Below are 48,204 nucleotides of genomic sequence, written 5' to 3' on the forward strand. Positions count from 1 at the left end.
ATAAGTAGAAATAAAAAAACCCGCTTCATTAAAAGAAGCGGGTTTTAAGTTTATTCGTTGTGGTCGTGCCACTACATCATTCCTGGCATTCCGCCGCCCATTCCACCTGGCATTCCACCACCAGCGTTATCTTCAGGGATGTCAACTAATGCACATTCTGTAGTAAGGATCATTCCGGCAACAGAAGCAGCATTTTCAAGAGCTACCCTTGTTACTTTTTTAGGATCGATAATACCGGCTTTCATCATATCAACAAAAGTGTCGGTTTTTGCATCATATCCAAAGTCCTTATCACCTTCAAGTACTTTATTAATTACCACAGATCCTTCCCCACCAGCATTCTCTACAATAGTACGAAGAGGAGCTTCGATAGCCTGAGCAATAATTTTAATTCCAGTAGCTTCATCAGCATTTTCAGAAGAAATATCTGAAAGTACTTTTATAGCACGTACAAGTGCAACACCACCACCGGCTACAATTCCTTCTTCCACAGCCGCACGGGTTGCATGAAGGGCATCGTCTACACGGTCTTTTTTCTCTTTCATTTCAACTTCAGAAGCTGCGCCAACATAAAGTACAGCAACACCACCTGCTAATTTAGCAAGACGCTCCTGTAATTTTTCCCTGTCGTAATCTGAAGTAGTAGATTCGATTTGGGCTTTAATTTGGTTAACACGATCTTCAATGTCTTTCTGCTCACCAGAACCATTTACAATCGTAGTGTTATCCTTATCTATAGCTACTTTTTCTGCAGTACCTAACTGGTCGATAGTAGCGTTTTCAAGAGAAAATCCTCTTTCTTCAGAAATTACAGTACCACCGGTAAGAAGAGCGATATCTTCTAACATAGCTTTTCTTCTGTCTCCAAAACCTGGTGCTTTAACAGCAGCAATTTTTAGGGAACCTCTAAGTTTGTTTACCACTAAAGTAGCAAGGGCTTCGCCGTCTACATCTTCAGCAATAATTAAAAGTGGTTTTCCAGATTGTGCTACGGGCTCAAGGATTGGAAGAAGGTCTTTCATTGCAGAGATCTTCTTGTCGTACAATAAGATGTACGGGCTCTCAAGATCTGCTGTCATTTTTTCGCTATTGGTAACGAAATAAGGAGAGAGATATCCTCTGTCAAACTGCATACCTTCAACTACATCTACGTACGTTTCGGTACCTTTTGCTTCTTCTACAGTAATTACTCCTTCTTTTCCAACTTTTCCAAAAGCTTCAGCAATTAATTCACCGATATGCTCATCATTGTTGGCAGAAATAGAAGCAACCTGCTTGATTTTTTCAGAAGAATCTCCAACTTCTTTTGTCTGGTTGGCAAGATCTGCAGTTAAAGCTGCAACAGCTTTATCAATTCCTCGTTTAAGATCCATAGGGTTTGCACCCGCTGCAACGTTCTTTAAGCCTTCTTTTACGATAGCCTGAGCAAGAACAGTCGCGGTAGTAGTACCGTCACCGGCAAGATCATTGGTTTTAGAAGCAACTTCTTTTACCATTTGAGCTCCCATGTTCTCCAAAGGATCTTCAAGTTCAATTTCTTTTGCCACGGTAACACCATCCTTAGTTACGGTTGGAGCACCAAAAGATTTACTGATTATTACGTTACGTCCTTTAGGACCTAAAGTTACTTTTACTGCATTTGCAAGAGCATCCACACCGCGCTTAATCCCGTCGCGTGCCTGGATGTCAAATTTTATATCTTTTGCCATTTCTTATTGTTTTTTATCCTGAATCTTCAGGAGTATTGATTAATCTTTAAATTTTTCTTCAAAAATAAGAGCTTATACTACTGCAAGTATATCGTCTTCTCTCATAATCAGGTAATCTGTACCTTCCAGTTTCAGTTCGGTACCGGCATATTTGCCATAAAGAACCATATCCCCAACATTTACGGTCATCTCGTGATCCTTTGTTCCTTTTCCTACGGCTACAACTTTACCTCTTTGTGGTTTTTCCTTAGCGGTTTCCGGAATGTAAATTCCTGAAGCAGTTTTTGTTTCTGCTGCTGCAGGCTCAATAAGAACTCTGTCTGAGAGCGGTTTAATGTTTAGTCCCATTTTAATATTATTTAGGTTAATTAATTTTTTAACTCGACTGTGGATATTTCGAAAATTGTGCCACTACATAAAAACTGCCAATTAGCAAAAAAAAATGCCAGCTTGTCATAAGCTGGCATTAGTAATCCTATAAAAGAACGAGATGTAATTATTCGTTATTTGTTTCTGGTTGTTGTACGGGTTGAGGTACGTTCATTTCAACATCAGCATCACTCTCAAAAACCCCGGTAGATCCTGGAGCATCATCAAGGATTGTAACGTTGGAAAGTAAAATAAGGACGAGTAGTAAAGTAGCAAGGGTCCAAGTGCTTTTATCTAAAAAGTCATTGGTTTTCTTTACGCCACCTACCTGTTGTCCGCCGCCTCCAAAGGAAGAAGAAAGTCCGCCTCCTTTAGGATTCTGTACCATAATTACTACAACTAGCAAAAAAGCTACTATAACTATTAAGGCTAAAAAAATTGTGAATGTGCTCATTCTTAGTCAGTATTATTTTCTTGTAATTTTTCGATTGCCCGAATTTGGTCTGCAAAGAAACCACTTTTTTCGGGATTTTTCAAAATTAATATTTTATATGCCTGTATGGCTTTTTTATAATTTTTTTGTTCAAGGTAAACCTTTGCTAAAGTCTCTGTCATTAAGGCTTCGGGGGTAACAGAATTTCGTTCTGCCAGATTGGTTTTGTTGGGAATTTTTCCTGGTTTTATCCTTGGACTTTTTGAAATAAACTCATCTATAAGATCAAACTTCTTCGAATGCGGATTCTCATCTTGTTTTTGCTTTTCCGCTTCTATTTTTCCTTCTTTTTCTTCGGAAGAAGTTTCTCTCTCTACCGGTTTTGCAGAGGTTAACCTAAGCCATTCTGAAAAAGAGTGCGATTCTGAAGCATTAAAGTCTAAAGGCTCCCCAATTTTAAGCTCTTCTTCTGGAGGAATAGTGGAGGTCGATATTTGCCTTTTTTCAGGGGTCTCTTTTTCTTCCGGTTTTCCAAATAAGGCAGGATCCATTACCCTTTCAGATTCAGATTGCTTCATTTTTATGGCATCGCCAATAGCCATACTTCTCTTGCCATGGACTTCTTCAGCTTCAAAAACTGTAATATCTTTTAATCTTTTGTCCTGCTCTTTAATCTGCTCTGCAATCTGGTTTTGATTAAACTCGGGAGAAGTAATATAATCGAACAGCACACTTCTGTCTGTAGTATATGCTGCAGTTTTCTTTAATGCAGAATTGTAACTGAAAGAGCGGTTTTCCTTGAGCCCTTTGAGCCTTAGTGCCCGTGCAGCCTGAAAATAGGGGTGTTTTATAAGGATTTCTTCCAGTTCACCAGTGTGTTCTTTGGTTACATTGCCGGGATGTTGCAGTAAATATGTAAAATCCTTTATGTCCATTACCAATCTGTCAAAGCCGCATTAAACACGTCTTGGGTTATACGGGTATAAATCTCGTCCAGCGCAGTTTCCAGGTCTCCACCCACTAATTGAGTGGAGCCGTCATAATCATAATAGAAGGAGAAGACACGTTCAAAATCTTTTTCTGGTTCTAATGTATTATAAAATCGCACGTTTATTGCAATAGTCAGCCGGTTTTGAGCAGCCGTGTTATTTGCAGTGGACGTCATGGGAGCTATGTAATAATCCACAATTTCGCCCTCAAAAATTAGATCCGCATTTTCATTGGCAAGACTAAGGTTTGTCTGATTCTGAATTAAATCCTGAAGCGAGAGCGTAAAAAGCCGGTCAATCCCAGGTTCCACAAGGTCTGCCTGGTTCTGGAAGAAATTCACCTGAAAAGATTCTGCATCCCCCGTGTTGGCACCTGTAAAAGAGTATATTCCGCAGGACTGAAGGCTCAGTAGTAGAATGGAGCAGAGTAGAACTGTAACTTTTTTCATGTTTTATTAAATAGTGTCGCTTTTTAAATTTTGAAAGTTCAATTAACCTTAAACCTTAAATCAGAGATCGTATTGCTTTATTTTCCGGTAAAGGGTTCTTTCGCTAATTCCCAACTCTTCTGCTGCGGCTTTTCTTTTTCCGCTATGGCGCTCAAGGGATTTCTTAATAAGTTCCAGTTCTTTATCCTGTAAAGAAAGGGTTTCTTCTTCTTCAATTTCTTCAGCAAAATAATATTTATCGCGGGCATCCTGAAGTTCAGATTTAGGGCTGTTCTGCGGAATCTGCAAAACTTCCATTCTTTCATTTTCCAGTTCTTCGGCGTCTACATCTTCTTCATTTTCACCATAGATTTTCTGAATAAGGCTTTCGTTTTCATCCTGAACCTTTTTAGAATCTCCGTCTTCCATTAATTTCAGGGTAAGCTTTTTAAGATCATTAAGATCATTCTTCATGTCAAAAAGAACCTTGTAAAGAATTTCCCTTTCGTTACTGAAGTCTCCTTCTTTCCTTTTTTCTGAAATAATTGCAGGCAAATTACTACCAATATCGGGTAAATAATGTTTTAAATCTTCAGCATTGATGCTTCGCTGTTGCTCCAGAACAGAAATTTGCTCGGCAATATTCCGAAGTTGACGAATGTTTCCTCCCCAACGATATTTAAGGAGCAGCTCCACGGCATCATCTTCCAGCCTGATGGTTGGCATCTTGTACTTTATTGCAAAATCTGAAGCGAACTTCCTGAAAAGTAAATGAATATCGCCTTTTCTTTCCCTTAGCGGCGGCAGATTAATTTCCACGGTGCTTAGGCGATAATATAAATCCTCCCGAAATTTCTCCTTTTTAATGGACTCAAACATATTAATGTTGGTCGCCGCAACTATCCGCACATCGGTTTTCTGCACCTTAGAAGATCCTACCTTTATAAACTCCCCATTTTCCAGAACCCGAAGAAGCCTTACCTGGGTAGGAAGTGGCAGTTCACCAACTTCATCCAGGAAAATTGTTCCTCCATCTGCAACTTCAAAATAACCGCTACGGGTTTGCGTTGCACCTGTAAAAGCACCTTTTTCGTGTCCAAAAAGTTCACTGTCTATAGTTCCTTCGGGAATTGCGCCACAGTTAACCGCAATGTACTTTCCATGTTTTCTATGCGACAAGGAGTGGATTATTTTTGGGATACTTTCTTTACCCACACCACTTTCACCTGTCACCAGAACAGAAATGTCTGTGGGGGCAACCTGGATAGCCTTTTCTACAGAGCGATTCACTTTTGGATCGTCTCCTATAATTCCAAACCGTTGTTTTATTGCTTGTACCGATTCCATTTAAAGTATGCAGTATTGAGTATTAAGTAATCATTATATGATTAACTGAAACATCTTGTTATTAATTATTGTCACTTAGTCCAACTGCTTCACCTATTAAGGTGGCACTGGTACAATCACTAATTTTTACATTCACAAAGTCGCCTATTTTGTAATCTTCTTTCGGAAAAACGGCCACTGTACTTTGCTGTGTTCTACCGCTCCAATGAGCATCAGATTTCTTAGATTCTTTTTCTATTAAAACTTCTACAGTCTTTCCAAGAAACGACTGGGTTTTATACAAACTGTGTTTACGCTGAAGGCTTACAATCTCTGCAAGTCTTCTTTGCTTTGTCTCTTCTGGCACGTCATCTTCAAATTTACGTTCGGCCATTGTTCCAGGACGTTCAGAATAGGCAAACATATATCCAAAATGATATTTTACATATTCCATCAATTCCAGCGTGTCCTGATGATCTTCTTCAGTTTCCGTAGGGAATCCTGTGATAATGTCGTGTGAAATTCCGCAGTCCGGGATCAGCTTTTTGATATTATCGATCATTTCAAAATACTCTTTGCGGGTATGCAGACGATTCATTTTCTTTAAAATCCTATCGCTTCCACTTTGCACAGGAAGATGGATATAGTTACAAACATTCCTGTAGTTCGCCATTGTTTCAATAACATCCATGGTCATATCCTGTGGATTGGAAGTCGAAAAGCGAATTCTCATCTTCGGCTGTGCTTCGGCGCAAAGTTTTAACAGGGCGGCAAAATTAACCGATGTGGCTTTTTGCATTTCCGAGGCATTTTTAAAATCTTTTTTAAGTCCGCCCCCATACCATAAATAGCTATCGACGTTCTGGCCGAGTAAAGTAATTTCTTTAAAACCTTTTGAGGCGAGATCATTGACCTCTTCTATAATGCTTTGTGGATCACGGCTTCTCTCCCTGCCACGTGTAAATGGAACAACGCAAAAAGTACACATATTATCGCAGCCACGGGTTATAGATACAAAGGCAGATACGCCATTGCTCTGAAGCCGTACAGGAGAAATATCACCATAAGTTTCATCTTTGGAAAGCAACACGTTTACAGCATCGCGTCCCTCTTCTACCTCATTGATGAGATTTGGCAAATCTTTATAGGCATCTGGCCCCACAACCAGGTCAACAATTTTTTCCTCTTCAAGAAATTTACTTTTGAGACGTTCTGCCATACAGCCCAGCACCCCAACTTTCATTTTTGGGTTAATCTTCTTAACTGCATTGTACTTTTCAAGACGCTTTCTTACTGTTTGTTCAGCTTTTTCCCTGATGGAACAGGTATTCACTAAAACAAGGTCTGCTTCTTCTAAATCTTGGGTGGTATCAAAACCTTCTTTAGATAAAATTGAAGCTACTATTTCACTATCGCTAAAATTCATGGCGCAGCCGTAGCTTTCTATAAAAAGTTTACGGCTATTTCCCTCCCGGGGTTCCATTTCCAGTGTATTTCCTTGTTGTTTTTCGTCTAATATCTTCTCCATAATACAGCAGTCGCTTTGGGTATTTTTGACGGGCAAAGATAGGACTAAACAAATTTATGACAAAGTGACAGTGATTTTTTTAACTAATATCACGCAACCTTTTTCTGTAATGTGCATCTAATAGAAAATCAACCATCATGAAAAAGCGAACATTTCTTCCTTTTCTTCCCTTATTCATCCTGTTTTTCACAGCTTGTGAGAAACAGGAGCCGGCAGGTGAGTATTATGAAGTAGCTGTGCCCATCACACAGCCTATTTCAGAATTTCGGGCTTCTGTAAAAATCCAGGAGCCAAGGGTAATTACTGAAGCCGGTAAGATTTACTCCTATAAGGACTACGTGTTTGTTAATGACAAATACCAGGGCGTACATGTAATCGACAATCGTGATCCTTATGCTCCTAAAAAAATCCGGTATATAAATATTCCCAGGAACCTGGATATTGCTGTAAAAAATGATATGCTATATGCCGACAGCGGGATGGACCTGGTGGTATTTGATATTTCCAGTATTGAAAATATTAAACAGGTGGAAAGGGTAAAGGATGTTTTCTCAAATAACAATTTTAATATTCCTTCTGAAGCTATGTTTGTAGATGACATGGATTTTGATCCTGCACAGGAAGTAATCCTCGGTTATTCCATAGAGAAAAGACGTATCGAAATGACTGATGAACCTTATTTCCTGGACTCGGCGGAATTAGCAAACGGGAATGGGAATTCAACCGGAACAGGAGGTTCTCTGGCAAGGTTCAAAATAGTTTCAGACTATTTATATGTGGTAGACCGGCAGAACATTTCGGTGTTTGATATTGCTGCACTTTCACAACCTCAGAAGGTATTTGAGGATTATGTGGGCTGGGATGTGGAAACTATTTTTAATCAGGATGACCACCTTTTTCTGGGGAGCACAACCGGGATGTACATCTATAGTATAGAAAATCCTGAGACGCCTTCTTTTGTGTCTATGATTCGGCACGTGCTGGGATGTGATCCGGTTGTGGTAAAAGATGACATAGCTTATGTGACCGTTCGTGGCGGTAATCTTTGTGGTCAGCAGCAGAGTGAGTTAATGGTAATAGATGTTGCAGATAAATCTAATCCGCAAACTTTAAAGACTTATGTAATGGAGAATCCATACGGCCTGGGAGTAAGAGAGGATCAGTTATTTATTTGCGATGGTGATGCCGGACTAAAAATTTACAATACAATAAATACCCCCGATCTTACAATGACAGATCATTTTGAGGACATTAACACCTATGATATCATTCCTCTTGAGGAGACGTTATTAATGATCGGGGATAACATTCTACGCCAGTACAATTATAAGAACAACGAAATAAACCTTATTAGCACTTTTAATCTGAATTAGTTTTTGTCTGTTTTGGTTTTGATGGCCCGCATTCTTGCGGGCCTTTTTGTTATTTGCTGCTGAAGGTTAAAAATGTTTTAATACGGTTTATTCCCAAGATTTATTAGGTTAAAAAAAATTTGATATACTTTTGCACGAATAAATATTTGATTTATGACAAAGAATTTAGTGATTGTGGAGTCTCCTGCTAAGGCTAAAACCATTGAAAAATTCCTGGGTAAGGATTTTAAGGTGGCCTCCAGCTTTGGGCATATTGCAGATTTGCCCACAAAAGAGCTTGGGGTAGATACAGAAGGGGATTTTACACCTAAATATATAGTTTCAAAAGATAAGAAGGATGTTGTTAGGAAGCTTAAAGGTTTAGCAAAGGATGCCAGTATGGTCTGGCTCGCAAGTGATGAAGACCGTGAAGGAGAGGCTATTGCGTGGCATTTGGCAGAAGAGTTGAAGCTGGATAAAAATAAAACCAAGAGAATTGTTTTTCACGAGATTACTAAATCGGCTATATTAAAGGCAATTGATAATCCGCGTGGGATAGATTACAACCTTGTGAATGCGCAACAGGCAAGACGGGTCCTGGACAGACTGGTAGGTTACGAGCTTTCCCCTGTTTTATGGAGGAAAGTAAAAGGCGGACTATCGGCAGGTCGTGTTCAAAGTGTGGCTGTGAGGTTAATCGTAGAGCGCGAGCGTGAAATTACCGAATTTACTCCCGAAGCTTCTTTTAGAATAGATGCAGAATTTTCTACGGAAGAGGGTAAAACTTTTAAGGCAAAAATTCCGAAGAACTTTGAAACCAAAGAAGAGGCTCAGAAATTTCTGGAACAAAATTTAGGAGCGAATTTTAAGGTTGCAGATCTTACAACCAAACCGGCTAAAAAATCTCCGGCACCACCTTTTACTACTTCTACATTACAACAGGAAGCTTCCAGGAAATTGTATTTCTCTGTTAGTAAAACGATGACCATGGCGCAACGTTTATATGAAGCCGGTCATATCACTTATATGAGAACAGATAGTGTGAATCTTTCTGATGACGCAAGAAAAGGAGCTAAAAAAGAGATTCTGAAGGCATATGGTGAAGAATATTCTAAATTCCGTCAGTTTAAAGGAAAAACAAAAGGGGCACAGGAAGCGCATGAGGCAATTCGTCCCACAAGTTTTGAGAACCATTCTGTAAATGCGGATAGAGACCAACAACGGCTTTATGAACTTATCTGGAAGAGAGCTATTGCCTCTCAGATGAGTGAGGCGCAACTTGAGCGTACTAATGTAAAGATTGAAGCCGATAAGCATGATAAGCAGTTCACAGCAAATGGTGAGGTTCTTAAATTTGATGGATTTTTAAAGGTGTATTTGGAAGGATCTGATGAAGAAGATGAAGAGCAAAGCGGAATGTTGCCTGCTCTCAAGCAAAATGAAAGCCTGGAAAACGAATATATTTCGGCTACCGAAAGATTCAGCCGTCCTCCCTACAGGTATACAGAAGCTTCTCTGGTTAAAAAGTTGGAAGAACTGGGAATAGGCCGGCCATCTACTTACGCGCCTACTATTTCTACGATTCAGAACAGAAAATATATAGATAAAGGTTCTGTAGATGGAAATGAGCGTGATTATGCACAGCTTACTTTGAAGCAGAATAAGATTTCTGAAGAAAAATTAACCGAGACCGTTGGTAGTGATAAAGGAAAATTAGTGCCGACCGCTACAGGAATGGTTGTTAATGATTTTCTAGTGAATCACTTTGCAAATATCCTCGATTACAATTTTACTGCAAGGGTAGAGCAGAATTTTGATGATATCGCAGAAGGAAACGAAGAGTGGACACATATGATGAAGGAATTCTACAAAGATTTCCATCCGCATGTGCAGGATGTTGCGAAGAATGCCGATCGCGAAGTTGGGGAGCGTATTTTGGGAGAGGATCCCGAAACGGGAAAACCAGTAAGTGTGAGATTGGGAAAATTTGGACCGATGGTTCAAATTGGTTCTGTAGAAGATGATGAGAAACCAAAATTTGCCAGTTTAGGACCAGACCAAACGTTGGATTCAGTTACCTATGAAGAAGCAATGGATTTATTTCAGCTTCCTAAAACGTTGGGTGAATATAAAGGAGAAAACGTAGAAGTAAACAACGGCAGGTATGGCCCTTATGTGAGGTTTGGGAAAAAGTTTGTTTCGCTGGAAAAAGGAGAGGATCCGCTCAATGTGGAATTTGACCGGGCAATGGAGTTGATAAAGGAAAAGGAAAAGGCCGATGCGCCTATATACGAATATGAGGATCTTCCGGTTCAGAAAGGTGTGGGAAGATTTGGTCCTTACTTAAAATGGAATGGCATCTTTATCAACGTAAATAAAAAATACGATTTCGATAATCTTTCCGTAGAAGATATTGAGGCGCTTATTGAAGATAAAAAGAAGAAGGAGCGGGAAAAGGTTATACATAACTGGGAAGACGAAGGGATTCGTGTGGAAAAAGCAAGATGGGGAAGATCCAATGTTATAAAGGGAAAAACCAAAGTAGAGTTGCCGAAAACTGTAGATGCAGAAAAACTTACACTTGAAGAAGTGAAGGACATCATTGATAAAAACACCAAGAAGAAAAAGCCAGCTAAGAAAAAATCTACAGCGAAAAAGAAAACTAATACCAAGAAAAAAACTACGAAAAAGAAGTAGCGTATGGATTTTGATTTCCTGAGGCCGGTAAGCAGCGACTTGCTGGACGAAATTTCCGATTTAGATAAGCAGGCTATAGGTGCCAACATGAGGATCCATTCTTCGCAGGCGGGTATTCCAGATCTGGAAGGTATCCAGGTAGCTATTGTTGGTGTTAGGGAGAACAGAAGATCTGCTCAGGTAGATGAATTTCTTCATTTTGATAATATACGCTCTTCATTTTACAGTTTATTTCCCGGAAACTGGCATATAAAAATTGCCGATCTCGGGGATATAGACAAAGGGGCAGAAGTGGAAGATACCTACTTTGCGTTGCAAAATATTGTTGCCCAGTTGGTGAAGAAGGATATTATCCCTTTGATCCTGGGAGGGGGACAGGATTTAATCTATGCTCAGTACCGGGCTTACGATACTCTCGACCAAATGGTGAATTTAGTCAATATTGACAGTAAATTTGATTTGGGTGATGCAGATAATCCGATTTCCAATAAGTCATTTGTAGGAAAAATCGTAGTAAATAAACCTTACAATTTATTTAATTATTCCAGTGTTGGATATCAAACCTATTTCAATTCCCAGAATGAAATTGAATTAATGGAGCGGCTGTTTTTTGATGCTTACAGATTGGGAGAGGTGACCTCAAATATATCAGATATTGAGCCTATAATGCGCGATGCCAATCTGGTGGGCCTGGATCTTGGAGCAATAAATGCATCATCTATAGGTGGAGGTTATCATATTTCTCCTAATGGATTTGATGGTAAGGAAATCTGTGCCCTGGCCAGATATGCCGGAATAAGTGATAAAGTTTCCTCTTTCGGAATTTATGAGTATTTTTCGGATTATCAGCCGTTAGGGAATATGTTGGTTGCGCAGATATTATGGTACTTCATTGAAGGGGTTAATTATCGCACAAATGAGAATACCATTTCAGCTAAAAATGACTTTATTAAGTACCAGGTGCCAATAGATGATGAGGTTCTTGTATTTTTTAAAAGCCCTGTAAGCGGGCGATGGTGGATAGAAATACCATTTCTTGGAAATGTAAATACTAAATTAAAAAGGCATACGTTATTACCTTGCAGCGAAGGAGATTATCTGGAAGCCTGCAATCAGATTATCCCTGAAAGATGGTATAAAGCCAAGAGAAAGAATGAAATATAGAAATACTTAATGCGTTAATTTGTTTTACTGTATTTTTATTGAAAATATTGTTTTTTATAAAATAAATAGATAGGTTTACCGCCGTAAACCAATTGTCTTAACCTAGGAGAAAATTATGAAGAAGTTTATTTCGCTAGTTGCTGTTCTAACCTTGCTTGTTGGTTGTGGTCGCAGTGATCGCGGACAGTTAGTAGGTGCGGAAGGGAAAAAGTGGAATCCGGAGAAACCTTATGGTATGACATTGATTCCGGGAGGTGCATTCATTATGGGTAAGTCTGATGATGATATCGCCGACCAAAGAGATGCGCCGCCAAAAACGGTGACTGTGCGTTCGTTCTATATGGATGAGACAGAAATCACAAATGCTGAATACCGGCAGTTCGTAAATTATGTAAAGGATTCAATAATCAGGGTGCGTTTAGCAATAATGGCAGAAATGGAAGGAGCTGTGCCTGGTGACGGAGGTATTGGTGAATTTGCTTTTGCTGATGCAGATGCTGAGGATATGACCCCTTATGAAGAGTATATGCTTAATGCTTACGGTACAGGGGGACCGGGCGACACCTATGAGAACAGGAAATTGAATAAGGATGTAGATCTTTATACCTCAACAGAGGACTATCCGGATGTATATTACGCGGAGGTAATGGATTCCATGTACATCCCTATGGATGAAGTTTATAATGGCCAAAGAACAATTGATGTTAAAAAGTTAAAATTTAAATATTCCTGGATGGACATCCAGTCTGCTGCACGTTCTGAAACTGCAAGTCGTAGTGACTTTATTAAAACTGAAGAACTGGCTATTTATCCTGATACTACTGTATGGATAAGAGATTTTAACTACTCTTATAATGAGCCTATGCACAATGATTACTTCTGGCATAGTGCTTTTGATGATTATCCTGTAGTTGGTGTTTCCTGGAAACAGGCGAGGGCATTTGCACAATGGCGAACTATTTATCACAACCAGTTCCGTAGTGAAAGTGATCTTGAAAATGTGCCAACATACCGTTTGCCTACAGAAGGGGAATGGGAATATGCAGCCCGTGGCGGGCTGGAAGGGGCTACTTATCCTTGGGGTGGTCCATATGCAAAAAATGATCGGGGTTGTTTTATGGCGAATTTTAAGCCCTTACGTGGAGATTATGCGGCAGATCAGGCTTTATATACTGTTGAAGCACAATCTTATGACCCTAACGATTATGGCTTGTATAATATGGCAGGAAACGTTGCAGAGTGGGTGTATTCTTCTTATGACCCTACTTCTTATGAAATTATGTCTACTATGAATCCTTCTGTTAATAATCCTGACGATATGCGAAAAGTTGTTCGTGGAGGTTCCTGGAAAGATGTGGCATACTTCCTGCAAGTAAGTTCCAGGGATTATGAATATGCAGATTCCGCAAGGAGCTATATTGGATTTAGAACTGTACAGGATTACCTTGGTACAGATGTGACTCTGAACCAATCCAACTAATCAAAAATATTACTTTAAATCAATTTGAAATTTAACCTATTTACATAGAATTTTAATTATTATAAACAATTATGGCAAACTCGAAATCTACTAAGAAGATAACTAATATGGTGTACGGTTTAGGTGCATCTATTGTAATATTAGGTGCATTATTTAAAATTATGCACTGGCCTGGTGGTAACCCAATGCTGATCGCCGGTTTGGTAGTAGAAGCATTAGTATTCGCGTATTCTGCATTTGAGCCAGTAGATGATGATCTTGACTGGTCGCTGGTTTATCCTGAATTGGCAGGAGGTTCTACTCAGTCAAGGAACGTCGCCGTTGTAGAAGAAGAAAGAGAAGCAGATGGTATGCTTTCTAAGAAACTGGACAATATGCTCAAGGAAGCTAAAATAGACGCAAATTTAATGGCTAGTTTGGGAGAAAGCATTCGTAATTTTGAAGGTGCTGCCAAAGGAATAGCGCCAACTGTAGACTCTATGGCTTCTCAAAAGAAGTATAGCGAAGAATTAAGTGTGGCTGCATCACAAATGGAAACACTTAATAATATTTATAAAGCGCAAGTGGAATCTGCTTCACAGCAGGCAGAAGCTAACAAGGCAGTGGCAGAAAATGCAGGAAGATTGAAGGAAGAAATGGATTCTTTAACCGCAAACTTATCCTCTTTAAATAATGTATATGGTGGTATGTTGACTGCTATGAATGGTACAGGCAGAGTCGCTGGTTAAAAAAGATGCCCATCCCCAAATCAATCTTTAAAAAAAAATAAAAATAAAATATGGCATCTGGAAAACAAACCCCAAGGCAGAAGATGATAAACCTCATGTATTTGGTTTTCATCGCGATGATGGCCTTGAATATGTCCAAAGAGGTACTTACAGCTTTTGGATTAATGAATGAAAAATTAAGTGAATCTAACGAACTGACTGCCCAGCGTAATAATACATTTATGGCTGGTTTAGAAGAAAAAGTTAGTGAGCAGCCTGAAAAATATGAACCTCTAAAAGCAAAAGCCGAACGTATAGATTCTCTTTCTTCAAGTCTGGATTCTTATATCCAGGAAATAAAGAACGAGTTAATAGCAGAAATGGATGATCCTCAGAACTACGAAGCAATGGACCAATCTGCAAGGCTTGATGAAATGTTTTTCCAGAGTGGAAGAATAAGCCCTAGGGGACAGGAATTTGTCGAAAGAATAGATACCTATAGAGAAAGTGTTGCTGAAATTATTGGTGATGATTACTCTAATATTGCAGAGAAAGTAAGAAACGATTTTGCTACGGAACCAGAAAATGTTGAAGGTGCAAATGTGGATTGGTTAAAATATAAATTTGAAGGTTTTCCTTTAGTAGCCTCTCTTACGCAAATGACGCAAATTCAATCTGATATAAAGACAACAGAGAATCAGATTTTAGCAGCGATGCTTTCTGGACAGTTGCAGAGTGAGGTTTCTATGACAAATTATTCTACTATCCTTGAAACTCCTAAATCGGCTTATTATCAGGGAGAGGAATTTAATGGAGCTATAGTTTTGGGTAGAACAGATCCAACTACAAGACCCAACAGGGTGGAGCTTACTCTAGATGGAAGGGAGTTGGATGAATCAGATTATACAATAGATGGCGGTAGAGTAGTGTTAAATGTTCCTGCTGGTAATGCAGGTCAGCACAAGCTTGAGGGACAGTTGATTTTTATGCAGGAAGGTGAAGAGGTACCTGTAGGGGTATCTTCCGAATTTTCTGTTATTCCAAAACCTAATGCTGCTGTTATATCTGCAGATAAAATGAACGTGGTTTATCGTGGAGTGCAGAATCCACTTACGATCTCTATGGCTGGTGTACCAGACAATAATGTAAGTGCGAGTGCACCGGGCTTGAGTAGAGTTTCGGGAAGTAATTATGTAATGGATGTGACTACGCTTCAGGCAAGGGAAGTAACCATTAATGTAACTGGGACTATAGACGGTGAAAGCTATCCTTCCAGTAAAGACTTTAGGGTTAAAGATATCCCAAGACCTGTTGGAACCATACGTGGAGAAGATGGGGCTGTTTCCATGCAAAGAAATAGTCTGGAGATAGCGACGATTGGCGCTGCTTTACCAGATTTTGATTTTGCTCTGGATTTAAATGTTACAGGTTTTAGCTTTAAAGTTCCTGGTCAACCAACAATTAGAATAAATGGTAGCAGGCTGGACGACAGGGCCAAATCTGCTTTAAGAAGAGCCGGTAGAGGAGAATCTGTACAGATTTTTGATATTCAGGCTTCTTTGGCAGGAAATTCAGGCTATAAGCTTAAAAAAGTAGCTCCTGTTGTTATAGAGCTTACTAATTAATAAAAATTAAACACAATGAGCTGGAGAGGACTTTTAGTTGGCGGTTTTATTACGCTTCTTGGCGGGGCATCTTACGGGCAGGCTAATATTTTAAATGCAAATAGCCCCGAAGAGATTGGTCAGAAAACTGAAGCTCAGAAACTGGTCGAGCAAAATGACGAGCCATTGGAATATGGGTACGTTGGAGATCGTGATATTTTATGGTCCAAGAATGTATGGGAAATAATAGATTTGGACCAACGGGTAAACTTTCCTTACTACTATCCAATAGACACTAATAATATCGGGATTAATAGACGATCGCTTTATGATGTTCTGGTAAGCAGTATAAGAAATGGCGAAATTGAAAATATTTATGCTGACTCTTATTTTAATGAGAAGCGAACTCTAAAAGATATAAGTGCTACTTTATCCAAAGTTGATACTACAGATTTAGGTATAGAGCAGTACAATGCCGGGGAAGAAGTTGACGAGCAGTTTATTGATCGTCGCGACCTTGGATCCGCAGATATAGCTCAGTACCATATTCGTGGAATTTGGTATTTTGATAAAAAACAGGCAGAGCTTAGGTATCGCTTATTGGGAATTGCCCCTGTAGCTCCAGATGTTAACTTTATCGATTCAGGACAAACTGATTTAGTAGAACTTTTCTGGGTGTTTTATCCAGATGCAAGGGAGGTTCTTCATGAAGCCAGGGCATTTAATGGTGCGAATACGGCACAGGATCTTTCTTTTGATCATTTATTGAATTCCAGGCGCTTTAACGGTGTAATTTATAAAGAAGACAATGTTCAGGGAGATCGTGAAGTAGATGAGTATATTCCTGAAAATTCATTTATGCAACTTCTGGAATCTGAACGAATAAAAGAGCAAATTCGTAATTTCGAACAGGATATGTGGAACTATTAATAAATAATAGTTTTCTGAAATATAGGAACCGTCTAAAAAGTAATTTTTAGACGGTTTTTTTATGGTAAGTCTGTATGGTAGTTCTTCTTTTTTTATTTTTAAAGTATGATAGATTATTTAATAGTAGGATTAGGTCTTAGCGGACTGGCTGTGACTTCCCAGTTGGAGGATAGGAAGTTGTCTTATAAAGTTTATGAAAATCGCTCTCAGAAATCTTCCATAGTGGCAGGAGGTATTTTTAACCCTGTGATTCTTAAAAGGTTTACCCTTGCCTGGAAAGCAGATGAGCAATTGCAGACAGCCGTTCCCTTTTATCAGCAGTTTGAAAACAGGTATAATGTAAAAATTGTTCATTTTTGGGATATTTTCCGGAGGTTTCATTCTGCCGAAGAACAGAACAACTGGTTTGAAGCAGCAGATAAGCCAAGGCTGGGCAAGTTCTTAGATACCCGGTTGATCAAAAATATTAATTCAAATATTTCAGCAGATTTTTCCTTCGGAAGAGTTTCCGGTACCGGAAATATAGATACAGAAATTTTAATAAAAGAGTATAGAAAAGAATTGGAAGAGAAATCCCTTCTGAAATACGAGAGATTCGAATATGACAAATTAAAAGTTGAAAAAGATTATGTTAGTTACAAAGATGAAAAAGCTAAAAATGTTATTTTTTGTGATGGCTTCGGAATTAAAAATAATCCTTTCTTTAATTACCTGCCTCTTCATGGGAACAAGGGTGAATATATAACCATCTTCTCTGAAGAATTGAAGTTAGATAAGGCAGTAAAATCTTCAGTATTTATTATGCCTATGGGTAATGATCTCTACAAAATTGGAGCTACTTACGACAATAAAGATAAAAGTTCTTCGCCTACAAAGGATGCAAGGCAGAAGTTGATCAACGAAATTGAGAAAGTACTTACCTGTAAATATGAAGTCATAGATCAGGTAGCAGGAATCAGACCTTCAACTGCTGATAGGAAGCCGCTGGTAGGTCGGCATCCAAAAATGGCAAATATCTACTGTTGTAATGGCTTTGGTAGCCGGGGAGTTTTAATTGCTCCCAGCGCGGCTACAGAACTTATAGATATGATAGAGGATGGTAAAGAACTCTCTCCCGAAATTGATCTGAAAAGGTTTACACGGAAGCATTTTAAGACAAATTAATTTTTCCCGGCTGCTTTATTATAGCTGAAGAAAAAATTTATCCAGATATTCCTTGATAATCGCATAATTACCGGCCCAAAAACTATAAGTGTGGCAACAATAACGAAAAATGCTGTTAAAGGAGTGCTATTCAGGAAGAAATAAGAAATAACAAAGGCCGCTACAGCAAATGCGACCCCAACCGCATAGCTTACATACATGGCACCAAAGAAAAAAGAGGGTTCAATCTTATATTTTGTGCCACAGTTAGAACAGCGTTCTGGCATTTTAAAGATGCTGCCCACTTTGTAAGGATTCGGTTCTTTGTAAATACTTTCTTCCTGGCAAACAGGACAGGTTCCGGTTAAAATACTGTATAGCTTTGTTCCTTTTAAAAATTTCATCTGAAGTAAGTATTGTCGATATTGTCTGTCTAAGCAAAGGCCCTAATTTTCACATTATCGTAAAAAGCTTTTAACCGGCTCAATATCATTTTTTTTGCTTCGCAAATTTAGTCATCTTTGCAAAAATTAATCCAATTTCATGCTTAACATTCATAATCTTTCCGTTTCGTTTAACGGAGAATATCTTTTTGAAGAAATAACTTTTCGTTTAGGTGCCGGGGATCGTGTTGGTCTTATCGGGAAGAACGGTGCGGGAAAATCTACGATGCTTCGTATAATTTCCGGAGAACAGGAGTACGACACCGGTAGTATTGCAAAAGATAAAGAACTCAGAATTGGGTTTTTAAAGCAGGATATAGATTTTGTAAAGGGGCGCACAGTGCTTCAGGAAGCACAGCAGGCTTTTGAAGAAATAAAAAAACTGGAAAAGCAGATTGATCACATAAATGAGCAATTAGCAACGCGAACAGATTACGAGAGTGACTCTTATACACAGCTTATCCAGGATCTTAGCGAAATAACGCATCAATACGAGATAATTGGCGGGTATAACTACGAAGGGGAAACTGAAAAGGTACTGCTGGGGCTTGGATTTAAACGTGAGGACTTCGGAAAACTTACTGATACCTTTTCCGGAGGATGGAGAATGCGGATTGAATTGGCGAAACTGCTACTTCAGAGCAACGATATTTTGCTTTTGGATGAGCCTACCAACCACCTGGATATCGAAAGTATTATCTGGTTGGAATCTTTTCTAAATAATTATCCCGGTTGTGTAATTCTGGTTTCGCACGATAAAATGTTTCTTGACAATGTCACCAACCGTACCATCGAAATAAGCCTTGGGCAAATTTATGATTTCAAAAAGCCTTATTCAGAATTTATGGAGCTTAGGGGAGAGCTTCGGGATCAACAACTGGCAGCACAAAAGAATCAGCAGAGAGAAATTGAGCAGACCGAAAAACTAATAGATAAGTTCCGGGCCAAAGCTTCTAAAGCTTCAATGGCGCAATCGCTTATTAAAAAACTCGATAAGGTAAAACGTATTGAAGTAGATGAAGATGATAATGCGGTAATGAACATTACTTTCCCAGTTTCCGTTCAGCCTGGAAAGGTCGTCGTGGAAGCAGAGCACGTGGGGAAAGCTTACGGAGACAATAAAGTTCTTGAAGATGTAAATTTACTCATCGAACGTGGAAGCAAGATTGCTTATGTAGGCCAGAACGGACAGGGGAAAACGACACTGGCTAAGATGATTATTGACGAAATACCTTATACCGGCGAATTAAAATTGGGCCATAACGTGCAATTGGGTTATTTCGCCCAGAATCAGGCAGATTATCTGGACGGTGAGAAGACGGTTCACGAAGTCATGATAGATTCGGCTAATGAGAAAAACCGAAGTAAGGTACGCGATATGTTGGGCTCATTTTTATTCCGTGGGGATGAAGTGGATAAAAAAGTGAAAGTCCTTTCGGGAGGTGAGCGTAACAGGCTCGCGTTGTGTAAATTAATGTTGCAGCCATTTAATGTGCTGGTAATGGATGAGCCTACCAACCACCTCGATATACAATCCAAAAATGTTTTAAAGGAGGCTTTAAAGAAATTTGAAGGTACTCTAATTATTGTTTCTCACGACCGGGATTTTCTGAAGGGGTTAACTTCCAGGGTTTATGAATTTAAGAACAGGAATGTAAAAGAATATCTCGGGGATATCGATTACTACCTGGAGCAACGGCAGTTTGAAGATATGCGGGCCGTAGAGAAGCGGGAGAAGCAAAAAGCCATTGTAAAAGAGGAGGCTGAATCTCCTAAGCAATCTTATGAAGATCAGAAGAAGCTAAAGTCTCTCAACAACAGGTTGAGCAAAGCAGAAGCGCAAATCACCAAGCTTGAGAAGGAAATAAAAGAAAAGGATGTCGCGCTGGCTTCAAACTATGAAAGGACCATGGAACAGCCGGAATTTCTTGATAAATACAATTCAAAAAAAGTAGAACTCGAAAAGTTTATGAAAGAATGGGAGAAGATTCAACAGGAATTGGATAGGTATAACTAGTCTTTTAATAAATGTTTATAGGCTTTAATTAAACTAAATCCGTTTTTTTGAGTCCAAGTGTTGAAATTATGGATACACGTAAAATTATTCTCTCAATATTAGGACTGGCCCTGATAGTTTTAGCATTTTTTGGTGCCAAAGCAATAATAGCCAGTAATGTTCAGGAAACCCCACCGGTTTCTAAGGTAGTTAAGAACGTTTTTGTTGATACCGTCAGGAACCGCACCGTACCCATTGTAGTACCTGCTAATGGTAGTGTGACCGCACTGCAAAGATTCGAATTATATTCAGAAGTGCAGGGGATCCTCTTAAATAGCAGCAAAGAATTCAGGCCCGGACAAAAATATAATAAGGGTCAGATTTTGCTCAATATCGACTCAAATGAATTTAGTGCCAGCGTGCAATCAGCAAAAAGTGATCTCTACAACACTATAACAGCTATAATGCCCGATCTTCGAATGGATTATCCTGAAGTTTTTGAGAAATGGCAATCCTATCTTAACGATTTCGATATCCGTGAAACTGTTCCGCCTTTGCCAGAGTTAACCACAGACAAAGAAAAATATTTTATTACCGGCCGCGGAATCATATCTTCCTACTACACAATAAAAAATCTTGAAGAAAGGCTTCGGAAATTTACAATAGTTGCTCCTTTTAGCGGAGTACTTACTGAAGCGCTGGTAAACAGAGGAACTTTAATCAGGCAAGGTCAGAAGTTGGGAGAATTTATAGATCCTACTGTATATGAGCTGGAAGTGGCAATTGCCAAAAAATTCAGTGATTTACTTCAGGAGGGAGCAAAGGTAGAACTACGTAATCTGGATAAAACTAAGACATTTGAAGGAACAGTAAGTAGGATTAACAGTCGTGTAAATCAGGAAACTCAAACTATACAGGTCTTTATACGTGTGGAGGATGAGGAAGTGAGCGAAGGCATGTACCTGGAAGCGAGACTGGATGCTAATGCGGAAGAAAATGCTATTGAGATACCACGTGAACTTCTGGTAGAGCGTTCTAAGGTTTTTGTAGTTAATGATAGTTTGCTGGAGCTTGTAGAAGTTAATCCTGTTTATTTTACAGAAGATACTGTGGTAATAAAAGGACTGGAAGATGGAGCAAAGTTAGTATCTGCATCTGTTCCGGGAGCGTATTCTGGGATGTTGGTAACTATAGAAGAAGAATGATCCCGACCAAATCTCTAAAAGCTTGAGAAAATTAATTAGTTATTTCATTAAATATGAGGTTGCGGTCAACGTTGTAATCTTAGCATTTGTAATATTTGGAACTGTTGGGGTTTTAAATATGAAATCTTCCTTTTTTCCGCTTCAGGAATCCAGGATTATCAACATTAATATTAACTACCCGGGTTCTGCTCCCGAAGAAATTGAAGAAGGGATTATCCTTAAAATTGAGGATAACCTAAAGGGTCTGGATGGCATAGACAGAGTTACATCTACGGCAAGGGAAAGTGGAGGTTCTATTACTGTAGAAATCGAGCGTAACGAGAATATTGATGTTATGCTTAGCGAGGTTAAAAATGCTGTAGATAGGGTCCCAAATTTTCCCGGTGGTATGGAACCACTTGTGGTGGCGAAGGAAGAAAGGGTGCGGTCCACGATCAGTTTCGCTATAAGTGGGGATAATGTGCCATTGGTTACCCTTAAGGAAATTAGCGAGCAGATAGAGAACGATCTGCGCCGCATGGATGGTGTTTCTCAAATTGAAATCTGGGGCTTTCCTGAAGAAGAAATTGAAATTGCAGTTAGTCAGAACGACCTGCTGGCTTACAACCTCACCTTTGAAGAGGTGGCCCAAACAGTCGCCAACGCAAATATACTTTCTACAGGCGGTACTATTAAAACCGATGCAGAGGATTATCTTATCCGTGCAAATAGCCGTGTTTATTATGCAGATGCACTTAACGACATGGTTGTGCGATCTACAGCAACCGGACAAATTATAAGACTTGGGGATATAGCTACAGTAAGGGATCAATTTGCAGAAACTCCAAATGTTTCCTTCTTTAACGGAAATGTAGCAGTAAATGTTCAGGTAAGTAACACCAATAACGAAGATCTGCTTTCTACTGCAGAGCAGGTGAATGAGTATGTAGAAGCTTTTAATCAGCGTAGCAGTAATGTAAGGCTGGATGTTGTTAGCGATTCCTCTATTACGTTGGGTCAAAGGACGCAGTTATTACTGGAAAACGGCCTAATGGGGATGTTTCTTGTATTGTTCTTTCTTTCCATTTTTCTCAACACCCGACTGGCATTTTGGGTGGCTTTTGGATTACCTGTTGCTTTTATGGGAATGTTCATTTTTGCAGGATTTTTCGGGGTGACTATAAACGTGCTTTCCTTGTTTGGAATGATCATCGTGATTGGTATTCTTGTAGATGATGGGATAGTAATTTCAGAAAATATTTATCAGGAATACGAAAAAGGTAAGCCTCCAATTCAGGCTGCGCTGGATGGTACAATGGAAGTTTTACCTTCTATTCTTTCTGCCATTATAACTACAATTCTTGCTTTTTCCACATTTATGTTTCTTGATAGCAGGATAGGAGAATTTTTTGCTGAAGTTTCTACAGTGGTAATCCTTACGCTGGTGGTTTCACTGGTAGAGGCGCTTATCATTCTTCCTGCACACATTGCACATTCAAAAGCTTTAAGAAACACCAAAGAAAAAAAGAAGAAAGGAATTGGAAGGATTTTCCAAAAGATGCGGGTTGTTAACCGCACAGGAGACAAGGTAATGCAATACTTAAGAGATAAAATGTACAGCCCGGTACTTGCTTTTGTCCTTAGACAGCAAATTTTATCTTTTGGAATTTTAATGGCTGTTTTAATCCTCACCATTGGTTCTATAGGAGGCGGTTGGATACGCGTCACTCTTTTCCCCAGTATTGCCAGCGACCAGGTAAATATTAGTTTGTTAATGCCTGAAGGAGTAAATCCTGCACGTACAGATTCTATTATTTCTATGGTGGAAGCTGCCGCATGGAGAGTGAATAAAGAATATTCTGAAAGACAATCGGGCGATAAAGATGTTATAGAAAATATCATTAAAAGAGTTGGCCCGGGAAATAATAAAGCTTCCCTGCAGGTGAATTTGCTTCCGGGAGAAGAAAGGGATTTTGGTTCTCCCGAAATAACCAATTCCATTCGAGAAGAAGTGGGGCCTGTTTACGGAGTCGAAAATTTAACTTTTGGTTCTGGTGGTAACTTTGGCGGTTCCCCTGTTTCTGTTTCTTTATTAGGAAACAATCTGCAGGAACTGGAGGCAGCCAAAGAAGATTTAAAAGCAATTTTTGAGGATAATCCTCTGCTTAAGGATGTTACTGATAGTGATCCTGAAGGTATTAAAGAAATTAATGTTCGGCTAAAAGATAATGCCTATGCTCTTGGTCTTGACCTTAGTAACGTAATGCGGCAGATTAGGAATGGGTTTTTTGGCACCCAGGCACAACGTTTTCAGCGGGGACAGGATGAAATACGAGTGTGGGTAAGATACAATCGTGAGAATCGTTCTTCTATAAATGACCTGGACGATATGCGCATAGTAACTCCCTCTGGAGATAGGGTTCCCTTTGATGAAATTGCCAATTATGAAATTGTAAGGGGAACGGAATCTATAAGCCATTTAGACGGACTTCGGGAAATAAGTGTTAGTGCAGATATGGAAGATCCTAATGGAAGTTCTACAGAAATTTTGGCCGATATCAGGCAAAATGTAATGCCGGATATTTTAGCCAAATATTCCAGCCTTACGGTTTCTTATGAAGGACAGAACCGGGAAGCAGATAAGCTTTCCAATTCGGCTAAAGCAGTTCTTCCTATCATATTGTTTTTAATATATGCTACCATTGCTTTTACCTTCAGAAGTTATAGTCAGCCTTTACTCTTAATGCTAATGATACCTTTTAGTGTTATAGGAGTAGCCTGGGGACACTGGTTGCATGATTTTCCGATAAATTTCCTTTCTGCGCTGGGGATAATTGCACTGGTGGGAATTATGGTAAACGACGGGCTGGTGCTTATAGGTAAGTTCAATGGCTTTATGAGGGAAGGTCTTGCGTTTAAGGATGCACTTTATGAAGCCGGGCGGGCAAGGTTCAGGGCGATCTTTTTAACGTCTTTAACCACAGTGGCGGGACTTGCCCCATTGCTATTAGAAAAGAGCCGGCAGGCACAATTTTTAAAACCTATGGCTATTTCAATTTCCTATGGTATTGCCATTGCTACGGTACTTACACTGTTACTTTTGCCGCTGCTGTTGTCTATTAGTAATAATATTAAGATAGGAGGAAAGTGGCTTACTTCGGGAGAAAAACCAACTGCAGAAGATGTGGAGCGCTCTATTAAGGAACAAAAAGAAGAAGTTGAGCATGAAGATAATAAGTAGCTGTATTTTTCTCTTAATTACTGTTTGCTCACTACAGATGACTGCTCAGGTTCAGGATTCAGTATTAACAAAGGAGGAAGTCATTTCCCGTGCTTTAATGAATAACTACGGAATTAAAATAGCTAACAATCAGGTTGAAATTGCCGAAAACAACCAAAGTATTCTTAATTCAGGATACCTTCCTTCCTTAGCGGGAGTTGCCGGGGCAAATTATGATCTTAACAATAGGATTACTGAGCCAGAGAACGGGGAGGTTCTGGAGCAGAGAGGAATTGAAAATAACAGTTATAACGCTGCTGTAAACGTTAATTATACGCTTTTTGATGGTCTTGGCAGGTTTTATAACTTCAAAAGTCTGAAGGAGCAATATAATTTGTCTCAACTGGAAGCACGGGAAACCATAGAGAACACGATGCTTCAGCTTTTAAGTATTTACTATGAAATAGCCCGGTTAACAGAAAATATTCAGGTTCTGGAAGAAACTCTGGAGGTTTCGAAAGAAAGGGAGCTGCGTGCCGAATATCAGTTTGATTATGGACAAAGTAATAATCTTGCCGTACTTAATGCGAGAGTAGATGTGAATAATGATAGTGTAATACTTATTGATACAAGACAGCAGCTAGCTAACTCAAAGAGAGATTTAAATGTGCTGTTGAACAGGGAGATTTCTGCAATTGATTTTGCCGTAGATACTACAGTAAATTTTCTTCCTGAATTACAAGTGGAGAGTTTCCTGAGCACTGCCGAAGCAAACAATGTTTCCCTACTTCAAATTGAAAGGAATATTACTATAAGTGAATATGATATCAAAATTAGTAGATCCAGATATCTGCCTTCTATAGGCTTGAACGGATCCTATGGTTGGAATCAAAACCGTAGTGCAGCAACTGCTTTCTTTCCTGGATCAACTACTATTACAGATGGTCTCTCTGCGGGGGTTAGTTTAAACTGGGATATTTTTGATGGTGGCCAGACTGCTGTGCAGGTACAAAATGCTAAAATTAATTATACTAATCAGGAATTACTTAGGGAACAAATAGCCCTGGAAGTAAAACGGGATATTGCCAATGCTTTAAATAATTTCGAAAATAAATTTTATATTTATAGAATTCAGGAGCAGAATGTCTCCACGAACCTGGATAATTTTGAGCGTTCCCGGGAAGAATTCAGTCTGGGTCAAATTACATCAATAGAGTTTCGGCAGGCTCAAATAAATCTTCTTAATGCGAGAACGAGCCTTCATCTGGCTAAATATGATGCCAAGCTGGCAGAATTGCAATTACTGCAACTAGCGGGGCAGTTATTGAACGTGGAATTGTAAAGAAATATGTACGAACATTACTTTCAATGTCCCTATTGTTGGGAAGAAATATCGGTTTTACTGGATCCATCAGTAAAAAGACAGGTATATATAGAAGATTGTGAGGTTTGCTGTAATCCCATCGAGTTTCTTGTAGGATTTGAGGAGAATGAATTGCAGGAATTTGAAATTCAGAATATAGAGCAGTAAAAAGTTTTTCTAAACTATTAGTTCCGCTTCTTAAATAGGATAAAATTAGTATAATTAATTCTGTAGGTAATATGGTTTCACGTTTTGAATTGGCAGATAACGTAGTGGGAATTTTAATAGAATCCGATTTAAATGTAGAGCTTATCAATAAGGTGCAGACTTTAATATTAGAAAAAATAGATGCTCATGATGAGATTCATCTGTTTTTTGAAATACGCAGTGGTAACGAGGTCACATTTAAGGCTTTTCTAAATCAAATGATGTTCAATTTTAATAATACCGAGAAATTCAGCAAAGTGGCTGTTGTAACAGATCTGGACTGGATCAAAAACTCCATGATTATTAAAGATGCATTATTACCTACAGATATAGCTCATTTTTCTAATAAAGATAGACTGAATGCGCTGGCGTGGATTTCTCAATAAATTTTTCTTTTTTATTTTGGCAAAGTAGAATTCTGTTGTATATTTGCCATCCAATATCGCGGATAGCGTAGTACGCTTCGGCAAACTCAGCAGAAAATTCGCTCATCGGGATTATAACCCGAAGCTTAAGAAAATATTGGAATGACATATCGCGGGATAGAGCAGTAGGTAGCTCGTCGGGCTCATAACCCGAAGGTCACAGGTTCGAGTCCTGTTCCCGCTACTAGCAAAGACAAGGCTTCACAGAAATGTGAAGCCTTTTTTTATTCCACATAGTACAGAATAAGTACAGAATAAGTACAGAATATCTCTATTCTCAAGAACATCTCATTATTAATACCAAATGAATTTATTTAATATTATAATTTATTAGTTGGCTGAAATTCATAGCCTAAATTGTACCACAATTAGTCTCAATATCCCGTTGAGCGAATTATGAAACTATCAGGCTATCCAAATTATATTCTAAACCTTCATAAAGCAGATGCCTATATAGCTAAACTAAAAACATCAGGAAAAGGATTAATTAAGATATAATGACACCTTCAGAAAAATAGGTAGCAGATTTATGTAAAAAATCTTTTTTACCATATTGGAGTTTTTCCAATCCTTTAGGCAAGAAAAACAAAGAGGTATGTGATGTGCTCGTTGTATGCGGTAACACGATCTTTTTGATTTCTGTTAAAGATATTAAAGTATCTAGCCACAAAGATAAAAGTATCCAATACTCAAGGTGGGTTAAAAAGGCTGTGGACGATTCAATTCAACAACTTTATGGAGCAGAAAGATTCTTGAAAAATATTGACGACATAACATTAAAAAATCGGGCTACAAAAGTTGCTGTACCAGATAATTACCATTCCAGTATGAGTTGCAAAGACATCTCACGATGCGAAACGTTTTAACCATTAAAAAATACTGGATTAAATGTAACTCGTCTCATTTTTAGAAAATCAGTTAAATGATTTTCTAAATTCCAGAGGGGGTATCGTCGTTTTCTTTTTAAACAGTTTGCTGAATGATTGAGGATGTTCAAACCCTAACTCATACGCAATTTCACTCACTGTTAAAGTAGTGGTAGAAAGCTTTTCTTTAGCCTTTTCTATTAGCTTTTTGTGGATGATATTTTGTGCACTTTGCCCTATGAGCGAACGTAGCATGTCGCTTAAATAGCCGGGCGACAGGTTTAATTGTTCTGAAAGGAATTGGACGGTTGGAATACCGTGTTTTAATGTTTGCTGATGATAGAAATACTCATCCAAAATAGTTTCCGTCTTTTGCAATAAATCATCATTTACAGCTTTTCTTGTTATAAACTGGCGTTTGTAAAACCGGTTGGCATAACTCAAAAGTAGTTCAATTTGAGCAATCAGTACCTCCTGGCTAAATTCATCTAACCTGCTGTTTAACTCCTGTTCTATTATTTCGTAAACCGAAAGGATAACTTGCTTTTCATTGTTGGACAAGTGCAAAGCTTCGTTTACAGAATAGGAAAAGTAACCATATTGCTTTATCTTTTTAGCCAAAGGATAACCCAATAAAAAATCAGGGTGCATAAGCAGAATATAAGAAGAACTTTCATCGCTGTATTCCGAGCTTCCAATCAATTGATTGGGTGCTATAAATAGCATACTGCCGTCCTTAAAATCATAATAATTTTGCCCATATTTCATTCTGCCACAATTTTCAGTTGTAAAGGCTATTTTATAAAAATCCATTACATCATAAACTGGGATTTTTTGAGGATTAAATAGATTACTTTCATTAAAATGCGTTAAACTGATCAAAGGGTGTCGCGGTTGGGGCATCCCAAAAGCCTGATGTATTTCCGATATAGAGCGAAAACGTTTAGGATTTTCTTTTTGCTTTTTCATCTTTAAATTTAAGAAAAAGCAAAACATGGTGCGATTTCCAGTTTTGCTTTTTTAAATTTTATTACCAGGGAACTGTGATATTGGTAGCAGTTGTGAAAGCTCCTGAAGGACCATCTTCCTCTAAGGCAATGCGAATAGGTTCTTCTGCTGCCTCTTTAGGAGTATGTGTTCCCTGGAAGTTGGTAAGTTCGGTTGAGGCAAACCCAGGACTTACCAGATTTACTTTTATGTTGGTATTTTCCAATTCTATCGCTAAAGATAGCATTACCGCATTCAAAGCTGTTTTTGATGGGGCATAAATCACATCAAATGCCTGCCGAAATGGATAATTGGGATCAGAATTCAATGTAAGTGATCCAAGGCCACTTGAGAGGCTCACAATTCTTGCAGCCGGAGCATTATGGAGTAGCGGTAAAAGAGCCTGGGTTATGGCCAGGGTTCCAAACACATTTGTCTCCCAAACGGTACGTAATTCGTCTATGGATGCTACGCTAGCACGTTGGGCTGCTCTCATTTCTTCCAATGTACGATTGACGTTTCCAGCGTGAGAAATGGCCGCATTGTTGACCAATAAAGTAAGATAGCCAAAATCTTTTCCAATCTTCCCCTTTACATCATTGATGGATTCTTTATCCGTAATGTCCAATTGTATAGCACGTGCGCCATGACCAATTTCAGCTGCGGCAATTTCACCTTTTTTAATATTTCGTGCAGCAACATATACGATGTACCCATGCTCAGCTAACGCTTTTGCTATTTCAAAACCCATTCCCTGATTAGCTCCTGTGACCAGTGCAACTTTACTAGTGCTCGTTGTTTCTTTTGCTTGCATAATTTTATATGTTTATATTTATACGGCAAAATTCGGAGTTAGAAGTAATGCACATGTAGCCTAATCGAGAATAGTTAAAGCCAAATTGAGAAAAATATTTTTTAATGTGTTTTAGGTGTGAGGTGTTTGGAAAGTCCAGGTAATTCCTTGTAGTTTATGATTACCTTGTGTATAAATTCCTTAGCCTTTTGGCTAATCTATTGCAATTCATGTGCAGCATCGGCTTTTGATATATCTGCAGCAATATATTCCACCGAAATGGAATGTTGGCTGGATAGCCGTTCCGACAATGCCTTGAGTTTCTCTTCGTTTCGCCCTACCAAAATCAAATTATGTTTTCTTGCTGCCAGTTTTAATGGAATGGCTTCACCTATCCCGCCTGATGCCCCGTTATCAATGTTGCTTTCGTTTCCGTGCTTTTAAATTGATTGTACAAAAATGGGGGATTTTAGTGGCTTTAAATTATCCAAAAATCGGTTGCTTGTGTCCAGGTTTCGGTTGAAGTGGGTGATAGGACAAAAGATAGATTTCAATAACAAAACAGCAATTAGCCGTAAAAGGTGATGAAAATCCTGAATTCATTCTAGCTTACCTGCTGGCTTTTTAAAGAATTAAAAAAATGCACTGGCGAAATTTGGTTCAATTAATGCCTGTGCAGATTACAAAATTTATTTTCGTGCATACGTTGTGTACTCACCGTCAACTAATAACTCAGTTCCCATATTAAAACTTGCCTCATCAGAAGGCAGGAATAACACCGCATTTGCAACTTCATCAGGATTCCCTAATCTATTTAAAGCTTTTACCCAAGCCATAATCTTTTGCTTCTTCAGTAGGCACCACGTTGTCAAGACATTCGGTTTGGATAGGACCGGGACTAACAATATTTATCCTAATCTTTTTTTCCACCAACTCGTTTTATGCAATTTGGGCAATTTTGTTAATTGCTCCTTTAGTAGCCGAATACACACTTGATCCTAATTGTGCGGCTGTTGAAACTGTTGAAGAGGTAAATTTTACAGATCCACCATTTTTAATGTTTGGTAGCAATTTTTGCAAAGTGAAAAAACTTCCTTTTTACGTAACTTATTCAGCACATTCCCCTCCATTTCGCGAAAAGCTACATTTCAGGCAAAGAGCTTCCCTGAAAAAGTCTTGGACACCATCCTCAATTTCTCCTTTCCATTCCGTTAACCCTTCCCGATTCTCTGGGAAGGAACACTGCATTCCCAATCCGAAATCGTGAACGGAGTCCGCTCCATCGGAATTCCATTAATTCATTTGGTGCCGCTTCCTATGTATTTGTACTTCACAAAAGCCTTTAGACCTACTCCCGCACCCTCACTGTCCCTCCCTTTTTTTGACAGCAAAATACCAACATTTGGAAGTTGAACGGACTGCATAACCGGTCGTGCCTCCCTTTTATAAGTCCTTATCAATTCCAAATATTGAAACTGTATCAGCAACAAAAAAAGGTAACAGCGAGGGCGCTATGGGAAGTAAATCTAAAATGAATCTTATGAAATCGTACAAAAACATCAAAAAGGAAGCGGAACCAAAAAAAACAAAAAAGGAAAACGCTCAAGATATAATAAGTAAATCACTTCAAAAAAATAGAAACGCAAACTGTCCGAATGGTTCGGATAGCATTATTAATCTTTAATTCTTTTATTATGAGTACTTTAAAAAATCACGTACAGTTAATCGGAAACGTTGGGCAAGAACCAACCATTACCAACCTTGAAAGCGGAAAAAAAGTAGCCCGTTTTTCAATCGCCACAAATGAAAACTACAAAAACAACAAGGGCGAAAAAGTACAGTCCACCGACTGGCACACCGTTGTAGCCTGGGGCAAGACAGCCGAGATTATCGACAATTATGTAGGCAAGGGAAAGGAAATAGCCCTTACGGGAAAATTGAGAACTCGTACCTATACCACCGATGACGGAAACCAACGCTATGTAACCGAAGTGGAAGCAAAGGAAGTTCTTTTGCTTGGAAATAAAAATGATAAGTAATCCTCAAAATTTAAGAGGGCGTTCCTCTCGAAAGTTGCGCCCTCTTTTAATTATTAACCCTTTTAATAAGCTAATAATGAAAAGCAAAGTTAATGAAATAGCGATAAGTTATAGTGGAAGTTTAAAAGCAAATTTGCTTCCCAAGATAACCTGTTCCCAAAGTGCCGCAGATTTAGCCTTCAGCCAATGGAACAAAGAAACAATTGAACTGCACGAGACCTTTAAAATAATGTTGCTCAACAACGCCAATAAGGTAAAAGGAATTTATGAGGTTTCAAACGGAGGTATCACAGGTACTTTAGTGGATGTCCGCATCCTGTTTGCCGTACTCTTAAAGAGCTTGACAACCGCAGTAATTTTACTTCACAACCACCCGAGTGGCACTTTAAAACCTAGTGAAGCGGATAAAAACCTGACCGAGAAAATTAAAAAGGCTGGGAAGCTTTTTGATATCAAGGTTTTAGACCATTTGATCCTGATACCTGATGGAAATTATTTCAGTTTTGCCGATGAAGGAATCCTTTAAAGTAAAAGCTTATGATTTATCTTAATTTTTCAGACTTAAGCGAAGAGGCTCAAAACCGACTTTTGGAAAATTCCAAAAAGGATGTGGAACGAAAATTTGGGGATGATATCCGTAAATACGTAAGAGAAAATTATACCTGCTTAGAGACGATGGTAGAGGAAGAAGCCTTGCGAAATTTATATTCCTATACTTTCATATTCAACATTTAAATCTCTAGACTTTATAGTCAAGCACCTCTAAATTTTTAGAGGTGTTTTTTTGTTCAATTAATTTCAATTCAATAAAAATCATTATCTTTATTTCGCTGAAATTCAGCATTCAATTTTACGTAGGGTTATCCTTTTTTTGACTTTCGCCGATAACCGTACCCATCGAAAAATCAAATAACAGGAAATTATTTTCCTCAAAATGGCAATTGGATTTTGATCCAAATTGTACGGAATTTTGTTCGCCTGGGGCGAACGAAAAGGAGTAGCAAGAGGGTAACACGCGATGCGATGTTTAGCACTCCTTTTGATTTTCAAATTACTGATATTCAGTAATTTGAAAAAAGACAAAATTCTCGACCTCCTACAATTTGCGACAAATGCCCTGTGAACGCCCATTTTTAGGGAAGGATTTGCTACAAATCGGCGAATTATGGACTCATTTATCGGCATCAGGTTCAAAAAGGAAACGGCAAAACGTTTTCAGGAATTTTCAAGAACACACTTCAAATCACACACCGAAGCATTGGAAACAATGCTCGACTTTTTCTTCTACAATGAGATTTCCCCAAAGGAAAAATTGGGGCCTACCGGAAGGACGATCGAATCTTCCCTAAAGAAACGTATCAATGCGGTCATCGCCATTATGAGGGATATGGAAAAGAGCCAGACCAAACCCACCGTAGCAATGTTAGAATCCCTTTTCCAGACGAACGAACCTTCAAAAAAACCTTTGATTTTGGAAAAGAAAACGGTCGAAGAAAAATCTAAAGTAAGATTTCAGGAAAAGCAAAACCATACTAACAAACTCTAAATTTTTGAGCTATGTATATCACCATCACACCTCAAAAACTGGGAGGGAATTTTTCACAAAGTTCAGGCGATTTTGTCAGTTATCTAGAGAAAGAAAACCAAGGTCTGGAACAGGAAGAAATGGAATACTTTTTCAATCAATATGGAGATAAGATTTCCGCAGAAGAAGTGGTTAAGGATATCGATGGCAACGGTGCCAAACTCAAAAAGACCGAACCGAAATTCTATTCCATTACGGTCAGCCCTTCCAAATACGAACTGAACCGGTTACAGAACAATAGTGAAGATTTAAAAAGATACACCCGTGAGCTGATGAAGGATTATGTAGCTTCCTTTAACCGTGAAATCAACGGAAGACCCATTACCATCGATGATATAAAATATTACGCAAAAATTGAACACCAACGCACCTTAAAGGGAACGGATTGGCAGATCAAGGAAAATCAGCCTTATGCCACCAAAATATTGCAGCTTAAAACCGAAATCAGAAGGATTGAAGAAGGTCGTACTGAAGGCAATATTAAATTATTACAGCATAAAATAGAACGATTGGAAAAGGAAGCACCGCACCAACAGGATGGGAAGCGAATTGTCCAGGGAATGCCAAAGGCAGGAAACCAAAGCCATATTCACATTATTGTAAGCCGAAAGGATGCATCCAATACCTTTAGTATTTCACCAGGGAGCAAGCATAAGGCATCGGAAGTCAAGATGCACGGTAAGACCGTAAGAAGAGGCTTTGACCGTGATAAATTTTTTGAACGTGCGGAAAAGACCTTTGACAGGACTTTTGGTTATCAAAGAAACTTCGCTGAGACCTACAAAGCTCGAAAGGATTTTATAAAGAATCCGAAAGTTTATTTTGCCTCGCTGATGAAATTACCCACCAATGAAAAGGCGATTGCCTTTAAAATGATGAAGGAAAGTGGTGTTCCAATGCTGCCAAACATTCCGGTAACACAGGCGCAATTGGCAATGAAGGTATTCAACCGACTGCGCAGGGGCGTGGAAGTGGCCATTAAATCAAGTTCCATAGGCATTTAATCCGAACGTATGCAAATAGACAACCTTTTTATCGCTCTTTTAACCATTGGTCTGGCCAGTGCTTTATTTTATGGATTGTATCATATATCAAGATATGCATTTCTTGCAAACGGCCTTTTGTTGTTTGCCCTGGCCTATTTTTTACAACCTTGGAACAATTTGGTTTTAATTTTATTGAATGTGGTCTGTCCGCTTTTATTGATCAATACGACATTGTATGTTTTCTTACATAAAAAGGAGGTACCAAAAAGTGGCGACGATAGATATCAAATCAATTTTGTCACTACCAAAGGAAACTTCAAACTGGACAATATCAAACGCGGCGCATCCATTATAGGTTCTGCGGGAAGTGGAAAGACCGAAAGTGTAGTGTATGGATTCCTGAAACATTTCCGGAAGGAAGGTTTTTGCGGAATCATCCACGATTACAAGGATTTTGAGCTCACGGAAATGGCTTATCCACTTTTTAAGGATGGAGATATCCCTTTTAAGGTGATTTCCTTTGATAAAATCATCCATCGGGTCAATCCTATTGCTCCCCGGTATTTGGAGAACGAGGAGAGTGTAAACGAGGTTTCCCGGGTATTGATAGAGAACTTATTGGAGCAAAGGGAATCGGGTACGACAGGAACTACCAAATTTTTCAACGATGCTGCCGAAGGATTGATCGGGGGATTGATTTGGAAACTCAAAACGACCTATCCCCAATTCTGTACCCTTCCTCACTTGATCGCCATTTATCAATATCTGGACACCGATAGCTTGATACAGTTTTTGGAAACCAATACCACATCAAGGGCTATGGCAGACGCTTTTATAAGTGGCAAGGATTCGGAACGACAAACCGCTGGTGTAAAAAGTACCTTGGCCAATGCGCTGAAACGTATTAGTACACAACGGATTTTTATGGCATTGTCCGCAGATGAAGTGCCGCTCAATATCAATAATGAAGAAAATCCTGCGGTAATTTCAATCGTTAACAATCCAAAATTTGAGACTTCCTATTCGCCAGTCATTGCTACCATTGTCCATACCATCACCAAACAAATGAGTGTGCGGAATTCCAAACCTTCCTTCCTGTTAATGGAAGAAGCGCCGACTATTCGATTATTGAATATGCACCGTATTCCGGCAACATTGCGGAGCTATAATATTTCTACGGTCTACGTGATGCAGGACAAGATCCAAAACGATATGATGTATGGTGATAAGGCGAGCAAGGCAATATTGAGCAATCTTTCTTATCAGTTTTTTGGAAAGGTCAATGACCCGGATACCGCAAAATATTATGAACGCTTTTTTGAGATTATAAAAGACCCTACAAAAAGTATTAGTCGTGGACATAACCTCGATTTTGATACACGAATTACCACCGGGGAAAAGGAAATCCCTAAAATTAGAGCTGATGTGTTCTTTAGATTAAAACAGGGAGAGTTTATTACCTATACTGATGGAACGGATAAAAAGGTACAGTTTAAATTACAGCAGATTCAGCGAGGGCTTCCCGACCAATCAAGGCAACTAACCCACTCTGATTTAGAAACTAATTTTGAGCGGGTTTATGATGAGGCGAGGTCGATATTCAATAATCAATAGAATCTCCATTTCAAATAATTATAACTAAAGTTGTCATATTGACTACTTTAGTTTACTTTTGAAAGATGAATTGAAATTCTCGACAGCTTTTTTAAATGGATAATACGATTAGAGTTGAGAGGGCAAAACTTGATATTTCTCAGCAAGATTTAGCGGAAAAGGTAAATGTATCTAGACAAACAATACATTCAATTGAGCGAGGAAAAAAAATACCTTCTGTGGAATTAGCCATAAGAATTGCTCAATTTTTTAAAGTTTCTGTTGAAGAAATATTTTCAGTAAAATAAATTTAATTTAATATAAACCATTGGGTATGAATTATCAATTAAGGTTTGAAGAACTTGATGTAATAGAAGAGACTCCGCTTCTCGAAAGGATAAATAAACAAATATCTACTATACCCAGGCCTACTATGGATTTTATGCCAGGAATAAAATGGGGTAACTATGGAGAGCTTTTTACTCCAGCCTATTGGAAGGTTCAGTACTTAATGTATAGTGAAAATGAAAAATTCGATATTAATTATCGTCTGGGTGATAATATTCTTGAAGAAGTTGTAGCCTGTCTTCTTGGAGGTTTTGGACTCAAATCTGAAATAGGATTGGCAGCATTTCAAAGATTGAAAACGCGACGTCAAATAAAAGAAGCTATAACTCACGAAGAAATCCTTACAAGTTTAAAAGAGCCATTTGTTAATAATGAGAAGAGTGTCCATTATAGATTTCCAAACCAAAAAGCTAAATATATAACAGAATTTCTGAACAGAAATGATTTGAAGTTAATTCCTCTAGATAATGATATTGAATTAAGGGATTGGCTCTTATCTATTAATGGTATAGGGCCAAAGACTGCGGCTTGGGTTACACGTAATTATCTGAACAGTGAGAATGTAGCAATTATTGATATTCATATTTATAGGGCTTGTTTAATTATGGGTCTTTATAGTAAATATTATGATATTCAAAAAGATTATGTTAAATTAGAGAAAATATTTTTGCAATTCTGCTGTGAGTTGGATGTGCAACCTTCTAAGATGGATGCACTTATTTGGCTGCAAATGAAAGAAGCTAATCGAAATGTTTTAAAACTAATTAATGATAAAAATTAACTCTTATGTCGGGAAGTTCAGGTGATGGAGGTATACCATCAGTTAATAGACCAAATCAGAATGAAAATTGTGAAGGTTTAGTTATTAATACAAATTTGGCTTCTCCACAAGCAGAAGTTATAAATGCTTTAAATCCGGGGGATCTCTTGGAGATTACAATTGCCTCAGATCAGGGACCTATACAGGCTATAAATCAAGCAGGTATTTTGGCAGGAAATATAATTTCTAGAGAACAAGTCAAGCTGCTTAATTGTATAATATCAGGTACAGTGTATGAAGCCGAAGTTCTTTCTATTAATGATGGTCAGTGTAATATCCAAATTCGCTCCATATGATTGTTGTCGGCGGAACTTACACGGAAATCTGTTTTGAGCCAATTTGGGAAAATATATATGGATCTGGTTTTCGAGCCGTTAATCTGCTAATAGAAAATGGGGGTTTTGAAGTAATTGACTTCTATACCTGTGCCGATACAGAAATAGAAGCTCATTTAGAATATAACACAAAACTAAACACAAACCTTAATGTTCATATAACAGAAATTAAAAAAAGCCCAGAATTCCATTACGATCATCCGCTAAAAACCCCAAGAATTATACCAAGGCCGGATGTATATAGTACCACTACAAAAACGATATCTGCAGAAGGGAATAATATTTTGGCATATGGATTATTAGAAGCTTCAATTATAGTAAGAGGCAAAAAAGTTGTGTATGACCCTCAATCCCCTGTTAATCCTATTCCATTTTCTGCTACCGAGTCTACTGCTGAAAAACTTATCACCATTGTAAATCTTGGGGAAGCTGAAAAATTGACTGGAAAAACTGAGATTGAAGATATAAAAAATTACTTTTTTGATTCAGAAATGTGCTTTGGTCTGATTATAAAAATGGGGGCAAAAGGAGCTTTCCTTTTTGAATCAAACAATAGTGACCCGGTTAAAATCCCGGTGTTTGAAACTAATAAAGTTTGGCCAATTGGCTCTGGAGATGTGTTTTCTGCCTACTTTGCACAAAATTGGTTTAATGGAGCTAGTTTAAAATCCAGTGCGCTTCTTGCAAGTAAGGCAACAGCTATCTATTGTAATACTCAAGACTTGTCATTAAAAAAAGGTCTTGACTCTTTTATCTTCAAAAGTTTATTAATCGATAAAATTCCTTCTGAGCAAATTTATTTGGCTGGACCTTTTTTTACTTTTAGTGAGCGATGGTTAGTCAATGAGGTATGGAATACTTTTAAATCCATTGGGCTAAAAGTGTTTTCGCCTTTTCACGATGTAGGACACGGACAAGCCAAAGATGTAGTTTGCAAAGATTTAGAAGGACTGGATGAATCGAAAATTGTATTTGCTATAATTGATGGATTAGATTCTGGAACCCTATTTGAAGTAGGTTATGCAATATGTCAGAAAAAGAAAGTAGTTGCATTTGTTCAAAAAGAAGGAGAAGAATCATTAAAAATGTTAGAAGGAACTAATTGTATTATTGAAAGAGATTTTACAACGGCTATCTATAAATTATACTGGGAGCTTGCAAAAGAATAATCTAGCAATATTATTATCAGGAGGTATGGATTCCATTGCTTTGGCATACTGGAAAAAACCTGCTCATTCAATTACCATTGACTATGGACAGAAGGCGGCTAATGCTGAAATAAAAGCAGCTGAACAAATTTCAAAGCAGTTGAATATTGAACACCACATAATAAAAGTAGATTGTTCGGCACTAGGTTCAGGAGATATGAATGGGAGTAAATCCTTGGGCATCTCACCTATTACGGAATGGTGGCCATATAGAAACCAATTGTTGGTTACTTTAGCTTGTATGAAAGGTGTTAGTATAGGAATTAAAGAATTGATAATTGGTTCTGTTTCAACAGATGATGCGCATAAAGATGGGACTAGAACATTTTATGATTATTTATCTAAATTAATCGAATATCAAGAAGGACAAATAAAAATTACGTGTCCTGGTATTGAAATGAGCACTGTTGAACTAATCAAAAAAGCGAAATTACCTACATCACTTTTATATTGGGCTCACTCCTGTCATACCGCAAATGAGCCTTGTATGAATTGTAATGGATGTAAAAAATATCTTTATACACTTCAAATGTTAGGCTTAGATTAATGAAAAGTCCAAAACCTAAAAATATTAATGATGAGTTTCATCCTTTTAAATATCCATTTAGCACAAAAACTAAACTAAATCGAGATTTTAAAGCAAGAGAGGGTGATTTTTTAGATATTTTATTGACAAGGAGATCCTCGCAGAATTTGGGTCATATTTCGCTAGAAGATATTTCTGAACTGTTATACTACAGCAATAAAGTTCAAACCATAAATATTGATAATTCTGGATTTTTAATTTCCAAAAGAACTGTTCCTTCAGCTGGTGGTCGTCATCCAATAGATCTTCTAGTATCACTTCCATCAGAGAGCAAACGCTTTTTACATTATTATAACCCAATAGATCATTCTTTGAGTGAACTGTCAATTCCTAGAGAAATACAACAATCTTTTTTTGCAGAAGTAAATGAAAACATTCCTGTTGGGGACTGTTGTTTGATATGGTTTTCAATTCAAACTAAAAAAACACAATCCAAGTATGAATATGCTGAAAGTTTGTACTGGAGGGACGCAGGATCTTTACTCTATTGTATTCAAATAATATCAAACTATTTAGGCTTTAAGAGTTGTCCATTAGGAGGACTAGCGGTTAAATCTTTTGATAATCTCTTTCCAACGAATGATTTAATTTCAGGTGGGGGGATATTGGTAGGAAGATAAATAGTCTCTTTAAATTTTTATTTGTCATAAAACAAGACTTTTTTAAATGTAATTACTTGATCTATAGGGTGATTTTTATTTAAAATCCTTTTTTATCACATTTTATATAAATGTAATCCTTCCCAGCAATTATGGTAGCCTTTGTTGATTGTAAAACCAAGAACAATTTCAATTTGTTAATAACTCGTTTACACAATTTGTATCTCCCTATTGGAATTTTCGCTTTAATTGACAAATATTGTCAAGTTAATTTTATCAACTTATTGTTGTCAAATGAAAGAAAATAATTCCATTGGGGAAATATTGAGGAAGCAGAGAGAAGAAAAAGGCTTATTGCTTAGGCAAGTAGCAGCTCTTTTGGATGTTGATACAGCTATCCTTAGTAAAATTGAGCGTGGAGAACGTAAGGCAAAAAAGGAACAAATTGTTCAGTTAGCTAAAATATTAAACTTGGATCAGGAAGATTTAATTGTTCAATTCTTAAGTGAAAGAATACTTTATGAAATTCAAGATGAAGAATTAGGAGAAAAAGCTTTGAAGGTCGCTGAGCAAAAAATAAAAAAGAATAATACTAAGCAGATTAAAGATTAATGGGAATTAAGTTAGAAGAATTAGCGTATCAACAAACAGCCATTAAATCGGTGGTTGATGTCTTTGACGGCACGGTTAAAAATACCTTTGACAATTCCAGTAATGAAGGTATTCGCTCGAATAGAATTTCACTCGCTGAGGAAGAAGTTCAAAAGAATATAAAATCAATTATTCAAGAAAATGGTATTGCTGAAGAAATCGCCAAATTAACTCCCGAACACGAATTGACCATTGAAATGGAAACCGGGACTGGAAAAACCCTGGTGTATTTAAAAACCATTTATGAGCTTTACAAACATTACGGTTTTACCAAGTTTATCATACTAGTTCCTTCTGTCGCTATTCGTCAAGGGGTGCTCAATACTTTAGATACTTTCAATACGCAATTAGAGGAAATATACGGGTTTACTCCAAAGACTTTTGAATATAACAGTAAGCGTTTGAATAAGGTAACCAATTTTATTGAGGAACAACATCCTCAAATAATGATAATGACCTTGGCTTCCTTTAATTCAGAAGATAAAATTTTGAACCAAGCCCAACGGGAAGATTTGTTTGCCAATATTCCTTTTATTGAGGCAATCGGGCGTACAAATCCTTTTATTATAATGGATGAGCCTCAGGAAGGAATGGATACCCCTAATTCTATTAAGCAGATCAAAAAGCTCAATCCCCTTTTCAAATTAAGATATTCTGCCACGCATAAGGTTTCCAAAAACAAACTGTATCGTTTAACTCCTTATGATAGTTACAAGGATGGTTTGGTCAAGAAAATAGAAGTGCTTACCGTTACCGAAAAAAACGATGAGGCTACTTTAAAACTTGAATTATCTGAAGTTAAGTTTGGAAAAGGCGATCCAAAGGTTAAAATAAAAGCCTGGCACCAAATGGCTAGTGGGAAAATTCAATTTAGAAATACAGCCTGGTTAAAAGAGGGTGATAATCTTGGAGAGAAAACGAATAATCCAAGTTACCTGAACTATAAGATACAACGCATTCATAAAAGTCTCCGTACCCAAAAATGGTCTGTAACTTTCTATAATGGAACAGAAATATTAGAAAAGCAGGCATCCGGTAATATCCAGAGCATTTGGGAATTGCAATTGGAATGGCTCATCATTCGACATTTCACCAAAAAACAAAAACTACAGGAGCAAGGTATTAAATGTCTTTCCTTGATTTTTATTGATAAGGTCGCTAACTATGTTAGCGATGATCCTGTCATTAAAAGGATATTTATAGAAAAGTATAAAACGCTTTATCCTGAATTTCACAACAATCAAGAGCCTTCAGCCGAACATATCGAACATATTCAAGGTTCATATTTTGCTAAAACGGGCAAGGGTGAATTTACGGATAGCGAAAGTTCGATGCGTAAGAACAGCGATGTATTTGATGCGATCTTGAAAGACAAAGAGGGCTTACTCAATTATGGTGATAGTGTGGCCAATAAAATCGAATTTATTTTTTCACATTCCGCTTTGGGCGTTGGGTGGGATAATCCTAATATCTTCAACATTGCTACCTTGAGCAATTCTTATTCTGAAATTAAAAAGCGACAGGAGATAGGTAGAGGCCTGCGTATATGTGTCGATAATAAAGGAGATCGTATTTATGACAAGCTGGATGTTTCAGACTCTGAACGTATCAATCAACTTACCGTGATTCCAAATGAAACGTATGAAACTTTTGTAACCCAATATCAAGAAGAAATAAAAGAAGTTTATGGAACACAAACTGCTGGTGCTGGAATGACACATACCCATAAGGGAAAACCGCAAAACGAAGTTCGATTTAAGCGGAATGATAATGAGAATATCAATGAAGCTTTCAAACGTTTTTGGGCTGCGCTCGCTAAAAAAACCAATTATACCGTAGCTTTTGACGAAGAAGCCCTTATTGAGAGAAGCAGGGAAGCGCTCAATCAAATAGATATTGCCGATTATATGGCAGAGGTGAATAGCCGATCTATTAGTGCTATTTCAGAGGAAGAATTGAAAGATGAATTTGGAGGGAGTGAAAGCTATAAACTGAAAGCGAGTTATACTGCGTTAGATTTGGTGGAAGAACTCAGCGAAAATACTGGCTTGAGTTATCCCACTACTTTTGCCATTATTCGGGATATTGAGCACGGCCATTTTGCCAAAAATCCACCTCAGTTTATCCACCGGGCTTCTGCACTCATAAAGAATATTGAACTCGAAGAAATGTTACGTGGTCTTGATTATCATCTAACAAATGAAACTTTTCCTTTTGATTTTGATGATTTTGTCAAACAACTGGATGATAAACGCTATACATTAACTCCAAAACGTGGGGTTTTTGACAAAACCTTAGTAGATAGTGAAGTGGAACACAAATTTGCTTTGACTGCCGATAACGATGATGAGGTAATCTGTTTTCTTAAACTACCTTCTTATTATAAAATCAAAACACCTATTGGTGAATACGAGCCAGACTTCGGAATTGTGATGAAACGCAAAAATTTAAAAGACGGTGTGGAAAGTGAATTTTATTTTGTAATTGAAACAAAGGGCACCAACAATATCAACGATATAAAGTCTTTAAAAGAAAGTGAAGTTTATAAAATAAAATGTGCGCTTAAACATTTTGAGGCATTGGGGGTAGATGTAAAATATAAAGCTCCGGTTAAAGAGTATAATTATTTTAAAACAGAAGCCCAAAAGGATATAAATAAAGTGCAACAGGTCTAAAAGAATAAAAAATTAATGAAACCCAGTAAATTACATAACGCTCTTCTTCAAGATATAAGGGATATTTTAAAACAAGCTCGTAAACAGGCTGCTACGGCGGTTAATTCGGCAATGGTATTTGCATACTGGAAGATTGGGCAACGTATTGTAGAGGAGGAACAGAAAGGTAGCGAAAGGGCAGAATACGGCACTTATTTATTAAAGGAACTAGCCCAAAACCTAAGTCAGGATTTTGGCAAAAGCTTTGATGCTCGTGAGTTACGCAGGATTCGGCAATTTTACCTGAGTTTTCCAATTCGGGACACAGTGCGTCCCGAATTGAGTTGGTCTCATTATCGCTTATTAATACGTGTGGAAAATGAAAATATACGGGAGTTTTATTTGAAGGAATCCATTAGCCAGCATTGGAGTACCCGAAAACTTGACCGTAACATTAGCAGTCAATATTACCAACGCATTTTATCCAGCCAATCCAATGAGGAAACTACTTCAGAGAAAGAAGAGTTATCCAAATTAGATTTTATTAAAAATCCTTATGTACTCGAATTTCTTGATCTTCCCGCCAATTTAACACATAAAGAAAAGGATATTGAAAAAGCTATTATTGCCCATTTACAAACTTTTCTCTTGGAATTGGGTAAAGGTTTTGCTTTCGTAGCGCAGCAAAAACTGGTGCGAACCGAGACTTCAGATTTCTTTATTGACCTGGTATTTTACAATTATCATTTGAAATGCTTTGTAGTGATTGACATTAAAAGCGGAAAATTGAGCCATCAGGATATTGGGCAGCTGGATATGTATGTACGAATGTTTGACGAGCGTGAAAAATCGAAGACCGATAATCCCACAATCGGGATATTATTATGTGCCGATACCGATAATGTGGTGGCTAAATATTCGATACTTAATGATAAGAAAAACCTGTTTGCCTCAAAATATCAAATGTACCTGCCAAGTGAGGAAGAACTTCAACAATTTATTGAAAAAGACCTTGAAGAATAGTTATGAGCGATAGTAAAGAAACTATAGAAAACCCATTGGAAAAAGTACAGTCACACGACTGGAATAGAGAGCGATTACAGCAGTTAAAACAACTGATGCCAGATTTGTTCACTAATGAAGGGAATCTAAATATCAACGAACTCAAAAAAGTGGTGGATCCCGAAAGCGTAAGTGAAACCGAACGTTATGAATTTCGCTGGTTTGGGAAGAGCAAGGCAAAACGAGAAGCTTTTACGCCCACTGATGCTACACTTGTTTATGATGAAGACCGAAGTGTAAATCCAGAAAATAGTGAGAATCTAATTATTGAAGGAGAAAACCTACAGGTACTCAAGTTACTCAGCAAAAGTTACCGTGAGCAGGTGAAGTGTATCTATATTGATCCGCCATATAATAAAGATAAAGATTTTGTATATCGAGATACTTGGAAACAAGATGTGAAGTCTTATTGGGAGGATTCAGAAATGACTGAGAATGGAGTAAGTATTGATACGAATTCAGAAACAGATGGTCGTTTTCATAGTAATTGGCTGAATATGATGTACAGTAGATTGCTTATTGCTCGGCAATTGCTAAAGGAAGATGGAGTTTTATTTATCTCGTTAGACGATAGTGAAATACATCACTTGAGAAAGTTGTGTGATGATATTTTTGGAGAAGAAAATTTTATTGAATGTATAACTTGGAATAAGAGAATACCTAAAAACGATAAGGGTATAGGTAATATTCACGAATATATATTACTCTATGTAAAAAACTCGGGTGTAAAACACGAGTTTACGATGAAAAAGGGAGGAATTGAAGAGATTAATAGACTGTTATTTAAATTAAAAAAACAGAAAAAACCGATAGCACAAGCTGAGAAGGAAATAAAGCGGCTTTATAAAAAAAGAGATTTTGATAGAGGGATTACTTTATATAATTCTTTAAATGCTGATTACAGATTATGGGGTAAAATAAATATGAGTTGGCCTAATGCTGATACCTTTGGACCAAATTATACAGTTAAACATCCTAAAACTGGCAAACCCGTCAAAGTTCCAGACCGGGGATGGAGGTGGAAAAGAGATACTTTTAATGAAGCGGCAAATTTTGTAGATGGAAAGTATCAAGATATTACTGAACTCCACGACGGAAGCTTTCTCTGTGGCAGAATTTGGTTTAGCAATGATGAAAATACCCAGCCAAGTTCAATAACATATTTTGATGAAGTCCAACGATTTCTGCTTAGGTCTATTCTTTCTACTAAAAGTGATGGAGGAATTGAAATTGAAAAACTTTTTGAAGGGAAAAGTTTCTTCTCATATCCCAAGCCTAGCAGATTAATCAAATTGCTATTTGATTCAATTCCTATTAATAAGGGTGATATATTTCTTGATTTTTTCGCTGGTTCTGGGACTACTGGACAGGCGATACAAGAACTAAATGAAGAAGATGGTTTGATAAGAAATTACATTTTGGTTCAGTTTCCAGAGGCAGCTGAAGAAAAAAGCGAGGCTTTTAAAGCAGGTTATAAAAAATTAAGCGATATCACTATTGAACGCAATAAAAGAATAGTTGAAAAAATAATCACTCAAAAGAAGAAGGAAGAAGCGGATTTATTCTCTGAAAACAAGGAGAAACAAGAATTATTAAAAGGGCTAGGTTTTAAAGTATTTAAACTCGTGAAATCTAATTTTCCACGAGTAGAATATGCTCCCGATCCGGAAAAGTCAGAGGAAGAAAATTTGGCTTTGCTTAAAAAATACATCACCGAAAAAGAAGCCCAATTGGTTTCTGCTTTTAACCGGGAAGAACTCATTACCGAAATTTTAATAAAGAACGGTTTTAAACTCAACTATATCTTAGAGAAACAGGAACAATTTAAGGAGAATGAGATTTTTATGGCATCAGATGGCGAAAAGGAAACCCTGATTTGTTTAGATATAAGTTTAGCAGAGGAAACCGTTGGGTATTTTAAAACAAATACCGACCAAAAATTAATCGTGTTGGAAAGAGCTTTGGACACTACCAAAAAATGGAATCTAAAGCATTATTTGGGTGATAAATTTAATGCGTTTTAAAAAAGATATGTCTAATGAAGTAACTATATATTTTGATAGTCCTAAGGAGTTTATTCAATCTAATATTAAGCCCTTAAATGGTATTGCAGGACTGTATTTTATTTTTACTCAATCTATCGAAATTCGATATCCATTTGAAACTTCAAAACTATTATATATCGGTATGAGCGAAAAAAGGACTAACAGTATTGGAAGTAGATTAAGTGGACATTTCGATGGGAAGTCTAAAAATATTGGGTTATCAAGTTATAGACAAGTTGAGCCTCTTTTGTTTACCTATATAAATTTTGAGATGTTGCGAAATATATGGGAATTTAGGATAGAAGATTTGGAGAGCTATTTTATTTTGAATTTCGTTGAGCATTATGGGGTTTATCCCATTTGTAATAATAAAACAGGATTTGAAATTTTGAATAATTCGCTTACCACTAACTTCAAAGTCGATTGGAAATATTTTAAGTAAAAACTATGGAAGAAAAAGTAAAATCAGGAAAAGAAATATTAGATGATTTCTTTGGAAATATAGATAAAATTGAAAATGTTGATCCTAAAGTCGCACAAATCTTGAATGAACTATATAAAGACGGAAAGTTAACAGATACAAATGTCAAAAATGGACTACAAACATTAAGAGAAACGGATGTCGATAAAGATTAAAAATATTAGAATTAAAGGAATTAGGGGGGCAAAAGAAAGCTTAGAACTACCTTTACTTGGAAAATCTCTTTTGCTTTATGGTGACAATGGAACCGGGAAAAGCAGTATTTCTGATGCGTTGGAATGGTTTTATACAAATAGGGTTTCCCATTTGTCAAGTGGTGAGATCGATTTAAAGGATGCTTTAAGAAATGCTACACTTACTGAGCAAGATGTATCTGAAGTAAGTGTTTCTTATACTAAAGGAGAGGGTCTTAATGCAACCAAATCCTTATTTGTTAGGCGTGGTAAACTTGGTACGGAGTTTACCAATACAACCGAAGTATTTATGAAGTACCTTGAAGATTCTACTAGGGAAAATTTACTTCTACGTTATCAATATCTCAGGGATTTTATTGATAATACTAAAGGCGACAAACTCAAGTATTTATCAGACATCATTGGTTTTTCAGAAGTTACTAAAAAAAAGGATGTATTAAGGAAAAGCTATAACTCATTAAAAACAGAAATAAAAAACCAAAATTTTGAAGCTCAAATAAATACTCAAAAAACGATACTTATTGAAAAAATTGGAGCTGCAATTAGTAGGGAAGAAGATTTTATTGAAGTAATAAATAAAAATGTAGCCCCTTTAAAAACTGGTATTGAGGTGAAGAAAATCGAGAATATTGATTTTCTTCTGGAACATCTGATGAAAGGTGCTAATGGTAAACTCAATGAAGAGCGAACTTTTTTGGAAAAGGTTAAAGCTGTTACAGATACTTTGAAGTCAGAAATTGAATTCATTAATAAAGAGTACGGTAAATACTATAAAGAATTCGAGAAAATAGCGGAAGATGTCGAAAGTATAATGCAAACTTTTCTCGCAGAATTACTACAAACCGGAGATACAGTTTTAGCAAAAAAATATCACAAGGAAGAAACTTGCCCGCTTTGCCTCCAACCTAAAAATATTGAAGACCTCCGCGTGGAAATCGCTGCTCGGCTTAAAGAAATAGAAGAGTCTTCTAAGAAAAAAGCACGTTTTGATAAAGCCAAGCAATCTGTAGGAGCAATAGCAATAGAACGTATAAAAAGACTGGATAATGTATTACTAGAAAAGTTGATTAAGAGTGAGGAGCACAAAACAATACAAGCTGGGACGATTGCTTTAAAGGAAAAGTTAGAAAAATTCCTACAAGCAAGTAATGAAAAAGTAACCTCAGGAAATAAAATTCCAAATAGTGATACAATCGGAATTCAAATATCAGATTTCGATTTTCAATCTGTGATAGTAGATAGAATAAAAGAAATAAAAAAACTTCAAGAAAAAGATAATTCAGCTGTTGTTTATTCTAATGTTTCCGCTTCCAAGGATGCTTTTATAAAAATAAAATTCTTTGAAAAGGAACGTATAAAATTAGAAAACCAGAGAAAATCCCTAGAGATAATTTATAATGAATTCGTTAAAAAACAGAAGGAGGGTCTTGAAAATTTTATTAATACTTTTTCCGAAAAAATAAATGGATTTTATCAGTATATGAACCCTGACGAACCATTTCAGGAAATAAAAATTGTTACTATTGGTGAAGAAGATGAGCTTAATGGTATCACCATAGAATATAAATATAATGGAGAATGGGTCTCACCACCTCAAAAATACTTTAGTGAATCACATTTGAATTGTTTTGGACTTTCTTTCTTTTTAGCATCTGTAGAAGCTTTTAATGAAAAT

45 protein-coding genes, 1 tRNA gene and 1 pseudogene are annotated in these 48,204 nt (G+C 37.5%); 35 read left to right on the top strand and 12 right to left on the bottom strand.

The annotated features are described in order from the left end of the window. Positions 1-71: 71 nt before the first annotated feature. From groL to miaB, 7 genes are all read right to left on the bottom strand, one after another. A complete protein-coding gene (gene groL / locus RM549_RS16670) occupies positions 72-1,709 on the bottom strand; it encodes a chaperonin GroEL (protein ID WP_311686871.1) in 1,638 nt (545 codons plus the stop codon). 72 nt (positions 1,710-1,781) lie between these two features. Further along, entirely contained in the window at positions 1,782-2,057 is a 276-nt protein-coding gene (locus RM549_RS16675; RefSeq protein ID WP_311686873.1) for a co-chaperone GroES, read from the bottom strand. Between the two features lie 148 nt (positions 2,058-2,205). Continuing rightward, positions 2,206-2,532: a preprotein translocase subunit SecG gene (gene secG, locus RM549_RS16680; protein WP_311686875.1), complete on the bottom strand. Its 327-nt coding sequence runs from the start codon at positions 2,530-2,532 to the stop codon at positions 2,206-2,208. A gap of 2 nt (positions 2,533-2,534) precedes the next feature. Continuing rightward, entirely contained in the window at positions 2,535-3,446 is a 912-nt protein-coding gene (locus RM549_RS16685; RefSeq protein ID WP_311686877.1) for a DUF8458 domain-containing protein, read from the bottom strand. Continuing rightward, positions 3,446-3,949 (bottom strand): LptE family protein, encoded by a 504-nt coding sequence (locus tag RM549_RS16690; protein WP_311686879.1) that lies wholly within the window; start codon positions 3,947-3,949, stop codon positions 3,446-3,448. Before RM549_RS16690 ends, RM549_RS16685 begins: the two co-directional genes overlap by 1 nt. Positions 3,950-4,009: 60 nt before the next feature. Further along, positions 4,010-5,275 (bottom strand): sigma-54 interaction domain-containing protein, encoded by a 1,266-nt coding sequence (locus tag RM549_RS16695; protein WP_311686881.1) that lies wholly within the window; start codon positions 5,273-5,275, stop codon positions 4,010-4,012. A 61-nt stretch (positions 5,276-5,336) separates the two neighbouring features. Next, a complete protein-coding gene (miaB, locus tag RM549_RS16700) occupies positions 5,337-6,782 on the bottom strand; it encodes a tRNA (N6-isopentenyl adenosine(37)-C2)-methylthiotransferase MiaB (protein ID WP_311686883.1) in 1,446 nt (481 codons plus the stop codon). Positions 6,783-6,919: 137 nt separating this feature from the next. Here miaB and RM549_RS16705 point away from each other — a divergent pair, with 137 nt between their 5' ends. The 8 genes from RM549_RS16705 (at position 6,920) to RM549_RS16740 (ending at position 17,880) form a co-directional block, all read left to right on the top strand. Further along, positions 6,920-8,155: an LVIVD repeat-containing protein gene (locus tag RM549_RS16705; protein WP_311686885.1), complete on the top strand. Its 1,236-nt coding sequence runs from the start codon at positions 6,920-6,922 to the stop codon at positions 8,153-8,155. Between the two features lie 153 nt (positions 8,156-8,308). Further along, positions 8,309-10,831 (top strand): type I DNA topoisomerase, encoded by a 2,523-nt coding sequence (gene topA, locus RM549_RS16710; RefSeq protein ID WP_311686887.1) that lies wholly within the window; start codon positions 8,309-8,311, stop codon positions 10,829-10,831. A 3-nt stretch (positions 10,832-10,834) separates the two neighbouring features. Next, a complete protein-coding gene (locus RM549_RS16715) occupies positions 10,835-11,995 on the top strand; it encodes a formimidoylglutamase (protein WP_311686888.1) in 1,161 nt (386 codons plus the stop codon). A gap of 115 nt (positions 11,996-12,110) precedes the next feature. Further along, entirely contained in the window at positions 12,111-13,475 is a 1,365-nt protein-coding gene (gene porK / locus RM549_RS16720) for a T9SS ring complex lipoprotein PorK/GldK (RefSeq protein ID WP_311686889.1), read from the top strand. Between the two features lie 71 nt (positions 13,476-13,546). After that, positions 13,547-14,203, top strand: a complete 657-nt coding sequence (porL, locus tag RM549_RS16725; protein WP_311686891.1) for a type IX secretion system motor protein PorL/GldL — start codon at positions 13,547-13,549, stop codon at positions 14,201-14,203. Between the two features lie 50 nt (positions 14,204-14,253). After that, a complete protein-coding gene (gene porM / locus RM549_RS16730) occupies positions 14,254-15,807 on the top strand; it encodes a type IX secretion system motor protein PorM/GldM (protein WP_311686893.1) in 1,554 nt (517 codons plus the stop codon). A 15-nt stretch (positions 15,808-15,822) separates the two neighbouring features. Next, positions 15,823-16,716 (top strand): type IX secretion system ring subunit PorN/GldN, encoded by an 894-nt coding sequence (porN, locus tag RM549_RS16735; protein WP_311686895.1) that lies wholly within the window; start codon positions 15,823-15,825, stop codon positions 16,714-16,716. A gap of 105 nt (positions 16,717-16,821) precedes the next feature. Further along, positions 16,822-17,880 carry an NAD(P)/FAD-dependent oxidoreductase gene (locus RM549_RS16740; protein WP_311686897.1) on the top strand — a complete coding sequence of 353 codons (1,059 nt, stop codon included), beginning with the start codon at positions 16,822-16,824 and terminating at the stop codon, positions 17,878-17,880. On the opposite strand, the gene RM549_RS16745 is transcribed toward RM549_RS16740, so the two are convergent. Then, entirely contained in the window at positions 17,877-18,263 is a 387-nt protein-coding gene (locus tag RM549_RS16745; protein ID WP_311686899.1) for a DUF983 domain-containing protein, read from the bottom strand. The two genes, RM549_RS16740 and RM549_RS16745, sit on opposite strands and share 4 nt — an antisense overlap. 139 nt (positions 18,264-18,402) lie before the next feature. Here RM549_RS16745 and RM549_RS16750 point away from each other — a divergent pair, with 139 nt between their 5' ends. From RM549_RS16750 to RM549_RS16785, 8 genes and pseudogenes are all read left to right on the top strand, one after another. Beyond that, positions 18,403-20,319, top strand: a complete 1,917-nt coding sequence (locus RM549_RS16750; RefSeq protein ID WP_311686902.1) for an ABC-F family ATP-binding cassette domain-containing protein — start codon at positions 18,403-18,405, stop codon at positions 20,317-20,319. Between the two features lie 68 nt (positions 20,320-20,387). Further along, entirely contained in the window at positions 20,388-21,503 is a 1,116-nt protein-coding gene (locus RM549_RS16755) for an efflux RND transporter periplasmic adaptor subunit (protein WP_311686904.1), read from the top strand. Positions 21,504-21,525: 22 nt separating this feature from the next. After that, positions 21,526-24,723 carry an efflux RND transporter permease subunit gene (locus tag RM549_RS16760; protein ID WP_311686906.1) on the top strand — a complete coding sequence of 1,066 codons (3,198 nt, stop codon included), beginning with the start codon at positions 21,526-21,528 and terminating at the stop codon, positions 24,721-24,723. Next, the gene (locus tag RM549_RS16765) at positions 24,707-26,044 is read left to right on the top strand and encodes a TolC family protein (protein WP_311686908.1); all 1,338 of its coding nucleotides are present in this window, start codon (positions 24,707-24,709) and stop codon (positions 26,042-26,044) included. Before RM549_RS16760 ends, RM549_RS16765 begins: the two co-directional genes overlap by 17 nt. 6 nt (positions 26,045-26,050) lie before the next feature. Next, the gene (locus tag RM549_RS16770) at positions 26,051-26,233 is read left to right on the top strand and encodes a CPXCG motif-containing cysteine-rich protein (protein ID WP_311686910.1); all 183 of its coding nucleotides are present in this window, start codon (positions 26,051-26,053) and stop codon (positions 26,231-26,233) included. A 71-nt stretch (positions 26,234-26,304) separates the two neighbouring features. Next, positions 26,305-26,658, top strand: a complete 354-nt coding sequence (locus RM549_RS16775) for a SpoIIAA family protein (RefSeq protein ID WP_311686912.1) — start codon at positions 26,305-26,307, stop codon at positions 26,656-26,658. 150 nt (positions 26,659-26,808) lie between these two features. After that, positions 26,809-26,881, top strand: a tRNA-Met gene (locus tag RM549_RS16780). Positions 26,882-27,290: 409 nt separating this feature from the next. Next, positions 27,291-27,563, top strand: a pseudogene (locus RM549_RS16785) (nuclease-related domain-containing protein); the annotation flags it as partial. 48 nt (positions 27,564-27,611) lie between these two features. Here RM549_RS16785 and RM549_RS16790 read toward each other — a convergent pair. The 4 genes from RM549_RS16790 to RM549_RS16800 all read right to left on the bottom strand — a co-directional run bounded on the left by RM549_RS16790 (position 27,612) and on the right by RM549_RS16800 (position 30,179). Then, positions 27,612-28,532 carry a helix-turn-helix domain-containing protein gene (locus RM549_RS16790; RefSeq protein WP_311686913.1) on the bottom strand — a complete coding sequence of 307 codons (921 nt, stop codon included), beginning with the start codon at positions 28,530-28,532 and terminating at the stop codon, positions 27,612-27,614. A gap of 61 nt (positions 28,533-28,593) precedes the next feature. Continuing rightward, the gene (locus tag RM549_RS16795) at positions 28,594-29,364 is read right to left on the bottom strand and encodes an SDR family NAD(P)-dependent oxidoreductase (protein WP_311686914.1); all 771 of its coding nucleotides are present in this window, start codon (positions 29,362-29,364) and stop codon (positions 28,594-28,596) included. 197 nt (positions 29,365-29,561) lie between these two features. Next, a complete protein-coding gene (locus RM549_RS19550) occupies positions 29,562-29,762 on the bottom strand; it encodes an SDR family NAD(P)-dependent oxidoreductase (RefSeq protein WP_432264722.1) in 201 nt (66 codons plus the stop codon). Positions 29,763-30,032: 270 nt separating this feature from the next. Then, positions 30,033-30,179 (bottom strand): SDR family oxidoreductase, encoded by a 147-nt coding sequence (locus RM549_RS16800; protein ID WP_311686915.1) that lies wholly within the window; start codon positions 30,177-30,179, stop codon positions 30,033-30,035. An 858-nt stretch (positions 30,180-31,037) separates the two neighbouring features. Here RM549_RS16800 and RM549_RS16805 point away from each other — a divergent pair. From RM549_RS16805 to RM549_RS16895, 19 genes are all read left to right on the top strand, one after another. Next, positions 31,038-31,382, top strand: coding sequence for a single-stranded DNA-binding protein (locus RM549_RS16805; RefSeq protein ID WP_311686916.1), 345 nt, complete (start codon positions 31,038-31,040; stop codon positions 31,380-31,382). 76 nt (positions 31,383-31,458) lie between these two features. Continuing rightward, a complete protein-coding gene (locus RM549_RS16810) occupies positions 31,459-31,908 on the top strand; it encodes a JAB domain-containing protein (protein WP_311686918.1) in 450 nt (149 codons plus the stop codon). An 11-nt stretch (positions 31,909-31,919) separates the two neighbouring features. Continuing rightward, positions 31,920-32,117 (top strand): hypothetical protein, encoded by a 198-nt coding sequence (locus RM549_RS16815; RefSeq protein ID WP_311686920.1) that lies wholly within the window; start codon positions 31,920-31,922, stop codon positions 32,115-32,117. A gap of 430 nt (positions 32,118-32,547) precedes the next feature. After that, a complete protein-coding gene (locus RM549_RS16820) occupies positions 32,548-32,928 on the top strand; it encodes a BfmA/BtgA family mobilization protein (protein WP_311686922.1) in 381 nt (126 codons plus the stop codon). An 11-nt stretch (positions 32,929-32,939) separates the two neighbouring features. Continuing rightward, positions 32,940-33,971, top strand: a complete 1,032-nt coding sequence (gene mobB / locus RM549_RS16825; RefSeq protein WP_311686924.1) for a MobB family relaxase — start codon at positions 32,940-32,942, stop codon at positions 33,969-33,971. A 9-nt stretch (positions 33,972-33,980) separates the two neighbouring features. Then, positions 33,981-35,567 (top strand): type IV secretory system conjugative DNA transfer family protein, encoded by a 1,587-nt coding sequence (locus tag RM549_RS16830; protein ID WP_311686926.1) that lies wholly within the window; start codon positions 33,981-33,983, stop codon positions 35,565-35,567. Positions 35,568-35,662: 95 nt separating this feature from the next. Continuing rightward, entirely contained in the window at positions 35,663-35,854 is a 192-nt protein-coding gene (locus RM549_RS16835) for a helix-turn-helix transcriptional regulator (RefSeq protein ID WP_311686927.1), read from the top strand. A gap of 26 nt (positions 35,855-35,880) precedes the next feature. Then, on the top strand, positions 35,881-36,675 hold the full coding sequence (locus RM549_RS16840; RefSeq protein ID WP_311686929.1) for an 8-oxoguanine DNA glycosylase: 795 nt from the start codon (positions 35,881-35,883) through the stop codon (positions 36,673-36,675). A gap of 5 nt (positions 36,676-36,680) precedes the next feature. Next, positions 36,681-37,010: a hypothetical protein gene (locus RM549_RS16845; protein WP_311686931.1), complete on the top strand. Its 330-nt coding sequence runs from the start codon at positions 36,681-36,683 to the stop codon at positions 37,008-37,010. After that, positions 37,007-38,218: a PfkB family carbohydrate kinase gene (locus RM549_RS16850; RefSeq protein WP_311686933.1), complete on the top strand. Its 1,212-nt coding sequence runs from the start codon at positions 37,007-37,009 to the stop codon at positions 38,216-38,218. The genes RM549_RS16845 and RM549_RS16850 overlap by 4 nt, the downstream gene beginning before the upstream one ends. Continuing rightward, the gene (locus RM549_RS16855) at positions 38,205-38,804 is read left to right on the top strand and encodes a 7-cyano-7-deazaguanine synthase (RefSeq protein WP_311686935.1); all 600 of its coding nucleotides are present in this window, start codon (positions 38,205-38,207) and stop codon (positions 38,802-38,804) included. Before RM549_RS16850 ends, RM549_RS16855 begins: the two co-directional genes overlap by 14 nt. After that, positions 38,804-39,463 carry a nitroreductase family protein gene (locus RM549_RS16860; RefSeq protein WP_311686937.1) on the top strand — a complete coding sequence of 220 codons (660 nt, stop codon included), beginning with the start codon at positions 38,804-38,806 and terminating at the stop codon, positions 39,461-39,463. Before RM549_RS16855 ends, RM549_RS16860 begins: the two co-directional genes overlap by 1 nt. A gap of 273 nt (positions 39,464-39,736) precedes the next feature. Continuing rightward, complete coding sequence (locus RM549_RS16865; RefSeq protein ID WP_311686938.1) at positions 39,737-40,054, top strand: helix-turn-helix domain-containing protein; 318 nt, start codon at positions 39,737-39,739, stop codon at positions 40,052-40,054. Continuing rightward, on the top strand, positions 40,054-42,768 hold the full coding sequence (locus RM549_RS16870; RefSeq protein WP_311686940.1) for a restriction endonuclease: 2,715 nt from the start codon (positions 40,054-40,056) through the stop codon (positions 42,766-42,768). The genes RM549_RS16865 and RM549_RS16870 overlap by 1 nt, the downstream gene beginning before the upstream one ends. A 15-nt stretch (positions 42,769-42,783) precedes the next feature. Then, positions 42,784-43,770, top strand: coding sequence for a PDDEXK nuclease domain-containing protein (locus RM549_RS16875; protein ID WP_311686942.1), 987 nt, complete (start codon positions 42,784-42,786; stop codon positions 43,768-43,770). A gap of 2 nt (positions 43,771-43,772) precedes the next feature. Further along, positions 43,773-45,833, top strand: coding sequence for a site-specific DNA-methyltransferase (locus RM549_RS16880; protein ID WP_311686943.1), 2,061 nt, complete (start codon positions 43,773-43,775; stop codon positions 45,831-45,833). A 7-nt stretch (positions 45,834-45,840) separates the two neighbouring features. Next, positions 45,841-46,296: a hypothetical protein gene (locus tag RM549_RS16885; RefSeq protein WP_311686945.1), complete on the top strand. Its 456-nt coding sequence runs from the start codon at positions 45,841-45,843 to the stop codon at positions 46,294-46,296. Positions 46,297-46,301: 5 nt separating this feature from the next. Continuing rightward, positions 46,302-46,490, top strand: a complete 189-nt coding sequence (locus tag RM549_RS16890; protein ID WP_311686947.1) for a longin-like domain-containing protein — start codon at positions 46,302-46,304, stop codon at positions 46,488-46,490. After that, positions 46,474-48,204: AAA family ATPase (locus tag RM549_RS16895; RefSeq protein WP_311686952.1), on the top strand; the 1,731-nt coding region annotated here is incomplete at its 3' end. The genes RM549_RS16890 and RM549_RS16895, both read left to right, overlap by 17 nt.

The sequence above is a fragment of the Autumnicola patrickiae genome (genome assembly GCF_031846525.1).
Classification (GTDB): domain Bacteria; phylum Bacteroidota; class Bacteroidia; order Flavobacteriales; family Flavobacteriaceae; genus Autumnicola; species Autumnicola patrickiae.

What these genes read in the sequence shown, in the direction of transcription:
- groL (WP_311686871.1), bottom strand. Translation starts at nt 1,709, where the DNA reads ATGGCAAAAGATATAAAATTTGACATCCAGGCACGCGACGGGATTAAG.
- RM549_RS16675 (WP_311686873.1), bottom strand. Translation starts at nt 2,057, where the DNA reads ATGGGACTAAACATTAAACCGCTCTCAGACAGAGTTCTTATTGAGCCT.
- secG (WP_311686875.1), bottom strand. Translation starts at nt 2,532, where the DNA reads ATGAGCACATTCACAATTTTTTTAGCCTTAATAGTTATAGTAGCTTTT.
- RM549_RS16685 (WP_311686877.1), bottom strand. Translation starts at nt 3,446, where the DNA reads ATGGACATAAAGGATTTTACATATTTACTGCAACATCCCGGCAATGTA.
- RM549_RS16690 (WP_311686879.1), bottom strand. Translation starts at nt 3,949, where the DNA reads ATGAAAAAAGTTACAGTTCTACTCTGCTCCATTCTACTACTGAGCCTT.
- RM549_RS16695 (WP_311686881.1), bottom strand. Translation starts at nt 5,275, where the DNA reads ATGGAATCGGTACAAGCAATAAAACAACGGTTTGGAATTATAGGAGAC.
- miaB (WP_311686883.1), bottom strand. Translation starts at nt 6,782, where the DNA reads ATGGAGAAGATATTAGACGAAAAACAACAAGGAAATACACTGGAAATG.
- RM549_RS16705 (WP_311686885.1), top strand. Translation starts at nt 6,920, where the DNA reads ATGAAAAAGCGAACATTTCTTCCTTTTCTTCCCTTATTCATCCTGTTT.
- topA (WP_311686887.1), top strand. Translation starts at nt 8,309, where the DNA reads ATGACAAAGAATTTAGTGATTGTGGAGTCTCCTGCTAAGGCTAAAACC.
- RM549_RS16715 (WP_311686888.1), top strand. Translation starts at nt 10,835, where the DNA reads ATGGATTTTGATTTCCTGAGGCCGGTAAGCAGCGACTTGCTGGACGAA.
- porK (WP_311686889.1), top strand. Translation starts at nt 12,111, where the DNA reads ATGAAGAAGTTTATTTCGCTAGTTGCTGTTCTAACCTTGCTTGTTGGT.
- porL (WP_311686891.1), top strand. Translation starts at nt 13,547, where the DNA reads ATGGCAAACTCGAAATCTACTAAGAAGATAACTAATATGGTGTACGGT.
- porM (WP_311686893.1), top strand. Translation starts at nt 14,254, where the DNA reads ATGGCATCTGGAAAACAAACCCCAAGGCAGAAGATGATAAACCTCATG.
- porN (WP_311686895.1), top strand. Translation starts at nt 15,823, where the DNA reads ATGAGCTGGAGAGGACTTTTAGTTGGCGGTTTTATTACGCTTCTTGGC.
- RM549_RS16740 (WP_311686897.1), top strand. Translation starts at nt 16,822, where the DNA reads ATGATAGATTATTTAATAGTAGGATTAGGTCTTAGCGGACTGGCTGTG.
- RM549_RS16745 (WP_311686899.1), bottom strand. Translation starts at nt 18,263, where the DNA reads ATGAAATTTTTAAAAGGAACAAAGCTATACAGTATTTTAACCGGAACC.
- RM549_RS16750 (WP_311686902.1), top strand. Translation starts at nt 18,403, where the DNA reads ATGCTTAACATTCATAATCTTTCCGTTTCGTTTAACGGAGAATATCTT.
- RM549_RS16755 (WP_311686904.1), top strand. Translation starts at nt 20,388, where the DNA reads ATGGATACACGTAAAATTATTCTCTCAATATTAGGACTGGCCCTGATA.
- RM549_RS16765 (WP_311686908.1), top strand. Translation starts at nt 24,707, where the DNA reads ATGAAGATAATAAGTAGCTGTATTTTTCTCTTAATTACTGTTTGCTCA.
- RM549_RS16770 (WP_311686910.1), top strand. Translation starts at nt 26,051, where the DNA reads ATGTACGAACATTACTTTCAATGTCCCTATTGTTGGGAAGAAATATCG.
- RM549_RS16775 (WP_311686912.1), top strand. Translation starts at nt 26,305, where the DNA reads ATGGTTTCACGTTTTGAATTGGCAGATAACGTAGTGGGAATTTTAATA.
- RM549_RS16790 (WP_311686913.1), bottom strand. Translation starts at nt 28,532, where the DNA reads ATGAAAAAGCAAAAAGAAAATCCTAAACGTTTTCGCTCTATATCGGAA.
- RM549_RS16795 (WP_311686914.1), bottom strand. Translation starts at nt 29,364, where the DNA reads ATGCAAGCAAAAGAAACAACGAGCACTAGTAAAGTTGCACTGGTCACA.
- RM549_RS16800 (WP_311686915.1), bottom strand. Translation starts at nt 30,179, where the DNA reads ATGGCTTGGGTAAAAGCTTTAAATAGATTAGGGAATCCTGATGAAGTT.
- RM549_RS16805 (WP_311686916.1), top strand. Translation starts at nt 31,038, where the DNA reads ATGAGTACTTTAAAAAATCACGTACAGTTAATCGGAAACGTTGGGCAA.
- RM549_RS16810 (WP_311686918.1), top strand. Translation starts at nt 31,459, where the DNA reads ATGAAAAGCAAAGTTAATGAAATAGCGATAAGTTATAGTGGAAGTTTA.
- RM549_RS16815 (WP_311686920.1), top strand. Translation starts at nt 31,920, where the DNA reads ATGATTTATCTTAATTTTTCAGACTTAAGCGAAGAGGCTCAAAACCGA.
- RM549_RS16820 (WP_311686922.1), top strand. Translation starts at nt 32,548, where the DNA reads ATGGACTCATTTATCGGCATCAGGTTCAAAAAGGAAACGGCAAAACGT.
- mobB (WP_311686924.1), top strand. Translation starts at nt 32,940, where the DNA reads ATGTATATCACCATCACACCTCAAAAACTGGGAGGGAATTTTTCACAA.
- RM549_RS16830 (WP_311686926.1), top strand. Translation starts at nt 33,981, where the DNA reads ATGCAAATAGACAACCTTTTTATCGCTCTTTTAACCATTGGTCTGGCC.
- RM549_RS16835 (WP_311686927.1), top strand. Translation starts at nt 35,663, where the DNA reads ATGGATAATACGATTAGAGTTGAGAGGGCAAAACTTGATATTTCTCAG.
- RM549_RS16840 (WP_311686929.1), top strand. Translation starts at nt 35,881, where the DNA reads ATGAATTATCAATTAAGGTTTGAAGAACTTGATGTAATAGAAGAGACT.
- RM549_RS16845 (WP_311686931.1), top strand. Translation starts at nt 36,681, where the DNA reads ATGTCGGGAAGTTCAGGTGATGGAGGTATACCATCAGTTAATAGACCA.
- RM549_RS16850 (WP_311686933.1), top strand. Translation starts at nt 37,007, where the DNA reads ATGATTGTTGTCGGCGGAACTTACACGGAAATCTGTTTTGAGCCAATT.
- RM549_RS16860 (WP_311686937.1), top strand. Translation starts at nt 38,804, where the DNA reads ATGAAAAGTCCAAAACCTAAAAATATTAATGATGAGTTTCATCCTTTT.
- RM549_RS16865 (WP_311686938.1), top strand. Translation starts at nt 39,737, where the DNA reads ATGAAAGAAAATAATTCCATTGGGGAAATATTGAGGAAGCAGAGAGAA.
- RM549_RS16870 (WP_311686940.1), top strand. Translation starts at nt 40,054, where the DNA reads ATGGGAATTAAGTTAGAAGAATTAGCGTATCAACAAACAGCCATTAAA.
- RM549_RS16875 (WP_311686942.1), top strand. Translation starts at nt 42,784, where the DNA reads ATGAAACCCAGTAAATTACATAACGCTCTTCTTCAAGATATAAGGGAT.
- RM549_RS16880 (WP_311686943.1), top strand. Translation starts at nt 43,773, where the DNA reads ATGAGCGATAGTAAAGAAACTATAGAAAACCCATTGGAAAAAGTACAG.
- RM549_RS16885 (WP_311686945.1), top strand. Translation starts at nt 45,841, where the DNA reads ATGTCTAATGAAGTAACTATATATTTTGATAGTCCTAAGGAGTTTATT.
- RM549_RS16890 (WP_311686947.1), top strand. Translation starts at nt 46,302, where the DNA reads ATGGAAGAAAAAGTAAAATCAGGAAAAGAAATATTAGATGATTTCTTT.